This is a genomic window from Neolewinella lacunae, assembly GCF_014349155.1.
GTDB lineage: Bacteria > Bacteroidota > Bacteroidia > Chitinophagales > Saprospiraceae > Neolewinella > Neolewinella lacunae.
This window is the reverse complement of record NZ_JACSIT010000095.1, coordinates 1-45,839: the sequence shown is the minus strand read 5'-3', so window position 1 is coordinate 45,839 and position 45,839 is coordinate 1. Positions and strand designations below refer to the sequence as shown.

Annotated in this window: 20 protein-coding genes; 16 read left to right on the top strand and 4 right to left on the bottom strand. The window is 58.0% G+C overall.

The genetic code is table 11. The features are described 5' to 3' along the window. Together H9S92_RS08950 and H9S92_RS08945 are read left to right on the top strand one after the other, a co-directional pair. A partial coding sequence (locus H9S92_RS08950; RefSeq protein ID WP_187466372.1) for an SdrD B-like domain-containing protein occupies nucleotides 1-8,737 on the top strand: 8,737 nt, incomplete at its 5' end. A gap of 394 nt (nucleotides 8,738-9,131) precedes the next feature. Beyond that, nucleotides 9,132-16,271, top strand: a complete 7,140-nt coding sequence (locus H9S92_RS08945) for a T9SS type A sorting domain-containing protein (RefSeq protein WP_187466371.1) — start codon at nucleotides 9,132-9,134, stop codon at nucleotides 16,269-16,271. Between the two features lie 55 nt (nucleotides 16,272-16,326). Here H9S92_RS08945 and H9S92_RS08940 read toward each other — a convergent pair whose 3' ends face one another. Then, nucleotides 16,327-18,105, bottom strand: coding sequence for a glycoside hydrolase family 15 protein (locus H9S92_RS08940; protein WP_187466370.1), 1,779 nt, complete (start codon nucleotides 18,103-18,105; stop codon nucleotides 16,327-16,329). A gap of 374 nt (nucleotides 18,106-18,479) precedes the next feature. On the opposite strand from H9S92_RS08940, the gene H9S92_RS08935 reads away from it, so the two are divergent. Then, a complete protein-coding gene (locus H9S92_RS08935; protein WP_187466369.1) occupies nucleotides 18,480-21,608 on the top strand; it encodes a PD40 domain-containing protein in 3,129 nt (1,042 codons plus the stop codon). Nucleotides 21,609-21,890: 282 nt separating this feature from the next. Next, a complete protein-coding gene (locus tag H9S92_RS08930; RefSeq protein WP_246463755.1) occupies nucleotides 21,891-23,441 on the top strand; it encodes a bifunctional metallophosphatase/5'-nucleotidase in 1,551 nt (516 codons plus the stop codon). Between the two features lie 256 nt (nucleotides 23,442-23,697). Here the strand turns inward: H9S92_RS08930 and H9S92_RS08925 are convergent, their stop codons facing one another. Beyond that, a complete protein-coding gene (locus H9S92_RS08925; RefSeq protein ID WP_187466367.1) occupies nucleotides 23,698-26,841 on the bottom strand; it encodes a VPS10 domain-containing protein in 3,144 nt (1,047 codons plus the stop codon). A 189-nt stretch (nucleotides 26,842-27,030) separates the two neighbouring features. Beyond that, nucleotides 27,031-27,471, bottom strand: coding sequence for a DUF1761 domain-containing protein (locus H9S92_RS08920; protein WP_187466366.1), 441 nt, complete (start codon nucleotides 27,469-27,471; stop codon nucleotides 27,031-27,033). A 217-nt stretch (nucleotides 27,472-27,688) separates the two neighbouring features. Between H9S92_RS08920 and H9S92_RS08915 the strand changes: the two genes are divergently transcribed. The 11 genes from H9S92_RS08915 to H9S92_RS08865 all read left to right on the top strand — a co-directional run bounded on the left by H9S92_RS08915 (nucleotide 27,689) and on the right by H9S92_RS08865 (nucleotide 40,100). After that, nucleotides 27,689-28,897, top strand: coding sequence for a sensor histidine kinase (locus H9S92_RS08915; protein WP_187466365.1), 1,209 nt, complete (start codon nucleotides 27,689-27,691; stop codon nucleotides 28,895-28,897). 178 nt (nucleotides 28,898-29,075) lie between these two features. After that, on the top strand, nucleotides 29,076-29,516 hold the full coding sequence (gene rplM, locus H9S92_RS08910; RefSeq protein WP_187466364.1) for a 50S ribosomal protein L13: 441 nt from the start codon (nucleotides 29,076-29,078) through the stop codon (nucleotides 29,514-29,516). A 163-nt stretch (nucleotides 29,517-29,679) separates the two neighbouring features. Then, nucleotides 29,680-30,069: a 30S ribosomal protein S9 gene (gene rpsI, locus H9S92_RS08905; RefSeq protein ID WP_187466363.1), complete on the top strand. Its 390-nt coding sequence runs from the start codon at nucleotides 29,680-29,682 to the stop codon at nucleotides 30,067-30,069. Between the two features lie 99 nt (nucleotides 30,070-30,168). After that, nucleotides 30,169-30,927 (top strand): 30S ribosomal protein S2, encoded by a 759-nt coding sequence (gene rpsB, locus H9S92_RS08900; RefSeq protein WP_187466362.1) that lies wholly within the window; start codon nucleotides 30,169-30,171, stop codon nucleotides 30,925-30,927. 139 nt (nucleotides 30,928-31,066) lie between these two features. Then, nucleotides 31,067-31,897 carry a translation elongation factor Ts gene (gene tsf / locus H9S92_RS08895; RefSeq protein ID WP_187466361.1) on the top strand — a complete coding sequence of 277 codons (831 nt, stop codon included), beginning with the start codon at nucleotides 31,067-31,069 and terminating at the stop codon, nucleotides 31,895-31,897. 478 nt (nucleotides 31,898-32,375) lie between these two features. Next, a complete protein-coding gene (locus tag H9S92_RS22645) occupies nucleotides 32,376-33,443 on the top strand; it encodes a T9SS type A sorting domain-containing protein (RefSeq protein WP_222936036.1) in 1,068 nt (355 codons plus the stop codon). A 728-nt stretch (nucleotides 33,444-34,171) separates the two neighbouring features. Next, the gene (locus H9S92_RS08885; protein ID WP_187466359.1) at nucleotides 34,172-35,149 is read left to right on the top strand and encodes a ribonucleotide-diphosphate reductase subunit beta; all 978 of its coding nucleotides are present in this window, start codon (nucleotides 34,172-34,174) and stop codon (nucleotides 35,147-35,149) included. Nucleotides 35,150-35,235: 86 nt separating this feature from the next. Then, nucleotides 35,236-35,607 carry a four helix bundle protein gene (locus tag H9S92_RS08880; protein ID WP_187466358.1) on the top strand — a complete coding sequence of 124 codons (372 nt, stop codon included), beginning with the start codon at nucleotides 35,236-35,238 and terminating at the stop codon, nucleotides 35,605-35,607. A 162-nt stretch (nucleotides 35,608-35,769) separates the two neighbouring features. Beyond that, nucleotides 35,770-36,630 carry a DNA damage-inducible protein D gene (dinD, locus tag H9S92_RS08875; protein WP_187466357.1) on the top strand — a complete coding sequence of 287 codons (861 nt, stop codon included), beginning with the start codon at nucleotides 35,770-35,772 and terminating at the stop codon, nucleotides 36,628-36,630. A 102-nt stretch (nucleotides 36,631-36,732) separates the two neighbouring features. Next, a complete protein-coding gene (locus H9S92_RS08870) occupies nucleotides 36,733-39,261 on the top strand; it encodes a ribonucleoside-diphosphate reductase subunit alpha (protein ID WP_187466356.1) in 2,529 nt (842 codons plus the stop codon). Nucleotides 39,262-39,431: 170 nt separating this feature from the next. Next, nucleotides 39,432-40,100, top strand: coding sequence for a hypothetical protein (locus tag H9S92_RS08865; RefSeq protein WP_187466355.1), 669 nt, complete (start codon nucleotides 39,432-39,434; stop codon nucleotides 40,098-40,100). Nucleotides 40,101-40,176: 76 nt separating this feature from the next. Here the strand turns inward: H9S92_RS08865 and H9S92_RS08860 are convergent, their stop codons facing one another. Next, complete coding sequence (locus H9S92_RS08860) at nucleotides 40,177-43,692, bottom strand: AsmA family protein (RefSeq protein ID WP_187466354.1); 3,516 nt, start codon at nucleotides 43,690-43,692, stop codon at nucleotides 40,177-40,179. 335 nt (nucleotides 43,693-44,027) lie between these two features. On the opposite strand from H9S92_RS08860, the gene H9S92_RS08855 reads away from it, so the two are divergent. Continuing rightward, complete coding sequence (locus H9S92_RS08855; protein ID WP_187464761.1) at nucleotides 44,028-45,668, top strand: IS1182 family transposase; 1,641 nt, start codon at nucleotides 44,028-44,030, stop codon at nucleotides 45,666-45,668. The last annotated feature ends 171 nt before the right edge of the window (nucleotides 45,669-45,839 follow it).

Here is a 45,839-nt window from a genome sequence, read left to right as displayed (position 1 = left end):
CCTGTGGAGCAACGGACAGACGACGGCTACGGCCACGGGCCTGGCTGCGGGCATCTACACGGTAACGGTTACCGACGCCAACGGCTGTACGGAAATCGCCACCGGCACGGTCAACGAACCCACGGAACTGACCCTGACGGGTATGGAAACCGACGTTGAGTGCAACGGCGACGCTACCGGCGCGATCAACATCACGGTCGGCGGCGGCACCCCCGGCTACACTTACCTGTGGAGCAACGGTGCCACGACCGAAGACCTGACGGGTCTGACCGCCGGCATCTACTCCGTGACGGTAACCGACGCCAACGACTGTACGATCGAAGCGACCTTCGAAGTGGAAGAGTCTACGGACCTGGAAGCTACCATCGCTGACACGGACGTGCTCTGCAACGGAGACACGGACGGTACGCTGACGGTAGTTGTCACCGGCGGCACCCCCGACTACTCCTACCTGTGGAGCAACGGACAGACGACGGCCACGGCCACCAGTCTGGCCGCAGGCACCTACACGGTGACGGTAACCGACGCCAATGGCTGTACGGAAATCGCTACGGGCACGGTCAACGAGCCTGCGGAGGCACTGGCCATCACTGGTATTACCACCGAACTGGAGTGTAATGAAACGGTGGGCGGTGAAATCGACGTAACGGCCACGGGCGGCACAGCTCCCTACACTTACAACTGGCAAGACTTGCCCGGCAACGATAACGTCGCAGACCGTACCAATCTCCTGGCGGGTACCTACTTCGTAACCGTTACCGACGCTAATGCTTGCACTGCTGAAACGTTCTTCCTCATTGCACCTGCGTCCGCGCTAACGGCCAGCATCGTCAACGATACGATCTGTCCTGCCTCCGGTGCTGCTGGTGTACTGACGGTAGTACCGCAACCCGCTGGAACCTACAGCTACCTGTGGAGCGATGGCCAAACCACGGCAACGGCGACCAACCTGGCGCCCGGCACTTACTCGGTAACGGTGAGCGACGCGGAAGCGGGCTGTCAGTTTGTAGCGTCCGCCAACGTGGTTGCCGACCCAGAAGCCTGTGGTAAAATTGGTAACTTCGTCTGGTACGATGCGGATCAAGATGGTATCCAGGACGAGTCCGAACTGCCAGTAGTTGGCTTGGTTGTTGAGTTGTACACCGCAGGTGGACAGTTTGTCGCCGACGATACTACTGACGACTTGGGCAACTACCTCTTCGAGGGCTTGGCACCGGGTAACTATTACATCACTTCCGACGGGCTCCCCGTTCCGGCGGAAGGCAACCCCTACACCGTAACCACGGCCAACGTGGGCCTCGATAGCCTGGATAGCGACATCCTTCCGACGGCAATTTCCGACATCATCACCCTGGAGGCAGGAGAGTGTGACCTTACGTGGGACATCGGATTCGTCCGCACGGCCACCGGAGGAATTACCGACCCCTGTATCTGCCAGAACGACGCTACTACGGCCACTGACGGCCGCTTTGGTGACGTTATCGAAATCATCGGCATCCCCGGTGACGTATGGCGGATCGTGGCCCAAACAGGCATGTTCACCCTGAACAGCCCCGCACCGCCTGCCGTACAGACCCTCGTTCCCATCGGAACGATTATCCCGCAGGTCGAGCCCGGTAAGTTCGTCTACGGCTTCCTACACCGCGACGAGATCGGCTACACGGTGACCGTTGAGAACCTCAACGGGGACCAGTTGATGATCTCTAATATGTGCAACTACCCGACGATCGAGATTGTGGGCTTATCCGATGAATTCTGTCTCTTCGATGATCTTGCACCGATTGCCATTGACGTCAGCCAGTTCATGGGCCTGCCCGGAACGCTGCGCAGCTACATCGTCAATGTCGCTACGAATGACACGATCGAAGTAGACCCGACCAACATCGATCCCGCCGCCTTGGGCGTCGGTGCCTTTGAATTCATCGCGGTCTTCACCCCCGATGATCCGATGGAGTGTGTAAGCTACCGCTTTGAAGGCTTCGACATTTCCATCTCTGACGATTGTGAACCGGCCAGTATTGGTGACTTTGTCTGGCTCGATGAAAACGGCAACGGCATCCAGAATATGGATGAACCCGGAGTAGAAGGCGTGACAGTGAACCTCAAGGACGCTGCGGGCGTGGTGATTGCAACCACCACCACCAACGACCAGGGCGGTTACCTCTTCGGCGGTCTGGCCCCCGGCACCTACAGTGTCCAGTTCGTTCTGCCTGCGGGCTTTGAATGGACGGGCGCGAACGCAGGTGCAGTGGAAAGCCTGGACAGCGATGCGGACCCCACCATGAACGGGATGACCGAGACGGTGACTTTGGTTGCCGGCCAGTCTTACCTCGATCTGGATGCGGGTATTGTCCCCGAAGTAATCTGTGAACTTACGGCTACGGTAACGGTGGCGCCAGTGTGTAACAACAACGGTACGCCGACCCAGCCTGCGGATGACTTCTACACCGTGACGGTCCTCGTCAGTGGCACCAGCCCCTCCGGCACCTGGCGGAGCAACCTGGCTGATGTAAATGGTAACCCCATCGTTGGTACGGTAGGTGTTCCTTTCACCTTCAGGCTGCCAGTGGTTCAGATCGGCCAAAACATTGAGGTGGTGACCATCACCTTCTCCGATCGCAACGACGCTACCTGTGGCGCTACGGTGGAAGTTACCCCCACGCGCCCCTGTTCTGACCAGTGTCGCATTACGGCTTCGCTCACCACTTCACCTTACTGTTTCGACAACGGAACGGACGGTGATCCTACGGACGACGTCTTCTTCGTCGGCATCACGGCCAACGAAGTCAACGCCGCTGGAGACTCCTGGACGGCTTACAACCGTGCTGGTGTTGCCGTAGGAACTGGCTTCTACGGTGCGGAAAATGACCAGATCGGACCATTCACCGCTGCCGACCTTGACGCCAACGGCCGTCTGCAGATTACGGTGCGCGATGACGCCAGCTTCACCTGCCGGGTGGTGCTCGACTTCCTCGTGTCGCCCAACGTTCTGGAATGTTCTGAGCGTTGTATCATCTCGCTGGAACTGGTGGGTGATCCCTACTGTTTCCCGAACGGTACCGAGAACGATCCGCGCGATGACGTCTGGTTTGTTACTGTCCGCGTAAGCGGTAATAGCAACGTAACGCGCTGGGTATCCGATGCGCCCGGTGTTGCCGGTGTGAACTCCTTCGGTTTGTTCACCTTCGGCCCCTTCAGCGACCCCATCAACGGAAGCTACACGATCAACGTGGAGGACTTCGACGGTACCGGCGATTGTTCGGCCAGCCTGACGGTTATTGCTCCCGGAGAGACCTGTTCTGAAGACTGTGACATCGACGGTGAGATCCTCGACATCTACTGCGACGACAACGGTACGCCAACCTTCGCCGGTGACGACGTATTCTACATCGTTGCCACCGCCAACCGGGTAGGTTTCAACAACAGCGACGAGGGATGGATTGTCCGCGAGGGCACCACCCGTACCGGTCCCATCGTAGGCGTAGGTCCGATCTTCGGCAACACCTACACCTTCGGACCGCTGCCCCTCTACGATGCTGAAGGCAACCTCCGCACGCAGACCAACTTCCGGATTGAAGACGCGGCTACTTTCTACTGCCGCGTGGATACGCTCATCACCCTGCCCGCTCCCTGCTCCAACGAGGAGTGTGACCTGATGATCGTGATCGATGAAGTGATCTGTGACGACAATGGCACGCCCAACAACGGTGCAGACGACACTTATGACTTCACGCTGATGGCTACGGGCGTCAGCGGTGGCTACACCGTTGAGTTCCTCACGCCAGCCGGTCTGCCCAACGCCCGTGGGGTATTTGGACAGATGAGCCGCTTCGGCCCGATCCCCGCCAACTCCAACGTCAGCGGAAGGATCATCCCCGACGACCCGACGTGTGAAAACGTAGGCGCTTTCTTCGGACAAGCCCCTGGCCCCTGCACGACTTGCCGCCTCGACGTGGTCGAACTGAGCAATGTTTGTGACGACAACGGCACCGCTGATCCTGGTGATGACACCTTTACCGTCACCCTGGCCATCCGTAGCCAGGAAGGTGGAGCAGGTTACATGGTGGATGTACCGGGCCTTGGCATGGTCATCGGACTGTTCAACAGCGCCGACTCCGTCCGGACATTTACCTTCCCCATCAGCGGAGGTGACGTGAACCTGATCTTCCGTGATATGCAGCAACCAACGGCTTGCTTCGATGAAGTGACCCTGGTGGCTCCCGCAACGTGTAGCCCGTGTGACCTTGCTGCAACGCTGGTTCGCCAGACGCCCTGTGAGCAAAACGGCACCCCGCTGGATGGCAGCGATGACTTCTTCACCGTTACCGTCAACGTTACGGGTGATAATACCGGTGCTGGCTGGATCATTGCAGGAACGGACCTGAGCGGTGCGTACGGCGAAGACGTGGTACTGACTTTCCCCACTGGAACGCCTAACCTCGTACTGACCTTTGTGGACGCTGCGGATGCCAACTGTACGGACGTGATCGAAGTAACGGTCCCCGACAACTGCCCGGATACGCCGATCTGTGACCTGACGGCCACCCTGACTTCCGGCCCCGTTTGCAACGAGGATGGTACCCACACCATCGTGGTAACGGTGAGCAACCCCGGACTCGCGTCCCTGGAAGGCTGGGTCTCCAACACCGGCCTGACGGGCGGCTACGGCGTGCCCACCACCATCGTTGTGGAGGAACTCTGTGAAGCCCTCGTCATCATCTTCAGTGACGAAGACAATGTCGAATGCTCAGATACCATTACGGTCAATCCGACTGCCATTACCATCGAGGCTCCGGCTGACACGGACATGGTGGAAGGTCGTGACCTGATCTGCTCTGACGGCGACCAAATCTTCGGTCGTGAAAGCAGCCTGTCCCTGACGGGAAGCGCTACCACCGCCGGATGTGGAGTGGAAAGCGTCACCTTCACGGACGTTTACCTGAGCGGCGGCCCTGGCAACGACGGAGCCGATGATTGTGATGACGTAGTGATTGAGCGGACGTTTACGGCCACCAGCTGTAGCGGCCAAACGGTCACCGACATCCAGTTGATTACCGTGCGTAAGCCGCTGGTTACCGACGTAGTCTTCCCGACGGAGACGATTGACTTCGACTGTGAGGGCCCTGCCTTCCCCGAAGACGCCAACGGTAACCCGGCCACCTCCGTAACGGGTCTGCCGACCATCACCACCGCTTTTGGTGATGCAACGACGATTGACGGAAGTTTCTGTGGTACCCTCCGGGTAGCTTACCGCGATTCCATCGAGCAGACTTGCAGTGGTACCAGAACCATCTTCCGGATCTGGACGGCTACCGATGTTTGCCGCAACGAGACGCTTTCCGGGACGCAGATTATCCGTACGGGAGACTTCAGCGCACCGGTGGTCAGTTGCCCCATCAGCAACCACTACTGCCCGGTTCTGGAGGAAGACATCATGCTCTTCCCGATGGATCCTTACGACTGTGTAGCGAACTTCGAGTTGCCGCTGCCCGACGTCACGGACGCTTGCTCCAACAGCTGGACCATCCTCAGTGAGGTCATCGACGGCAGCGGTACGGTAGTCGCTACCATCGCCGACGGCGATGGCCGCAACCTCACGCTGGGTGCGGGCGACTACACGATCCGTTACACGGTAACCGACGACTGTGGAAACGCCGGTGTTACGGAATGCATCATCCGCGTTGCCGACACCCAGGAGCCCGCTGCCATCTGCATCAGCCACATCAACGTCAGCGTTGGCGGATACGGCATCGCCCGGATCTACAGCCAGATGATTGACCTGGGCAGTTACGACAACTGCGGCCTGGACAGCATCCTGGTACGTCGCCTGCTTCACGTTGACCCCATCACGGGAGATTCACTGGTCACGCCGATCTGGACGGCCTGGGAGCGCTACGCGGAAGTGGATTGCAACGACGCGGGCAGCATTGTAGTCCTGCAGCTGCGGGTAGTCGATGCCGCCGGTAATGCCAACATCTGTACGACCGAAGCATCGGTGGTAGACAATACGCTGCCTTACTGTACGGGTCTTGAGGATCTCGTCCTGAGCTGCCGTGATCTTCCGCTTGACTTCGACCCCACGGATACGTTGAGCCTGGAAGCGGCCTTCGGTAAGCCCGTAGTGATTGACAACTGTGCGGCCAGCTCCATTGAACTGGCTCCGATTGTGGACATCGACGAGTGCGGCGGTGCCGGACGGATCATCCGCCGCTGGTTGGCCGTTGACCAGATCGGCAACGTCAGTGCTCAGGAGTTCACGCAGGTGATTACGATTACGGCTGACCTGGCCTACACGATTGTCCTGCCAAAAGACACCCTGACGGAGTGTTTGGACATTGACCAAGGGCTGGAAATCCTCGGAGTGGGATGTGCTGACCTCAGCGTAAGTTTCCGCGACTCCGTAGTGGCGGTAACTCCGGCTGATGGTGAAGCATGCCTGGTCATCGAACGCACCTACACGATCATCAATAACTGCACCTTCGATCCGGCGGTAGATACCCTGGTTCGGATCAGCCGCGACGAAGATTGCGACGGTGAAGAAGGCGAGTCCGTTTTCTACGCTATTGTCAACCCCGACTTTACGTACATTGACGTGGATACGGCCTTTACCAACGCGATTCCTGCGGCGGGCACCCGGGGTACCGAGTGTGACGGAGCGACCAACCCTGCGGGTTACCTCCGTTCGGTGGCCACTACGGGCGGCTGGATTTACACCCAGCGCATTGCCATCGTAGACCGCACGCGCCCCACGCTCGTGTTTGAAGCGGAGGAACGCTTCTGCGCTACCGAAGAGGCTGATTGTGAAACGACCATCCGCATCCCGGTTACGGTCACTGGAGAGTGTACCGCAGCTGGCTCCAACTGGCTGGTGCTCGTTGACCTGGGCCGGGACGGTGCGCCCGAAATGCGTCTGCCCAATGCGGTGGCCGTACAAGGCAGCTTCCCGAACTACTTCATCGAAGCGCAACTGCCAATTGGTAGCCACAACCTGATGCTGCGCTACATCGATGGCTGCAACAACTCCGTGGCGGCTTCCATACCGTTCGAGATTGTGGACTGCTCCATCCCTGACCCCACCTGCTACAGTGGCCTCATCGCCAACCTTACCGAGCTCGCAAGACCGGTAATGACCGAAGATGGCCAGACCGTTGACGTTGGTGTCTTGATTGACGCGGGCCGCCTGGCCAGCTGCGACATTGAAGATTGCAGCGGACCGCTGCGCTTCTCCGTCAACCGGATCGGCGCAACGCCCAACGTTGACAGTACTACGCTTCTGTTGACCTGCGATGACCGTTACACGGTAGATGTAGAAGTTTACATGTGGGACAGCGCCTTCAACCCCGACGCCGTCCAGCCCGATGGAAGCGTGGGCGGACCGAACTGGAAGATGTGCGTAGTGGAAGTGTTGGTACAGGACCCCGACGAACTGTGCAGTGACTGCAATGCCGACGGTACCCTCAACCTGGGCGGTGAGTTCACCACCGCAAATGGTGTGGTACTGCCCGGCGTAGAAGTGGAGCTGTCCGGTACGGCGCTCGACTTTGCCTACACCGACGATGCCGGTAAGTACGTTTTCTCCGGTCTGCAGGCAGGTGACTACACGATCGAACCTTACAAGGCAGACGTAGCCAGCAACGGCGTATCTACCCTGGATGAGTTGATCCTCCAGCGCCACCTGCTCGGCATTGAGGAGATTACCGACCCGGTACGCTTCATTGCCGCCGACCTCAACGGCGACGGTACCCTGACCATTGTTGACCGGACCATGATGCGTGCCATCGTACTCGGCCGTGACAATGTTCTGGCGGACAACGTGACCTGGCGCTTTGTACCCAAGGCTTACCTCGAAGCGATGGGTGCCGAACTGTCCCGCGCCGCTGGTGCACCGCAGGAAATCCAACTGACCAACCTGACGGCCTGCGCCCTGGGCCATGATTTCATCGGAATCAAGCTAGGGGACCTGAACGGATCGGTATTCGTGGAAACTTCCACGGGCATCATCCTGAACGGTACGCGTGGTCGCAGCGCAAATGCTACCCAATTACTGGAAATCGAAGAGCTCTACCTCCGCGGAGGCGAGCGCTTCGAGCTTCCGGTGCGGATGCGCGACCTTCAGCGGATGGCGGGCTTCCAGTTTACCCTTGAGGTAGACGGGGCGATCGCCAACGTCGAAGGGGTAAAACCAGGACTCATCGGTGCAGAACGTCTTGGCCTACACGCCCTGAACCGGGGCCAGGTTACCGCCAACTGGTTGCAGCCGGAAGTACCCACGGACGGCGAGGCGGTATTGTTTACGCTCCAACTGCGTGTCTTGCGCAGTGGCCGGACGAGTGAACTGTTCCGCCTGAGCGATAGCCCGACCTTCAGCGAAGGCTACCGCAGGGAGGACCGTCAGCTGATGAACCTTTCCCTGGCTTTCCCGGCACAACAAACCGTGCCGTTCGTTGCCGGCAACGAGCAAGCCCCCGACGCAGCAATGGAGCTTGGGCCCAACTTCCCCAATCCCTTCATTGATTACACCACGATCAGCTTCCGCCTGCCAGAAGCTGGCCGTGCTACGCTGAGCCTGTACGACGTAAATGGTAAACTGGTGCAGACGATCGTCCGCGACTTCGCCGCTGGCGCAAACACCGTCAAACTGAACGGTGATCGCTTCAGCGCCGGAACGATTATTTACACGCTTGATTTCCAGGGAGAAAAGCGCACCCGCAGCATGATAAAATCAGGAAAGCGGTAGTTTTTTCTTCTTGAATGGAGAGTATTTAAGGGAGAACGGTAGAAATTTACCGTTCTCCCTTTTACATGTTTGAATTTATACCTACCTTCGATCCGTGAATTCTGACTAGGGCTATCGTAAGAGAATAATACACACTGTAGAATTTTGAGAGACAAGCGAATGCCGGAGTACCCCTCCACACTTCGTATCTGCGTACCATGAATATTTTTTGCGCCATCCGGGCAGTCAGGCGATTTACCGATCGCCCCTGAAACCCCGGAGGTCTTTTGGTTTTGCTACACTTGAACAACATTGTATTATGCGTTATTTCGACCCTAGGCTCCTGGTCCTTACAGGCCTTGTATTCGCGATCCTGTGCTCCTCAGTATTCGTAAAAGCAGAAGGAACCCCCAATTTGCGCACGGCAAACGGGGATCCTGTTTTGCTGTTCGTGGGTGACAACACCTTTGGCAACTTCGCCAGTTACAACGGACCGGAAAACAGCCGCCTCAACTTCCGGATAGCCGAAGCAGGGGAGACGGTCTATTTCGGAATGTCCCGTCTTTTCCGCAGCGATGGCACGCCCGAAAGTTTCGGGCAGTACAAATACCGGGTAAGGAGTGCTGCGGATGGCTCGATCGTGTTCGGGCCGATCACGGTGAATGCCAACAGCGAAAACCTCGCCACCTTCGAGCAGGCGGAGCTGGGCCCGGCAGTGTTGCAAGCGGGCGGCTACCCCACGAATGCTTCCTCGACTTTTGTTGCACCGGCGGCGGGAGAGTACTTTATCGAATTCGACCAAACGAGCCCTACCCGCGCCCGCTACATCGGCCTTTGGGACATCACCATCGCCAACAACGGGGAGGTGAAAAGCGGACGGATTTACTCGAAAAACTGGGCTTTCCGGGTGCCGGAACTCGACCCTCAATTGCCCGAATGTGCTTTCGGGGCGGAGTTGAGTACCGTGTTTTACTCTTATACCGCTGATGGCTTCGTGACGCGGATTGACTTTAGAGACTCTGGCTTTCAGCCTCTCTCCTTCAACCTCGCCTTTAACCGCACGGGCCCCGGCGAATCCGGCAACCTGGCCCTGGACCGCCGTTCAATTGCCAATGCCAACGCAACGGCAAATGCCGCCGAACACCTTATCTTTCTGGAGGCACCCGATGCCGATCTTTTCCCCGATGGGCAATGCGGAAACGTGGCAGTAAACAGCGGACTGCGCTGCCAGGCCGATAATACCTTCTGCATACCCGTTTCCGTCACCCTCCCCGGGCAGGTAGAAATTACCCTTGACTTTAACGGTAACGGGGTCTACGACCCTTCCACCGACCGGATTCTGGTATACAGTTTTCAAGCCGGAAGCGACTTGAGTGCCTGCATCCCCTGGGACGGACGCTTAGCCAACGGGGAACGCCCCAACCAGGGAGCCATTGTCGACATCCTCGTAGAGTACACCCAAGGGGTACAGCACTGGGCTCTCTACGACGGTGAACTGATGCGCAACGGCTTTTGCGTAACGCCCGTACGCCCGCTCTGTAACCAGGATGCGACCACCCCGCTGTTTTACGATGACATCAATATCCCCGAAGAGTCTGGTACGGGAGCACCTAAGCAGGTGCTCGACGGCTGCGCTTGCCGCACCGGCAACTGCCGCACCTGGACGAACTTCGACGCCAATGCCGCAGATGATTGTACCATTGACGACAGTGAAACCACCGGCTACGGCGACCGCAATACGCTGAATACCTGGTGGTATGCTTCCGTACGCGCTACGGCTGCTTTCAACATTCCCCTGAATATTGCCATGATCCAGGGGCCAACGGAGCATTGCCCCGGCGATCCAGTGGTGCTCCGCCTGAATTATTCTTCCGACAGCGAAGTGGCTTCCATCCGCTGGACCGGGCCGGCTGGCCCCATCAACGACGGCAACGACCAAACCAGCATTACTGCGGAGGCTACGGGAATGTATACCGTAGTGGTGGTCGACGTTTTCGGCTGCGCCAGCAGTGGCAGCTTTACGCTGATGGATTACGTCTGCACCCTGAACGTCAACGTGATCGGGGTAACCTGTCAGGACGGCGGAACGGATACCGACCCCAGCGATGATGTCTTTTTCGCCCAGATCCGCGTCGATGGAGACCTCAGCAACGGCTACCTCTACAACGGCATCGCCAGAAACTACGGAGAGGTCATTGAAATCGGGCCCTTCTTCATTATGGACGGCAACGCCACTTTTACGGCAACCGACCTCATTGCCGACTGTTGTACGGAGAGTGTCACCATCCCCGCGCCGCCCGCGTGCAGCGATGGTTGTGCGATTACCACCATCAACATCCTCGAGACGGCTTGCCAAAACAATGGTACCCTGACCGACCCCGCCGACGACAGTTTCACCTTCACCCTGATCGTGGACGGCATTAACCTGAGCAACGAGTGGGTCAACAACCGCGGCGAGCGTGGCCACTACGGGGTGCCGGTGACTTTCGGACCCTACCTGATTGCCGACGGCCCCCTGAACCTCCGCTTTACGGATTCCGCCGACGCATCCTGCGGCTGGGCCACTACCGTTCAGCCACCCTTGAGCTGTTCCAACGAATGCCTGTTGATGCCTGCGGTGGAGAACCTGCTGTGCAGCGACAACGGCACGCCCTTCGACCCTTCCGACGATACGTACACCTTCAACCTGCTGGTGATGGGGGAGAATACCCCTTCGGTCGGCTACCAGGTAAATGGCAACGGAGCCTATCTCTATGGGCAGTCTTATTCCCTCGGGCCTTTCCCGACGGCTACCAGCGATTATCTGCTCCGCATCGTCGATCTCGGCAACAACAGCTGCTCCTTGGAGTACCCGATTGATGACCTGTCGGCTGGCTGTTCCTCAGCCTGCGGCATCCGCATTGCCGACGCCATCGTGACCTGTGATGAAGGCGATGACGGGGCAGCCCTCTTCGTTGAACTCCTGGTGGAGTCCCAAAATCCCGGCGCAACCAGCTGGCGCACCAGCGATGGACAGGTTGGCAACTTTGGCGAATACACCCGGGTGGCCACCCTGAACCCCGGAGGAGCCACCCTTACGCTGACGGTAGAAGACAGCAACCTGGCGGATTGCACCGCTTCGGTGACGGTAACTTCTCCCGGCATCGCAGTAGTTTGTCCGGCCAACTTGGCCCAGATCGGCCATCCCGCCAGCTTGCAAAGTTTCGGGGGAACCCTCACGTCGGGCAGCCGGGTGGTCTCCGGCGCAGAAGAAGTCTGTTGGATGGGCGACGAAACGCGGGATGCCGGCCAACGCTACCTCGAAAGATACTCCCTGCGCAGAACGGACAGCCTCGATGCGGCCCCCCGCCTGTTCAGCTTCTACCTCTATGGCCCGGAGGGTAGCGACTTGCGGGGCGCCGTCTTTAGCCAGCCCGCCGAGGCCATGCCCGACTGCTGTAACCTGACCAACGACGGTCCCGTCTTTGCCAACCCCACCAACCCCTGGTCTTTGCCTACGCTGCCGGATAGCCTCGTTCCGCAGGGGCTGGTGCTCCAGCAGCGCTTCTCGGTGGTCTTGCGGCCCCAGAATGTTTACGCCCTTACCACAAGCAGCCGCAGGGTAGGGCAGGTGGGCGATTTCCGCTGGCTCATCCTTTCGGCCGATCGGGAGCCTCTGCTGATTGATCAGCCCAACGTCATTGCTCCGGTCGTTACTTTCCGGAATATCCAGGCCACTTACGACCTGCTCACGCCGGAGGCCGGGCTTTTCCTCGATCAGGCAACTTCCCTCGCAATATTTGGTCAGCCCCAGCTCGATAGCCTCTGTGGGCTCCCGGACTTGAGCTTCTCCGACACCTTACACGGCACCTGCGACAGCGCCCTGATTGTCCGCACCTTCCAACTCGCCGTTGCCGATACGGTGGTGGATGCCCTCTGCACCCAGCACATCGACTTCCGCGCCCTGGCGCTGGCCGACATTTCCTGGCCCGAAAGCCAATTGCGCTTCGGTTGCGGGGAAACGTTCCCGATGCTGCCCAATACCCACCCCACGCCAGGCTACACGGGCTTCCCCTTCGTGTACCGGGCGGGCCGGGCGGTAGCACTGGATGCGGAGCGGCTGGACAACCTCCGTACCAGTTACACCGACGTGGCTACGCTGCGGGAGGACGGCGGGACCGACATCCGCCGCACCTGGACCGTCGTGGACGAATGCCGCAACGCCACGGCCACTTATACCCAACTACTGAAGCTGGAAAGCAATGGCATCCCGTTTTTCAGTTGCCCCATCAGCAACCACTACTGCCCGATTGTGGAAGAGGACATCATGCTCTGGCGGGTGGGGCAGTTCGATTGTTTCGCCGAGATCACCATTCCCCGCCCCGAAATTTTCAACGTTTGTGACTCTACGGACTGGGTTTTCCGGACCGAATTCCTGCGCCTGGCCGCCAACGGAGACACTGTGCTGGTGCTCACCCTGGCCGACGGTGACGACCGCGTAGTGCGGGAAGTGCCCCCCGGCGAATACCTGATCCGCTACAGCGGGACCCACGCCAGCGAAACGATCGAAGCCCGCTACTGCCGCCTGCGGGTGGCCGACCTCACCGAGCCCGTAGCCGTCTGTAAAAGCACCGTCAACCTCTCCGTGCCCGGCAGCGGTACCATCTTGGTGCCTTTCCAGGTGATCAATCAGGGGAGTTACGACAACTGCGGCATCGTCCTGCGTGAAATGCGCCGCCGCGTGATTTATGCCACGGCCCACGGCGACAGCCTCGGCTGGTCTGCCTGGACCGAGCGCTTGCTCTTTGATTGCGAAGACGTTGGCCTCGACCTGGCCGCCCAGATCCGGGTGACGGACGCAGCCGGCCTGCAAAACTTGTGTACTTCGGTGGTCACCGTACGCGACAATACCGAGCCCTACTGTACGGGCCTGGAAAGCGTCAGCATCAGTTGCGACGACCTGCCCAATAACTTCAGCGCCTACGATACGGTGCAGCTTCGCCTCCTCTTCGGGATGCCCGATGTGGTGGACAACTGTTCGGCACAAGCCATTGAACTCGCTCCTCTGGTGACGGGTAGCAGCTGCGCCCCAGAGCGCATCCGCCGGCGTTTCCGGGCCGTAGACCAACACGGCAACCACAGCGCGGGTGTTTTCATTCAGGATATTTTCGTCACGCCCAGCCTGGCCTACGCCATTCGCCTGCCCAAGGATGCCGTGACGGATTGTACCGACCTGGTAGACACGGTACTGGTGCGCGGCGCGGGCTGTGACTCCATTACCCTGAGTTTTGTGGACATTGCCTTGCCCGTTACGGGAGACGAATGCCGCTACCTGCAGCGCAACTACGTAATTACCAACTGGTGTGAATGGGACGGCATCTCGGAGCCCATCCGCATCGGACGCGACGAAGATTGCGACGGGACCGAAGGTGACGCGGACACCTGGCTGGTGCGTACCCCCGAAGGCATTTTTGTTGATGCGGATAGCCTGAGCAACAACAACTTCCCGCTGGCCGCAGCGCGGGGCAGCAGCTGCGGCGCGCCCAACCCCGCTGGCTACTGGCGGCAGGTAACGGGCCAGGCGGGCGGACGCTACGTCTACAGCCAGCGGATCAAAATTGTGGACACCGTTGCACCGGTTTTGACCCTGACCATGTTCGATACCATCTGCGCCGATACCGTGTTTTGCCGCAAGGCCGTCACCGTCGGCATCTGGGTCGACGACGCCTGCCAGGTCGCCGAAGGGCAGGTACTGATTGGCATAGACTTCGGCAACACGGGCACGATTGAGGCCACGAGCGCCCAGACGGGCACCCTGACGGGAAGCTTCCCGAACTACAGCTATACCCTCAACCTGCCACTGGGCACCCACCGCTACATCATTACCGTAACCGACGACTGCGGCAACAGCACCACAACGGAGCGCATTTTTACGGTCTACGATTGCTACGTGCCCGCCCTGGTTTGTCGTGCGGACCGCATCTACAATCTCCAGCCCTTGCTGGAGGAAGGCGACATTGACGGTGACGGCATTGTGGAGGAGGCCGCCGTTTTGGTGGAGGCTGTGGACCTGGCCCGGTGCAACTTCCAGGATTGCAGCGGCGAACTGAGTTTCTCGCTCAACCGCGTGGGGGAACCCTACAACATTGAGCAAACCAGCCTTTTCCTCGACTGCGAGGACCGTTACCAGGTGGACCTGGAAGTGTACGTATGGGACGAGGCCTTTAACCCTTTCGCCGTGCAGCCCGACGGTACCGTAGGCGGCCGTAACTGGCGCCGTTGCGTAGTGCGGGTGCGCCTCCAGGACCCTAATCTGGTGTGCAACGACTGTGGCGTGCTGGATAACGTTACCGTCAACGGCAGCGTCCACACCTACCGCGGCCAGCCGATGGAAGGGGTGCGCATTACGCCCGGCGATGGGGTAGGGGCTTCGGTGACCAACCGCTTCGGCAGCTACCAGCTGGGCCTGGTGGCCGGGCGCGACTACGTATTGCGGGCCAGCAAAGACTTTGATCCGCGGGAGGGCCTTTCCACCAGCGACTTGATTTTGCTGCAACGCTACCTGCACGGGTACGACACGCTTGGCAGCAGCTACCTGCGCCTGGCCGCCGACCTGAACCGCGACGGCAACATCAGCGGCCTCGATATGCTTCACCTCCAGGCCCTCATCCTGGGCCGCGAAAACCTTTACCCCAGCGGTTCCCCCTGGCGCTTCGTGGAAGCCAAATGGCAGGAGCCCAACCCGGTGGCGGAGGAGATCCTCTTGCCAGCCATCACGGAATGCGCTTTCGATCACGACTTCATTGGGGTCCGTCTCGGTGACCTGGACGAAAGTCTGGGCGCGGACGCAGGTGCGGTGCAAGGAACGACGAGCAGTGCAGGCCGGGCCGCCCGCCCGCGCAGTCTTTCGCTCGAAGACCATGCCTTCCGCGCCGGCGAGACCTTCACCGTTGCCCTCCGCCTGGCCGACGCCGCTGCCTACGCTGGCGGCCAAGCCGAACTCTTCTGGAACAAGGGCGCTCTGGAATACCTGGGTATGACGAGCCACGACCTTGACCCCCGCCGCAACGCCCTGCGCCTGGACCGCTCCCTGCGCTTCAACTGGGCCCAGCCCCTGACGACGGACGAAGTGATGACGCTGGAATTCCGCGCCCACACTACTGGCCAACTCCGCGATTTCCTCCGCCTGGTGGATGACGCAGCCTTCCGGGATGCAGTGTACCAGGCCGATCTCAGCGCCCATCCGCTCTACCTGAGCTGGGCGGCCCCGACTTCCCCCGAACCTTCCGCCAGCGGTGGCTCCGCCGAGGACATGGCCCCCGTGGAGACCCTCCTCGGCGTACTGCCCAACCCCGTGCGCACCACCACCCGCATCGGCGTGTACCTGCCGCAGGAGCAGGCCATTCGCCTGACGATAACCGATCTCAGCGGCCGCAACATCTACCGCGTTGCGCCACGCCTTGCCGCCGGTGAACACTGGCTGAACGTCGATGCCACCAACTGGCCCGCCGGCGTTTACCTCTACACGGTCCGCACCGCTGCGGGAGCCGCCACGGGCAAACTATTGGTGCAGTAAACAACCCAACCCTGGGGTGGCGTTAAACACTGCGCTGCCCCGGGGGACTTTTGCTTCAGTGCGATGGACGCTTTTTTTCGATCTGGACGGCCGCAGAGATGAGGCTCAGGTGGGAAAAAGCCTGGGGGAAATTGCCCAATTGCTCTCCGTGGATGCCGATTTCTTCGCTGAATAAGCCCACGTGGTTGGCGTAGCCGAGCAGCTTTTGCATGGCCACGGTGGCCTCGTCTAAGCGGCCAATGCGCGCCAGGCATTCGACGTACCAGAACGAGCAGATGGTGAAGGAACTCTCCTCACCCTCCAGCCCGTCCTCGGCCCCGTGTTCCAGTTTGTAGCGGAAGACGAGGACATCGGCCAGCAGCTTTTCTTCGATCTTGGCGAAGGTGGCCAGCCAGCGGGGTTCTTTGCTGGAAACGAAACGCAGCAACGGCATCAGGAGGGCACTGGCGTCAACGGTATCACTGCCCAGAAACTGGGTATATGCCCCCACTTCCTCGTTCCAGAAGTCTTCGTAAATCTCGTGGTAGAGTTCGTCGCGTTGCTTTCGCCAGCGTTCCAGGGGAGCGGGGAGGCTGCGGGCTTCGGCAATCTTGAGCGCCCGGTCAATCGCCACCCAGGAGCAGACGGCAGAGTGTAGAAAGCGTTGTTCGCCACTGCGGACCTCCCAGATGCCGTGGTCCTTATCCCGCCAGTGCGCAATGACGTATTCCACCAACTTGACGATGTCCTTCCAAAAATCGATGGTGATGCTGCCGCCGGATTGGTTGTACAGGTAAATGGTATCGATCAGCTCCCCGTAGATGTCCATCTGCCGCTGGTTGTAGGCGGCGTTGCCGATGCGGACCGGTTGGCTTTGGGCGTAGCCTTCCAGATGATCCAGCGCCATTTCTTCCAGGTCTTTACGGCCATCGACGCCGTACATCAGTTGCAGGGAGTCGACGCAGCGTTCGCGGATCCAGTCCATAAAGTGTTCCGCTTCTTCGGTATAGCCTAAGCGCAGAAAGGCGTACATGGTGAAGGCTGCATCGCGGATCCAGGTGAAGCGATAATCCCAGTTCCGTTCTCCGCCGAGGGCCTCGGGAAGCCCGAAGGTGGCCGCAGCAACGGTGCTGCCGTAGTGGATGGAGGTGAGCAGCTTGAGCGCCAGGGCGGAGCGGATGACGGGATCGCGCCAGCGCCCCCGGTAAGTACATTTGGCCGACCATTTTTCCCAGTAGTGGCGGCAGTGATTGAAGGCGCTTTCCCAACCCGGGCTGGAGGAATTTCCGTTGGCGAAGGTGAGGATGAAATCCAGGTCCTGGCCAGGTGCCAGGTCGATGACCCCGGAGAGCCCGGAGGAGCTGATCTCCAGTTTGGCCCTGGTGTACAACTGCAGGCTGGGTTGTTCGCCGGCGGGGTCGTGCAGCAGGTAACCATTACCATCGGGGGCCAACTCGGCCCGGCACCCCTGGCGCGCGTAGTCGAAGCGGGGTTGAATTTGTACGTCGATGCGGTGGTGGCCATACACGCCTTTTAAGCGGCGGTAGATGGAAAAGTCATGTGCCGTTTCCGCAATGGGCATGAAGTCCGTCAGCTCCGCAATGCCATCCGCAGAAAGGAAGCGCGTCACGAGGATGTTGGTGTCGGGGAGATAGAGTTGTTTATAGCGCGTGTCTTTGTCGGCGGGCGTAAATGAAAAGAAGCCCCCTTGCTCCGCATCGAGGATGCGGGCGAAGACGGTCGGGCAATCAAAGCGCGGCAAACACAAAAAATCAATACTGCCGTGCAGGTTCACCAGGGCGGCGGTGTGGAGGTTGCCGATGACGGCGTGGTCTTCAATGGGGAGATAGCGCATGGGCGAAAAATGGGTGGGCGGCTGGGCATTATGCAGGAAGCTGCAGAAGCCAAATAAAATGAGGGGCGAATGGTTGACTGCCCAGGCGTTTTTTATGGCTTCGACGGGCTCCGTCCTCTGCTCCCTGTCCTTACCCGGCACCTGCGGCCGCGCCCAATGGAAGGCGCTGATGGGGCAAAATCCGGTCATCGCTCCGTAAAATCTCCCCCCGGACGCGAACTGATTTGTTCCCCAATTGCGTTTGAAAAAGGAGGAAAACGATAACTTTTCCTTAAAACTGTTGCTTTAGGGGGGCTTCCCCGCTGTGGTGTTATGGGAATGTACGGTCTTCCCCCCGTACCTTTTCTCACGAACGATTTTGAGTGCAAACAAACATGAAAACTAGAAACATCTCCTGGATAGCGCTGCTGTTGCTGGCATTGCCTGCGGTGTTGCCCGCCCAAACGGGGGGCTTTGGCCGGAATAAGCCCCACTACGAAAACTTCGATTTTGAAGTCTACCATTCGCCTCATTTTGAACTCTACACCTACGTACAAAATGAAGAGTGGCTGCAAAACCTGCTCAACGACAGCGAAGAGTGGTACCGCGTGCACCAACGCGTGCTGCGGGATACCATTCCATTCCGCAATCCCCTGATCATCTACGCCAACCACCCCGATTTCCAACAGACCAATGCCATCAGCGGAACCATCAGCACCGGCACGGGTGGGGTAACGGAGGCTTTTAAAAACCGCGTGGTGATGCCCGTGGCCGCCACCAATCAGCAAACCCACCACGTGCTCGGCCACGAGTTGGTCCACGCCTTCCAGTACAACATGATCATCCGCGGAGACGGCACCAAGCTGCAAGACTTGCAGAACCTGCCCCTGTGGATGGTGGAAGGACTGGCCGAGTACCTCAGCATCGGCTCCGTAGACCCCTTCACGGCCATGTGGATGCGCGACGCGGTGCTCCACGACGACGTACCCAGCCTTAAAGACCTCAGCAGCAGTAAATACTTCCCCTACCGCTACGGACAGGCCTTCTGGGCCTTCGTGACCGGGCTGAAGGGGGACGACGTCATTGCTCCTTACTTCCGCGCTACTGCTAAACTGGGCCTGGAAAAATCCACTCCCCTGGTGTTGGGCATGACCCTCAAGCAACTCAACGAACTCTGGGAAGGTGCCCTGCGGAAAACCTACGAACCCTACGTTGGCGACGCCAAAACGGACCGCAACATCGGCAAAGAACTCGTCTCCAAAGACTCCGGCAGCGGCAAGATCAACATCGCCCCGGCCATCAGCCCCAACGGGCAGTACCTGATTTACCTCTCGGAACGCGATCTGTTCAGCATCGACCTTTTTCTGGCCGACGCCCGGACGGGGGAGACCATCCGCAAAATCCGCACCACCAGTGCATCGGGCCACGTGGACGAGTTGAGTTACGTCGAGAACAGCGGTACGTGGTCGCCCGACAGCAAGCAATTTGCCTACACCGCCGTGGCCAAAGGCCGCAACGTGCTGATCATTGCCGACGTCGAGAAGGGCAAATCCGAGCGTTCCATCGTTCCCGAAGGCGTCCCCGCCTTTTCCTCACCGGCGTGGTCGCCCAATGGTAAGTCCATCGTAGTGGCTGGCCAGGTGGAGGGGCATTCGGACCTTTTTTCCATCGACGTGCGCAGCGGCCGGGTTACCCGCCTGACCAACGATGCCTACAGCGAAACCCATCCCGCCTGGAGTGCCGACGGACAAACCATCTACTACGCCACCGACCGCCAGGCTATGCTGCGCCGGGAGCGCCCCCACGGTGCCCTGCGCTTTAACCTGGCGACCTACGACCTCGTCAGTGGCCAAAGCGAAGACCTGCCCGTTTTCCCCGGCGCTGACAACCTCAACCCCGTGGAAGGCCCCGACGGCAAGCTCTACTTTTTGAGCAACCGCGACGGCTTCCGCAACATTTACCGCTACGACCTTGCACGGGGTACGGTGGAGCAAGTGACGGATCTCATCACCGGCGTCTCGGGCATTACCCACTTTGCGCCAGCGATGAGCATCGACCGCCGCAACCAGCGCCTGGTGTATAGCTACTTCAGCCAGCAGGGCTACCGTATTCACGCGGCCCTCACCGATCGACTGGAGGGTAAGGTCGTCCCGATCGATAGTGTAGACCTCAGCCCGGCCCGGTTGCCCCGCCTCAACAAGCAAGCGCCGCGGGTAGTGGATCAGCTGCTGGAAAACATGCAGCAGGAGGAAGTGATTTCCTCGGAGCAGGTACAGGAAGTAGCCTACGCCCCCAAGTTTAAGCTCGATTACATCACCGGATCGGCCGGGGCGGGTGTGGGGACAAACCCGATCTTCGGCACCAACGTCGGGGCAGTCGGTGGCGTTCAGGCCATTTTCAGCGACGTCCTGGGCGATAACCAACTATTCGGCACGGCCATGCTCAACGGCGAGCTGACCGATTTTGGTGGCAGCGTGGGCTGGATCAACCGCAAGCACCGCATCCAGTACGGGGTCAGTGGTGGCCGGGTACCCTTCCGCAGCTTTCAGGCGCTGGCCCCCCGCCTGGAGCAACTCCCGATCAACGAAGATCAGTTTATTGAGGTGGGCAATGCCCCCTACCTCATCAACCGGCTGTACCAAAACCAGCTTGGGGCCTTTGCCCAGCTCCCGATCAGTACGAAACTGCGCGTGGAGGCATCCTTGAGCGGCAGCTACTACAACAACCGGGTGGATGAATACCCGCGCTACTTCGACCCGCTGACGGGGCGTCAGCTGAACGGAAACTTCCGGCCCGAGCGCCGGGAAGACCTGGAGGGCGATGCCTTCACGCTCGGCACGGCGGGCCTGGCCCTCGTGGGCGACGCGGCCAATTTTGGGCTTACCTCTCCCATCAATGGTTACCGTTACCGGCTGGGGGTAGACCAGTACCTGGGCGAGTTTCAGTTCACTTCCGTGACGGCAGACTACCGCAAATACCTCTGGTTTGGCAAGGGTGCGCTCGCCTTCCGCGCCATGCACCAGGGGCGCTACGGGGGCAACGGCAACGACCTTTTTCCGCTTTACATCGGCAGCCCCTGGTACATGCGGGGCCTGACGGGCAACGACGTACTCAACCAGCTGGCCGAGAACGGGCGCAACGTCAACGAGCTCATTGGCAGCAAACTTTTGGTGGCCAATCTGGAAGTCCGGATACCCTTCACCGGGCCGAAGCCGCTGGCCCTGATTGGCTCCAAGCTGCTCTTCTCCGACCTCAACGTCTTCGTCGACGGCGGCGCGGCCTTTACGGACTTCAGCCAGTTCGGCGGGCCCACCTTTACGCTCGACCGCGATGGCAACCCGCTCATCGACCCCACCACTGGCGAGCCGTTTATTGCCTCCGCTGGCGTCAGGCCGATCTTCACGGCGGGCGTCAGCACCCGCATCAACGTCTTCGGGCAGATCGTCATCGAGCCTTACCTGGCGCGGCCCTTGCTGAAAAATGCGGGGTGGAGTTTTGGCCTCAATCTCCAGCCCGGCTGGTAACCGGGCCATTGGCGTAGCATCATCCGGGCGCGGCCGCAGGTGCTCCCCCCCGACCCCCCGAGGGGGGGAGAAAGGACGGGGAGCAAGGCAAGTCAGACCTTCCCCGGTGCTGCACCAACCAAGAATTAATGGGTGTTTTTAGTGTGTTATGATTGCAGACCTGGTCAATATTGGCCGGGTCTGCCTTTTTATTTCAGGGGAGCAGTTTGTGGAATGGGCTCCTTTTTTGCGTCATCCAGGCAACTTGTTTTACCTTGCTTATTCCTCTTCAAGCTCTTTCTTATGCGCCTGCTCATTGCCGCTTTATTTTCCTTGTTCCTTAGCCTGGGCTTTTGGTCTTGTTCGGTGCCCCAGGCGGTGGCCCCGGCACCATCTGCTCCGGTGGAGTTCATCGTCTTACAGCTCAACGACGTCTACGAGATCGCTCCGCTGGAGGGCGGTACGGCGGGTGGGTTGGCCCGCGTCGCTACGGTGCGCCAGGAACTGCTGCGGGAAAACCCGAACGTAATCACTGTCATGGCGGGCGATTTCCTGAGCCCTTCTTTCCTGGGGACGATGAGCTACACCAACGACGCCGGTGAGCGGGAGCGGATTGCCGGCCTGCAGATGGTCGAAACCCTCAATGCCATGGGCCTTGACTACGCCACTTTCGGCAACCACGAATTTGACCTCAAAGACCTGGCGCTGCTCGAAAAAAGAATGGACCAAAGCACCTTCCGCTATACCGTTTGCAATGCGCTGGCGGTTACGGAAGGAGGTAATGCCCGGCCCTTTGCGCAAAATGGGCAGGCGGTCCCGGAATACCTCGTGCACGAAGTGGCGGCGGCGGATGGGCGAAAGTTGCGCGTGGGTATTGTGGGGGTGGTGTTGCCATTCAATAAGGCCGACTACGTTCGCTACGCCGACGCGACGGATGCCTTCCGTAAAACCCTTCCTCAGGTAGAAGCTGCGAGTGATCTGGTACTGGCCATCACCCACCAGAGCGTTGAGGAAGACGAAGCCCTGGCGGCGGCCGTCCCCGGAGTGCCCCTGTTCATCGGTGGGCACGAGCACGCCAAGCTGAGCCGCTACGTAGACCAGACGGCCATCACCAAGGCGGATGCCAACGCCAAAACCGTTTATATCCACCGCATCAGTTACGACCCGGTCAGCCGGCGGAGCGTTCTCAGCTCCACGCTGCGCAAGATCGACCAGAACATTGCCGATGAGCCAGGTACCAAAGCCGTGGTGGATAAGTGGGTCAACCAGGTATTTTCACTCATGGAAGACATGGGCTATGACCCCACCAAAGAAGTCCTGCAACTCACCGAACCCCTCGTCTGTAAGGAAGAACTCATCCGCACCAGCGCCACTAACTACGGGCAACTGACGATGGAAGCCATTGCCAAAGCGCTGCCCGGGGCCGACCTCTACGTCCTCAACTCCGGCTCCATGCGGCTCGACGACAACCTCTTCAACATCGTGACCGAATACGACGTGCTGCGGACTTTCCCCTACGGTGGCAACTTCGTCACCCTGCAAATGCCGGGCAGCGCCGTCACGCAACTCCTGCAAACGGGCCTGAAAACCAACTACGGAGACGGGGGCTACCTCCAACAACGCAATGCTGACCCCGAGACCTTTGCGCTCAGCGGCCAGGCCATTGACCCGACCAAGACCTACTCCGTCGTCATGCCCGAGTTTATGGCCCAGGGCAAGGAAGCCAACCTGGACTTCCTCAAGGGCTACTACCAAGGCAACCCGGCCAAGACGCTTACCGTTGGTACCCAAACCCTGCGCAACGACTTACGCGACATCGTCATTTACCACATGCAAGAACTAGGGACTTACTAAACGTGAGGTAGGGGCCTGGTAACACCCTACTGGCAATAACCACAACTAATTGATACTTAAAGGCCGTCAGAAGGCAGTTTTGTAGTTCGGTAGTGAGTGATGCCCTCACTACCGAACTACAAAATTACCGAACTTAATGACCTAATCGTCTGATAATCAGCGGCCATTTATATTGCTAATTCTTAATCATAAGTTACCAATGGACGGGAACGTCGCTCCCTTGCTCCTTGTCCATGCTGTGCACCTGCGTCCGCGCCTACTTTGCGCCGTCCTCGCCGGTGGTGGGGATGATCAGGGCGGGTAAGCCGAGGGATTTGTACTGGTTATTGTAGTCGCCGATCTGGCGGTTGACGATGTCGCTCAGGATGGCCTGGTACCTGGCCCATTCGGCTTTCAGGTCGGTAAGGCGCTGCCGGGCTCCGGTGGTGGCGCTGGGCACTGCACCGTCGACGCGGCTTTTGAGGTCCATCAGCTCTGCCGTCAGTTGGTTGGGGAAATTGATGACGTCCTGGAAGGTTTTTTGCCGGGGCTGGATGAGGCTTTCTTCCCATTCGGTGATCTGCTCGATGATGCGTTGGCCGGATTCCAGGAGGGGTTCAGTTTCGGGGCGGCCCTGAAGGAGGACATCGAGGCTTTGCAGTTGGGTTTTGACTTTGCGCATGCGGTTGACCGACTGGTGGATGTCCTTCACCGTTGCCTCAATGGGCAGAAGTAAGGCTTGCTGAGCGGCGTATTCCTCAGCCCCGGCCTCGAGGGAGGGATCGGGGAGGAGTTCGGCTTTGACTTCGTGGGTGCTTTCGGGCGTGGTCAGGCGAATGGTGTAGGTGCCGGGCGGGACGAGGCTACCGCGATAATCCCCCAGGATAAAGACGCCTTCGACGGCGGGCAGTTGGCTGCGGCGGAGGTCCCAGTTGAAGCGGTTCATGCCCCGGTTGGAGGGTAGGACCTTGGCGGGGGGTGGGCCACCGAGCCAGCTTTTGGTCGCAACCTCCTGGTTAGTGTAGCTACGGACGACTGATCCGCTGGCGTCGAGGATGTCGATTTGGAGTTGGGCGGTATCCAGTTCAGCGGGGAGGTAGTAGTCGAAACTGATGCCACTGGCGGGGTTGGCACCCTCTCCGGCGTCGGGGGCGCTGGGCGTAGCAAGGTTGTAGCGGTAAGTGGGTTTAGGAGCGACCAGCATAAGGTTATTACCGGGGGCACCCGCCTGCTGGAGGGCGCTGAGGTCATCGAGAATCCAGAAGGCCCGTCCGCCGGTGGCCACTACCAGGTCATTGTCGCGGATGGTAAGGTCCAGAACTGGGGTATTAGGAAGGTTGAGTTGCCAAGGCTCCCAGTTTTTGCCACCGTTGAGGGAGACGTAGAGGCCGTGTTCGGTGCCAGCGTAGAGCAGGCCTTTGCGTTTGGGGTCTTCGCGCACGACGCGGACGAAAGACTCCGGGGCGATGCCGGCAGTGCTGTTGGTCCAGGTTTTCCCGCCGTTGGTGGTGATGTAGACATTGGGCCGGAAGTCGTTGAACTTGTAGCCCGTGACGGCCAGGTAGGCGGTGGCGGGGTCGTGGGGAGACACTTCGATGGCGTTGATCAGTACTTCCCCCAGTCCTTTGGGGGTGATGTTTTGCCATTCCTGTCCCTCGTTCTGGGTGCGCCACACCATGCCGTCGTCAGTGCCCACCCAGAGGTCTCCGGCCCGGTGGGGGGAAGCAACGAGGTAGGTGATGGTATTGTAATTTTCTCCGCCCGCGCCTTCGTTGGTGAAGGGGAAACCGCCCGCTTCTTGTTTGCTGGGGTCGTTGCGGGTGAGGTCCTGGCTGATGGCCGTCCACGTGTCGCCGCCGTTGGTAGAGCGCAGGACTACGTTGGCGGCGTGGTAGAGGACGCTGGGATCCTGGGGCTGGGCCACGATGGGGGCATTCCAATTGAAGCGGTAGCGCATGTTTTTGGCCAGGGTAGCCAGGCCGGTGACGGGGTAGGCCATGATGTCTTTTTCCGCCCCGGTGGCATTGTCATACACTGAAATGTTGCCTTGGTAGCTGCCGCCGTAGACGTAGCGGGGGTTCTTGGGGTCGAAGGCCAGGAAGGCACTTTCGCCGCCAGCGGTTGCTTTCCAGTCTTTCCAGCCGATGCCCCCGCCCCGGGTGCGGCTGACAATATCGACGGCAGAATTGTCCTGTTGACCCGCGTAGACGTGGTAGGGGAATTGCTCGTCGGTGATCACGCGGTAAAACTGGGCGGTGGGTTGGTTTTGCTGGGTGCTCCAGCTTTGCCCGCCGTTGAAGGAGATGCAGGCACCCCCATCGTTGCCCAGAATGAGGTTCTGGGGGTTGGCGGGGTTGATCCACAGGTCGTGTTGGTCGGAGTGGGGGTTATCGATGGAGCGGAAGCTTTTACCGCCGTCGATGGACTTGAGCATGGGGGCGTTGAGGACGTAAACGGTGTTCTCGTTGCCAGGGTCGGCAAAGATTTCAATGTAGTACCAGGCGCGGGCCACGGTGACGCGGTCGCTGGAGACCTGGGTCCAGGTGGCCCCGGCGTCGTCGGAACGGTAGACGCCGCCCTGGTCGCCAGCAGCTTCGAGGTTGGCGAAAACGCGGTTGGGGTTGGCGGGGCTGACGTCGATAGCGACTTTGCCAAGGGTATCGGGGAGCCCTGCGGTGAGGCGCTTCCAGGTGTCGCCACCATCGGTAGATTTGTAGAGTCCGCTGCCGGGGCCACCGCTTTTGACGGCCCAGGGGAAGCGGCGGTGTTCCCACATTCCGGCGTAAAGGATGCGGGGGTTGGAGGGGTCAAGGCTGAGGTCGGCGGCACCCGTGGTATTGTCATAATATAGGATGCGTTCCCAGTTTTCACCGCCGTCTTTGCTGCGGTAGACGCCCCGGGTTTCGCTGTCGCCGTGGAGGGCACCCTGGACGGCGACGTAGACCAGGTCGGGGTCACGGGGATGCACGCGAATCTCGGCGATGTGGCGGCTGTCTTCCAGGCCCAGATGGGTCCAGGTCTTGCCGGCGTCGGTCGATTTGTAGACGCCGTCTCCCGCCGAGGTCATGACGCCCCGGACGGCGTGCTCGCCCGTGCCGAGGTAGAGCACGTTAGGGTCGCTGGGTGCCACGGCGATGGCGCCAACGGAGCTGGTATTGAGCTGGCCGTCGGTGATGTTGAACCAGCTCTGGCCCGCGTCATCGGTTTGCCATACGCCGCCGCCCACGCCGCCGAAGTAGTAGCGCAGCGGGTTGCCGGGGACACCGGTGACGGCGTTGGTCCGCCCTCCCCGGAACGGACCAATGTTCCGAAAGGCCAGACCGGAGTAGGCTTCGTCCAGCGTCTGCGGCTCCGCCGGCTGGGCGAGAAGGGAAAGGGTGGCCGCCAGGATCAGCAGGCAGGTTGGCAGGTAGTGTTTCATCCGGATCTCAATTTGCCAGCCAAGATAGAATATAAAGGAGTAAAGGAGGAAAGGAGTATAGGGGGGAAAGGAGGAAGGGGGAAGCAATCTCCCTCTCGCGACCCGCCTACCCTGACCCCGGCAGGGATTGAATCGAATTCCTGGGGTACTCGCGTGCGAGTAAGGGGAGAAGGGAAAAAAACGAGTAAGTTACGCCCGGCGCTTTCGCCAGCCGCCGACGATGGCACCGATGACGGTGAAGAGTACGAGGTGATAGGCACCGTCAATGACGCTAAGCATGGTAGGTTCTACGGCAAACATATTCCCTACCGCCGAGGAGGCGGCAATGAGGAGGCCAATGAGGGCACCCAGGGAGGCTCCGCCGGCGGCGCTGGTACGGCCCGTCTGCCCGGTCAGCCAGGTCATAAACACGCCATAGGCAACCATCAGCAGGGTATTGATGATCATGGGGGTGACGGGGTCGAGGATGATCGGGTTGCCGTACTTGGTGAAGTTCACATTGTCCGGGGTAGCCAGGCCAACGGCCACCTGCCAGGCTTCGAGGAAGAGGAAACCGTAGAAAAGAAATCCAATGGTCATTCCCGCAAGGGTGGAAACCAAAATGGCCAGCCAGTTGATCTTAATGTTCATAACGCAAATGTGTTTGATTTTTTGTAAATTTGCGTCGTTATGTTTGGTTTTTGCAAGGAATAACGCATATTTATTTTCATTTGTCTTTAATGAGGGTGTATGTATTTTGGCCTCGGCTTGCGGGCCTCCTGTACTTGGTGCGTTTCCCGGTCATCTTTACCTTCGTCCATCTTGTTCTATACGGGTACGCTTTTGAGCAAGCCCCTAAATTACCTTCATGATTGCACCATTGCCGCCAAATGAGGCCGAGAGACTGGCCAAGCTACGGTCATACAATATTCTGGATAGTCTTACCGAAGAGGAGTACGACGATTTGACTTACGTGGCTTCGGCCGTCTGTGGCGCGCCGGTCTCGATGATCAGCTTCATTGACCAGGAGCGGCAGTGGTACAAGTCCACCCGGGGCATTGACCCCAACTTAAGGCAAACGCCGCGGGAGATTGCCTTTTGCGCGCACACCATTCTGGATCCAACGCAGCCGACGGTGGTGGAAGACATGCGCAAAGACCCCCGTTTTGCCGATAACCCCTTTGTGGCGGAAGATCCCCACGCCGTATTCTACGCCGGGGTGCCGATTGTTTCTGACGATGGCTTTGCGCTGGGGACGATCTGCGTCATTGATCTCCAGCCCAGGACACTCAGCGAGGAACAAGTGGAGGTACTGCGCAAACTCAGCCGGCAGGCCTGGAAATTGATCGAACTTCGGCAAACCGCCCAGCAAAGCAAGGAATTGCTCAAGCAACGCGTAACCGCCTACCGGGAACTGACCGACTTCAGCTACATCATTGCCCACGACCTCAAAGCGCCGTTGCGCAACATCATGCAGGCCTGTACGCTGTTGGAAGAAGACCTGGGGGATAAGCTCGGTGAAGACGAAAAGAAACTCCTGGAGATCATCACCAGCCGCGCCTACGACGCCCGCAACCTGGTCAACGGCGTACTGCGCTACAGCCGGGCGACGCGGGGCTTGCTCGATTCCGTTGGGGAGGTGGACTTGCCGGAACTGGTGGCCCACGCCGGAGAACAGGTGGGTCTGAGCGAAGGGGTGACTTTGTGCTACGTGGGCGAAGTGGAGAAAATCCGCACTTCTCGGATTGCGCTGCTGCAAATCCTTCAGAACCTGATTGGCAACGCCGTGAAGTTCCGCCGCCCCGAAGCGCCGTGCGCGGTAACGGTAGATTGCCGCCGGACCGACCTGGCGTACCACTTTACGGTGGCGGATCAGGGCGTCGGGATTCCGGAAAAACTGCTGAAGTCTGTTTTCGACCTCTTTTACACCACGGGCAACACCCGTGAAGGAGAACACCACGGGGTGGGGCTCACCATCGTGCAGCGGCTCGTGAGTGAGCTGGGGGGCGAGGTGAAGGTCAGCTCAGTAGTGGGGGAGGGGACCACCTTTTCCTTCACCCTGCGCGACGCGGAATAGCGGGGATGCGAAATTTTAACTGTTTTTCAGTGAGTTACAAGGGTAGGGGTAAGAAAATACCCGATGAAATGCTTGTTTCAGAAAGTACCGTCATTTACCTTTGCAGCCGCTTAGGGAAATGCCTCCGTTCGGGGGGTGATGGACCCGGGCGATAACGCAAACAAAATCAAGCATTTCAGTGGATACACTAAGCTACAAGACGAAGTCGGCCAATGCCGCAAGCGTAGAGCGCAAGTGGTTTGTCATTGACGCGGAAGGTGAGGTAGTCGGTCGTCTGGCCAGCAAAGTGGCCTCTATTCTGCGCGGTAAGAGCAAGCCCGATTTTACTCCCCATTTCGATAATGGCGACAACGTAATCATCATCAACGCCGACCTCGTTCGGTTTACGGGAGAGAAACTTACGGACAAGGTTTACCTGCGCTACACGGGTTACCCCGGTGGACAGCGCAAGGCCACGCCCCGCGACCTTTTCGCGAAGAAGCCGGAGCGGGTGCTGGAAATGGCCATCCGTGGCATGTTGCCCAAGACGAAACTCGGCCGCGCCCAGATCAAAAAACTTCACCTCTACGCCGGACCTGAGCACCCGCACAGCGCCCAAAAGCCCGAGGAAATCAAATAATTGCCCGCGTGCCCAGGTCTTTGGGAAGAGAGGCTGCTGTGAGGTAGCCCGCCGCTGAAGACAAGCCCTGCTTGCTTCGTTCTTTCCTCCGCACCTGCGTCCGCGCCCAAAAAATGTCCCTCCCCAGCTTCCGGGTTGAAGGCGGGCGTTCAACAAAAAAAATATGGAACAAATTAATGCCATTGGGCGACGCAAAGCTTCGGTTGCCCGCGTCTACCTGACCCAGGGAACTGGCAATATCACGATCAACGGCAAGGACTACAAGCAGTACTTCCCGCAGGTACACATCCAGCCCGCCGTGACCCAGCCTTTCCACATCATTGGTGTGGACAACGCCATTTACGACATCAACGTCAACGTAGACGGTGGTGGCATCAAGGGCCAGTCTGAAGCCATCCGGATGGGCATCAGCCGTGCGCTGGTGAAGCTCAACGAAGACTTCCGCAGCCCCCTCAAGCAGCAAAAGATGCTGACGCGTGACGCCCGCGTGGTGGAGCGTAAGAAGTACGGTAAGCCCAAGGCGCGCAAGAGCTTCCAGTTCTCCAAGCGCTAAGCAGCTGGCGGCCTGGTACTTCGCCTGGCCCGCGCGTAACCCATTCACTAATCCAAGTCTGGCCCCCCAAGCGGCTAAGACCAATAATACAACAACAACATGGCTACTAAGCCCACCCACCAGGAGCTGCTCGACGCTGGTGTCCACTTCGGCCACCTCCGCCGCAAGTGGAACCCCAAGATGGCCAATTACATCTTCGGCGAAAAGAACGGCATTCACCTGATTGACCTCAACAGCACGCTCGAAAACATGGAGCGCGCCGGCAACGCCATGCGGCAGATTGCCCGTGCGGGGAAGAAAATCCTCTTCGTTGCCACCAAAAAGCAGGCCCGCGACATCATCACCAGCGCCGCTGCGGAAGTAAACATGCCCTACGTCACCGACCGGTGGCAGGGTGGTATGCTCACAAACTTCAACACCATCCGCCGCTCGATCCGCAAGATGCAAAACATCGAGCGCATGCTGCAGGACGGTACGCTGGACAGCGTGACCAAGAAGGAGCGCCTGACGCTGACGCGCGAGCACGAAAAGATGAACAAAGTATTGGGTGGTATTGCCGACATGGGCCGCATCCCCAACGCCATCTTCGTGGTGGACATCGTACACGAGCACCTCGCCGTGGCCGAAGCCAAGAAACTGAGCATGCGCACCTTCGGCATTGTTGATACCAACGCCGACCCCACCAGCGTAGACTACCCCATCCCCGGCAACGACGACGCCAGCAAATCCATCCGCATTGTGATCAATTACCTGACGGATTGCATCAAGCAGGGCCTGGCCGAGCAAAACGAGAAAAGCAGTGCCAAAGCCGTAGGTGCTGAAGCTCCTGCTTCCGAAGAAGCACCGGCTGCCGAGTAATTGCCCATCCAATCGCTTACCGGTTACGAAGGGGCAAGCGCCTGCTTCGTAACCGGTAAGCCATTGCTGTGCTGCCTCCAGGCATCCGCCACGGGGCAGCAACCCCAGAATTTAACCAAACCAAAAATATAGTTGCGCAATGGAAATTTCCGCCCAAGACGTAAAGAAACTCCGGGACATGACTGGTTCCGGCATGATGGACTGCAAGAAAGCGCTGGCTGAGGCCGGAGGCGATTTCGAAAAAGCCATCGAAGTACTCCGCAAGCGCGGTGAGAAGGTTGCCGCCAAGCGCGACGACCGCGAGGCCAACGAAGGTGCCGTAATCGCGAAAATCAACGCCGATAAGACCTACGGCGTGGTTATTCGCCTGAGCTCCGAGACCGACTTCGTATCCAAGAACGAGGACTTTGTAAGCTTTGCCCACCAGGTTGCCGGGATTGCCCTGGCCCACCGCCCGGCAAACCTCGAGGCCCTGCTGGCCCTGCCCATGGAAGGTAGCCTCACCATCCAGGACAAAGTGACCGAGATGGTCGGCAAAATCAACGAAAAGATTAACGTGACGGCCTACGAGCAAGTGGAAGCGCCACTGGTCGCCGAGTACATCCACATGGGCAACCGCGCCGGGGTACTGGTGGGCCTGAGCGCCAACTCCAGCGCCGCCTACGAAGCAGGCCGCGACGTAGCCATGCAGGTAGCCGCCATGAAGCCCATCGCCCTCGATGAGGCTGGCGTAGATGCCAAGACCATCGCCACCGAAATCGAAATCGGTAAAGACCTGGCCCGCCAGGAAGGCAAGCCCGAAGAAATGGTGGAGAAAATTGCCATGGGCAAACTCAACAAGTTCTACAAGGAAATGACGCTCGTCAACCAGCAGTTCGTAAAGGACAACAAAGTGACGGTAGCCGAATACCTGAACAACACCGAGAAGGGCCTTAAGGCCACGGGCTTCAAGCACGTCGCCCTCGTGTAATTAGCCCGCGTCACCTCCCCGGAAAGGAGGTCGCTCTGTTCCAGCCCCCGCAGCCAGACCGTGCTGCGGGGGCTGGTTTGTTTTGGGGAAATGGCGCGGCCGCAGGTGCAGAGAAGGTCTTGTTAGGCGCAATGGCCCACCCCGGAGGGGGTATTTCTACGCTTTAACAAAGGGTTTTTACGGATTTTGGTTACTAACTCGGGCACGGGCCGGGTTCGGGGCGTAATTTTAGTTGTCCATATTCCCCCCTACCATGAAATACTTCAACTGCCTTTGCTTTGCCCTGCTAATCTCCTCCGTTTTTGGCCGCCTTGCTGCCCAAGGATCCATGGGATTTGAAAATCTCTCCACTACCCAGACCTGTACGAATACTACCTGCAGGTATACTGATCCTGATTCTCCTTTGACGCCGCACGTGTTACAGAATGCGGGCGGAATTCCGGTCAGTTCCCCTACCTCGGGCTCCACAATGGGCTTCGTGGCCTCTTTCCGGCCCACCCGGACGGATGGCACTGGTTTGGCGGACGGTGACCTTTTTGGCTACGCCGGGAACTTAACCGTGGCCGATGAACTGGGAATGCCACCAACTGAGGGTAACCAGGCCTACATCATGGAAGATACGGACGGGGAAGTCACCCTACGTTTCGCCCCCATACGGCTGAACCCCGCCGCGGGGGCCAATTTTAGCATGGACTACATTCTCGACGGTAACTTCGCATCAGATGCGGGAGGAAACGACCGGCTCCAAATCACCCTGGAAATTACGGGTTGTGCAGGGGCGACGACCCTCGTTTTGCTCAACGCCGACGGCGACGGGGGCGCGGAAACGGACCTAGACGACATCTTAGACCAGCGCTGGAACACCATCAACCAAAACCTGAACGCTTACCTCCAGTGTGATGTGACATTGGTCATTGTGGTCGATTTCAATAATGCCACGGAAGAAGTTGCCTTTGACAACATCAACTTCTCCTCCGGCACCGTCTTGCCCGTGGAATTCACCACCTTCAGCGCCCGGCAGGATAAGAACGACGTCCGGCTACACTGGGAAACCGCCGAAGAGACCGATAACCGGGGCTTCGGGGTGGAACGGAGCGAAGACGGACGGCAGTTCCGCGAGATCGGCTGGGTTAGCGGAGCTGGTGAAGCGGCCCGTACCACGGAATACACCTACACCGATACGGAAGTGGTGGCTGGCCAGGATTATTACTACCGCCTGCGGCAGGAAGACTTTGATGGCAGTTTCACTTACTCCGACCTCGTTTTCGTAAAGATGCAGGAAGGCGGGTTGCCCGCCCGGGAGGCCCGGTTTTATCCCAACCCCACGGTTACGGGCCAGAGCTGGATTGACCTCAGTGCAGACCAGGACGGTGAATGGGAACTTACGGTCTTCGACGCTGCTGGCCGCCGGGTGCTGGAAAACCGCTTCGCATTGGCGGCGGGACTGCACACCGTAAGCATCGACCTGGCCCAGCAAAAAAAAGGCGCTTACCTGGTGCGGATCGTGGGGCCCGAAGGAACGCTGGTCCGGCGCTTGCTGCGCTAAGCGCATGCCTTTCGAGTAGGGCCCAAGGCTCATTGCGTAATGTTTAGGGCGCGGGACGCAGGTGCAATGCTCTTCTTGCTAAAGAGCGATGGACCGACGTCCCGCGCCCTTTTTGTTCCCAGTAAACCGGAGGACAACGGCCTTTCCAACCCCGCTGCCCAATGATCACCCAAGTTGTTGGAAAAGAATAAATTGTACCGATCCCTCGTAAATAGCTACCGTTCCCCGAGAGGCTTTGGAGCGCGTAGTTGGCTTCAGGGGCTGTTTTTCACCCGTTATTACAGAGTTTTCCACATTTATCCACAATTTTCCACAATGTGGATAAAAGAAGAAAGATGTTAATTTGCTGATTTTCAGCCATTTGCTTTATTTTATCCACACAATGTGGAAAACTTATTCCCGGGAATAGTGCTTTCGCCCATTACCTTAGCCATTGTACGATGGAAAACAACGAATTGTTAGACGTTTCTCCTTCCGTACCGCCGGCTTACTGATACCACTTAGGCCCAGGCGGCATGCACTCCCCGCAGACGCATGCCGCCTGGGAAAGCCTGGGGCCGTCCTGCCAAGGACTTGTCTTGGGTACCTATCCACACAAGGACGACAAGCGATTTTATGCCCTCCTTTCTTCCCCGGGCTCCGGCCGGGAAGTGAGTGGGCAGCTGTCGGCCACCACAAACCCGAACCATCCCTTCCTTTAATCATCATCAAGTTATCCGCTACTACCAATGAACGCCACGATAGAACCTATCCTCGCCCCCAACGACGGCCGTTTCGTCCTCTTCCCCATTGAACACGACGACATCTGGAAATTTTACAAAGACACGGAAGCCAGCTTCTGGACCGCCGAGGAAATTGACCTCAGTGCCGACCTCAACGACTGGAACCACAAGCTCAACGACAACGAGCGCCACTTCATTAAGCACGTCCTGGCCTTTTTTGCCGCTTCCGACGGCATTGTGAACGAGAACCTGGCCGAAAACTTCGTCGCTGAAGTGCAGTACACCGAAGCCAAGTTCTTCTACGGGTTCCAGATCATGATGGAGAACATCCACTCGGAGACTTATTCTCTGCTCATCGATACCTACATCAGCGATCCGGCGGAGAAAGACTACCTCTTCAACGCCATCGAAACGATGCCCTGCGTGAAGCGCAAGGCCGAATGGGCACTACGCTGGATCGACAATGGCAGCTTCGCCGAGCGCCTGATTGCCTTTGCGGCCGTGGAAGGGATTTTCTTCTCGGGCTCCTTCTGCTCCATCTTCTGGCTCAAGAAGCGGGGTCTGATGCCCGGGCTGACCTTTTCCAACGAACTGATCAGCCGCGACGAAGGCATGCACTGCGACTTCGCCTGCCTGCTCTATACCCAGCACATCGTTAATAAACTGGCACCCGGGGTGATCACCGAGATCATCAAGGACGCGGTGGCCATCGAAAAAGAGTTCGTCTCCGATTCCCTGCCCGTCAACCTCATCGGGATGAACGCCGAAATGATGTGCCAGTACATTGAATTCGTGGCCGACCGCCTCCTCGCCGAACTGGGCGAAGCGAAGGTCTGGAACGTGGAAAACCCCTTCCCCTGGATGGACATGATCAACCTGCAGGGCAAAACCAACTTCTTCGAAAAGCGGGTGGCGGAATACCAGAAAGCGGGCGTTACGGCGGACCAGAGCAAGCAGACGTTCTCGCTCGACGAGGATTTTTAGATTGGCGATTATTGATTCTTTATTGGCGATTATTGATTGGCGATTGGCGAAGACTGATTTGCTGCCGCAGTTTAAAATAGCATACAATGACTCCAAATGAAAGAGCCCAAGAGTTGGAGGAAAGACTAATCGTCTTTGCCGTGCGCATTTTGAAAGTGGCCAATGCTTTACCAAAAAACTACGCAGGTCAGCACTTTGCTAGCCAAATTATTAGGTCCGGTAGCTCACCAGCCCTGAACTATGGAGAAGCTAGAGTATCAGAATCGGAGAAAGATTTTCGACACAAGATGGCCATTGTCTTGAAAGAACTAAGAGAAACACACATCAATCTTCGCATTATCGGAAAATCTTCGCTCTTGGATGCCCAAGATGTTTCTGGAGTCATAGACGAAAGCAATCAACTCATAAGTATTTTCGTAACCGCCATCCGATCAATTGATGCTAAACCAAAAAAATGATCAATTATCAATCAATAATCGCCAACTAAGAATCGCCAATCAATAATCGCCAACCAAGAATCGCCAATCAATAATCGCCAACCAAGAATCGCCAATCAATAATCGCCAACTAAGAATCGCCAATCAATAATCGCCAATCGCCAATCAAGAACTCAACCGGCCATGAAAACAACTATAACCACCACACTCTTTAAGTCTTTTGAGGACCTCCGGCACGAGCGGGATGGGGTGGAGTATTGGTACGCACGGGAGCTGCAAACGCTCCTGAAATACACTGAGTGGCGCAATTTTACCAACGCTATTGACAAAGCCAAACAAGCTTGTAAAGGCGTTGGGCAGTTGGTTGCCGATCAATTTGTTGACGTCAACAAATTGATCGAGCATGGGAAGGGAGGGCAGAGAGCAATCACAGATATCGCCCTGACCCGCTACGCCTGTTACCTCATCGCTCAGAACGGTGACCCTGGCAAAACCGAGATTGCTTTTGCCCAGACTTATTTTGCCTTGCAAACGCGCAAGCAGCAATTGATCGAGGAGCGACTTTTGGAAGTGGACCGCTTGACCGCCCGACCGAAGCTTACTAAATCGGAGAAAGCGCTTTCAAAGGTGATATTTGATCGTGGGGTAAACGAGAAGAGCTTTGCCAACATCCGCTCAATGGGTGCTGCGGCTTTGTTTGGGGGCTACACGACCTCTGGCATGAAGGACAAACTCGGCGTTCCTGCTAAAAGGCCATTCGCCGATTTTTTACCCACCCTATTGATAAAGGGTAAGGACTTCGCCACTGAACTGACCAGCCACAACGTGGTAGAAAACGACCTGCATGGCGACAGTGCCATCGGGCGTGAGCACATCGACAACAACGCCGCCGTTCGCGGAATGCTACTTAAGCGCGGAGTTACGCCCGAAGAATTGCCAGCAGCGGAAGACGTCAAGAAAATTAAGCGTCGCCACGACAACGAACTAAAGAAACTTAACAAAGGACCCACCAAGCCTACGCAACTCGGCGGGGAGTCAGACTAGCCTCGCTCCTCGTCCCTTCTCCCCCCTTCGGGGGGCGGGGGGGAGCACCTGCGTCCGCGCAAATAAAAAAAAACGGCTTCGCGCCAACAAAAAAACATACCTATGCAAGTCATCAAAAGATCAGGAGCCCGAGAAGACGTCTCCTTCGATAAAATCACCGCCCGCATCAAGAAGCTGTGCTACGGGCTGGACGAGAACTTCGTCGACCACATCAGCGTAGCGAAAAAGGTGATCCAGGGCCTTTACGACGGGGTAACGACCGTAGAGCTCGATAACCTGGCGGCGGAAACGGCCGCTTCGATGAGCACCGTCCACCCGGACTACGCCCAGCTGGCCGCCCGCATCGCCATTTCCAACCTGCACAAGGAAACGGATAAGAGTTTCTCCGCCACCATGGAGGGGCTTTACAATTACCTGGACCCCAAAACAGGCGAGCCGGCGGGCCTGATTGGCGACGAGACCATGGCCGTGATCCGCAAGTACGCCCGCAAGCTCGATGCTGCCATCATCTACGACCGCGACTTCGAGTTTGACTACTTCGGTTACAAGACCCTCGAACGCAGCTACCTGATGCGCATGGACGGTGCCGTGGTGGAACGCCCCCAGCAAATGCTCATGCGCGTGGCCGTCGGCATCCACCTCGACGATATCCAGAGCGCCATCCAGACCTACCAGCTGATGAGCGAAAAGTGGTTCATTCACGCTACGCCGACCCTGTTCAATTCCGGGACGCCGAAGCCGCAAATGAGCTCTTGTTTTCTTCTTTCAATGACCGACGATTCCATCGAAGGAATTTTTGAGACCCTCCGCCGCTGCGCCCGCATCAGTCAATCGGCTGGCGGTATTGGCCTGAGCATCCACAACGTCCGCGCTACGGGCAGCTACATTAAAGGGACCGGCGGTACCTCCAACGGCATCGTCCCCATGCTCAAAGTATTCAATGATACGGCCCGGTACGTTGACCAGGGTGGCGGGAAGCGCAAAGGCGCCTTCGCCGTTTACCTCGAACCCTGGCACGCCGACATCTTCGAATTCCTCGAACTCAAGAAGAACCACGGCAAGGAAGAAATGCGCGCCCGCGACCTCTTCTACGCCCTGTGGATGAACGACCTGTTCATGGAACGCGTCAAGGCCGACGGGCAGTGGAGCCTCTTCGACCCCAACGAAGCCCCCGGACTGTTCGATGCCTACGGCGGAGAATTTGAAGCCCTCTACCACCAGTACGAAGCCGAAGGCCGCGCCCGCCGCGTCGTCAAAGCCCAGGACCTCTGGTTTGCCATCCTCGACTCCCAAATCGAAACCGGAACGCCCTACATCCTCTACAAAGACGCCGCCAACAAGAAATCCAACCAGAAAAATTTGGGGACGATTCGGAGTTCTAACTTGTGCACAGAAATCATGGAATTCACCAGCCCCGACGAGGTGGCCGTGTGCAACCTCGCCAGCCTGGCCCTGCCCAAGTACGTCCGCGAAGACAAAACCTACGATTTCGACCGCCTCGTGGAAGTCACCCGCGTCGTCACCCGCAACCTCAATAAGGTAATTGACCGCAATTACTACCCCATTGAGCAGGCGCGCAATTCCAACATGAAGCACCGCCCGATCGGCCTCGGCGTGCAGGGCCTGGCCGATGCCTTCATCCTCATGCGGATGCCCTTCGACTCGCCGGAGGCCAAACAGCTCAACAAAGACATCTTCGAGGCCATGTACTTCGCCGCCTGCAGCGAATCCATCGCCCTGGCCAAAGAACTCGGCCACTACCAGTCTTACCCCGGATCCCCCGCCAGCGAAGGCTTACTGCAGTTCGACCTCTGGGGCGTCACCCCGAGCGACCGCTGGGACTGGGCCGGCCTCAAAAAAGACCTCGCCCAGTACGGCATGCGCAACTCCTTGCTCGTAGCCCCCATGCCCACCGCCAGCACCAGCCAGATCCTGGGCAACAACGAATGTTTCGAGCCCTACAGCTCCAATATGTACACCCGCCGCACCCTTTCCGGAGAGTTCGTCGTGATCAACCAACACCTGCTCAAAGACCTCATCGGGCTCGGTTTGTGGGACAACACGATGCGCAACCGCCTCATGGCCAGCAACGGCTCCATCCAGGAGTTCGAAGACGTGCCGCAGTACCTCCGCGACCTCTACAAAACGGTCTGGGAAATCAGCCAAAAGATCGTCATCGATATGGCGGCCGACCGCGGTGCCTTCGTCTGCCAAAGCCAATCGATGAACCTCTTTGTCGAGAACGTCAACTTCGGCAAACTCTCCAGCATGCACTTCTACGCCTGGCAAAAGGGGCTCAAAACCGGCATGTACTACCTCCGGACCAAAGCCGCCCGCGACGCCATCAAGTTCACCGTCGATAAGTCTGTGGTGGAGCAACCCAAACTCCAGAACCAGAGCGAAGAAGGCTTCGGCGAGGTAAAGCAAGGGGCGCGGACGCAGGTGCCAGGGACCGGGACAACGGAGCAAGGAACCGTACAAGCCGCAGCCATTCCCGCCGTGGCCCCAGCTACTGCCCAGGCAAAGCCCGCTGGCCCCAAAGGCTTCGAAGAACTGAGCGAGGAGCAAACCGCCGCAGTAGGCAAAGCCTGCAGCCTCGATGACCCCGATTGCATCGCCTGCAGCGCCTAAGACCACCGAAAGAAAGGACGACCAAACTTATTTCGGCACCCCTTCCAGTTCTCGGACTGGAAGGGGTTTTTGGTACTGTCGGGTTTCAACCCGACCTTGCAGCAAAGCTGCCAATAATATCGGGTTACAACCCTGCCTCATTACCCCGCAAATCTCCATAAACCGAACAGATGGATACAATCACTCTTTCAATTACGCTAATTTATTCCTCTCTTGGAGGATTAGGGGAGGAAGATTGTCGTTCCAGAACCATTTATTTCGATAATTTCAATAACTTTATTTGCTTGTCACACACTGAAAAAGTGGATCCCAACGGCAATGTACAAGTAGCGGAAGAGGTTTTTCGGTGGGGGGATTTTTTGGAAGAATACGACGATAAGGATTCGACTTGGAAGGAAGTTAAGCTCCTCCTCACAGAGTATACCGTAAGCAAGCTTGACGCCCTTAATGAACCAACGGTGACCTGGAAAACGGAGTATGCCCAGGAAGATATGGAAGGCGTAGTAACATTTTACAAAGAGTCGAAGTACCTCCAAAGTGGCAACCCCATGGCATTAGACTGCCCTGTCCACTTAATTGTAACGGATATATTCACTTTGAAATTACTGCCGGATATCAGCAAATACAATCTTGCGGCCTTGAGGGCAATTGGCGCAGTCATAACCTGGGATTTAGGCGATAGCAAAATCCCCGTCTTTTATACTGGGCATACCTATAAGTCTGAGGGCCTCACGAGTGAAGAACGCTACCACTTTGAGCGCAATAATATGACCAGCTCAGGAGTCACTTTGTCAGATGTAAAAATCCCCGCCTTGCTTCAGCAGTTTGCGGGGAAATAACCCTTCAGGCTGGGCGCGGGATTCAGATTGGATGGTATTGTCGATCTTCAACTCACCCCCCTGCAGCGAAGCTTCCCTACTCCCCCTCCCTAGCCGCCTTCCGCTCCGCCCGCCACTGCGCCTTGAGTGCCTTGTACAACTCCAACTCCCCCCGCAAACGGTGGTACTTCCGCCGGCCCAGGCGAAATTTCATCTTCATCTTTCCCTCTTCTCCCGGCGTGGCAACGAGGAAAACCTTCCAACCAGCCTGCGCGTAGGTGGTGGGGGGCGGCGGATTGTCCAATACGCCCCGGCCGATGTTGCGCAGGGGCAGCGAAATAAGCAGATCAGGACCCTCTTCCAGGTCGTATTCCCCCTCGACGAATAGTTGGAGTGCGGTCGACTGGATCTCCGTCCGTGGTATCACCAACCGTCCATCGTTGACCTCCACCCGGACGCTGAACGGCGCAATCACTAATTCCTCGAATCGTTTCTCCATCAACGCCTTTTTGCCGAAGCGCTCTAAGGCTGGCCAGCCCGCCAGTTGCAGTCCGTGCAGCTCGAAGTGGAGGTCACCTTCCGCATCATCCAGCAACACTTCTTGGGCGGCTTCGTCGACGTGGCCCGCCAGACTCCCCGAAAAGGAGAGTCCTCCGTCAAGCTCCCCCTGCGGCTCTGCAGTTTTTTGCTGTATGCCCTTCACTTCCGTCCAGATTTCCCGCAGGGCGAGCTGGTCCATGCGCCAGTTGATCGTGAAAGGGGAAAGGTTTTCTCCGTCGAGGGCGTAGGTGCCGTCAAAAGCCACCGTGCCTTCCCCGTAGCGGAAGCCCGTGTTTTCCCAGATCAGTTCCGTAGTGTCCCGCAGGTGCAGCCCAGCGTGGACGTCCACCAATGGGGTAGCACCGTAGGCCCAGAAGGTATCAATCCGCAGGCTCAAATCGGGGCGAAAGGTGCGAAAAGCCCCTTCGGCGGTCGTTGCGGCGCGGCTGCCCCGGGTGGAGTCGGGGAAAGTGGTCTGGCCTTCCGGACTAACGGTACCCAGCAACTCCCGCACATCCGCCCAGGCCAGCGTGCCCGCCCTGGCATCCGCCCGCACCGTAAAGTTTTCGGTGGTGGATGCTGGAGCCAGGAAGGCGGTCAGGTGGTCGAGACTGCCCTCCAAAAAGATGTCGCGTTGGGTAGTGTCGGTACGCAGGTTCAGTGTGAAGTCCGCCCGGTTTTCTTCCATCGCTACCCGAAAAGCCTGAACGGGAATGTTGGCTTCCGTCGGCCCGTAACGCACGCGGCTGTCGTTGACCGCCAGGCTAAGGTCTGCCGTCTTAAGTAAATCCCGCAGATCGCTCGGGGTATCTTCCAGCTGCAGGTCAAAATCAAAACGCCCCCCCTCAAAAAAGAAGTTCTCCGCCCCGAACAGTACATTGACGATGTGGGGGTCGCCCGTGAGCTTAAGCTGCGTGCGCAGGCCGGCGGGACCCGGAGCATAGTCCATGCTGCCCCTGAAAAGCTGGTTGCTGCCGTCGTCGAAGATCAACTGCCCCGCGTTGCTGCCTGCTTTAATTCCTTCTGCATCGACAATACGCCCCTGGTGGGCGAAGTCGATGTTGAGGTCATCGGGCAGCGAGTCGAGCCCTGCTGGCAAACGAAGACCAAAGTAATTGAGGGCTGGCCGCAGCCGGTTCAGGTTGAGGTGCTCCGTAGTGGCCAAGACGGAAAAGGGGGTCTCCAGCGGCAAGCCCAACTCCAGCGAAGCACCAAAGGCCAGGTCGCTGCCCGCCCACCGGAACGAAGTGTGTTCCAGCTCTAATGCACTTCCCGCAAAATGGAGGCCCGTGGAAAAATCGTACAAAGTGAATACATCGTAATACTGAACAGTATCAATCCGGGCATCAACGGTAGGGTGGAAGCGGTTTTCCAGGCCCAGGAGTACCGCCTTCAAGGCAGCAATGTTTGAGGTATCGGAAGGCCCGGTGGTGGGCTCGGCGGGCGCATCCGAGGTCAGGTAGCCCCCCGCCCCGAAGTAGGCCAGGAAATCGGTCCAGCCCGCCCGTGGCGAATTCAGACGAACCGAGGTCTCCACCCGTACGCTGTCCAGGCCATCTACCAATAAGGGTTGCAGGTTGTTGATCGCCCCGTCCAGCGAAAAAGTGAAGCCCGAAGCCAGGGCTTTACTCTCCAGCTTTACTTCCGCCGCATCCCCCGTTTTCGCCACGTACAAAGACTTGAAAGGAAAACGGATGCTGGCGGGTTGGTAAAGCACTTCTACGTTGTTGAGCCAAAGCTTTCCGTCCGATTCCTGCACCATGGCGGCCATGTCGTCCAAAGACCCATCTACCTCCGTCTTCAGCACAAACTGACCGCTGGCGAAGAAAAAGTCGCGGTTGTTCAGCCAGGTGCTGATGGCCTGGGCCGGCCCTTGCAGGTGCAACGGCGCTCGTAGCACGGGTTCCCGGGCATTGGCCGCCACCACCGCCCGGGGCGAGGTGATGCGCACCCCCTGGTAAGTTGCCCGCAAATCATCCACCGTAATGCGCAGGTTCTTACGGCTACCGGGAATCCCCCCCTCGCTCACCGGCAGGCGGTTGAGGTAAGTGCCAGTGCCTTCAACGTCCTGAAAAACAAAGTCCAGCAGCTGTACGTCCTGGCCCTGCAACGCAAAATCCACGGAAATTTCCGGGGTACCCCCCGGCTGGAGGTTCGTGGCAATGCGGGCAGCAACGGGGAATTCCCCAAAAACCCGATACTTGTCCAACTTGATTTGCAGGCTATCGTGCAACAGTTGCCGCGTCAGCTCGTAGTCCGTACGGGCATTGGCGAGGTGGATCACGCTGGTGTCTCCCGCCGTTCGCCGGAAGTTGGCGGCAACGGTAAATTCCTGCTCCCCGATGGTCAGCTGGGTGGGAGAAATCACCCATTCCAAAGGATTTACGCTGGCGTGGATGCGGCCGCTGAGGTCGGTATCTGCCAAATACTTCCCCGCATCCGTATTAAAGGCAATCCCCCCAATGGAAAGGGTAGTCTCCGCCGCAAACTCGGCAGTGCCGGGGCCGCAGCGCTGTACCGTCGATTGCAAATGCACTATCCGCCCCACCATCAGTTTGCGTTGCGGCGGATTTTCGTAGTGCAGCCCCACCCGGGTCATGCCCACCTCCAGCGCGTCCCAGTTGACCATAAATCCTCCCGATTTTTGCTTCGTCTTGCTCGTATCCTGTAACAGAAAGCCCGCATTAAAGCGGCCGGCCGTGTCGCTTTGCAGGTGCAACTGTGCGTCGGTGATGGCGAGCTGCCGAAAGTCAAGCGTATCCCGGAGTATGCGCCGCAACGAAATCTCCGCCCGCAGTTCTTTGACCCAGGCCAGGGGAGGCATGGAGTCAACGCTGGTGGAATCACGGATGGTGAGGCTATCCAGGGCCAGGGTAATGCGGGGGAAATTTCGCCAGATGGTAAGATCTACGCGCTGTACACTTACTTCCAGTCCGGCCGTTGGGAAATACTCATGGAGAAGTTTTTCCTCCTGAGAGTGCAGGTAGCGGTCCAGGGCAATCCCCAGGCCGATCAGGGCCAGGATGAGCAACCCACTCAGTACGATAAACCAGCGAAGGACTTTTCTCAGCATAGTTTACGGTGAGTGAAGATAATGGCCTTACTTCCTGAAACAGGAGCGGGAGGAGCGGGGTTCGCCCAGTCTTCCCCCCGGCTGGTATTGTCGCGGCTTTAGCCCGACCCCGCTGGATGGCAGGCCCCGCCCCTTATCCCGGCGGGTATTGCTGCGGCTTTAGGCCGACTCCGCGGGGGATGGCTTCAGTCAGGACAAGGAGCCAGGGCCGTCCGTTTATGACCTCCCTTGCTCCTTTGTCCCTACTGGGGCCGTCTAAAAAGTCTACTAGGGGGGCATTCTGGTACAAAATACGAAAAAGTAGTATTTTGAGGCTGTTCCCATCCCCGTAGCCGATGAGCACAAAAAGAGCAGTTTTCAAGCCTGACCTCCAGAACCAAGGCTTGCTATTCCCTCCACATCTTGCCGACATGGTACCGCCTCATCATAAGGCGCGGCTGATCAGCCAGATTATAGATGGGATGAACATTGATTCGATCCTAAGCACCTATTTAGGAGGTGGCAGTAGCGCGTACTCTCCTCGGATGCTGCTTAAGGTGTTGGTTTATGCCTATTCTGATCGGGTGTACTCATCTCGTTCGATTGAGAAGGCTTGCTATGAGAACGTGTGCTACATGTGGCTAAGTGGGATGTCCACTCCCGATCACAATACGATCAATAACTTTCGCAAGCACCGCATGGGTGGCCGGGTAAAGGAAGTGTTTGCCCACGTTTTGTTGACTTTACATGAACAAGGCTATGTCAAGCTGGATGATTACTTTTTAGATGGCACTATACTGGAGTCAGTAGCTGGCCGGTACACCTTCGTTTGGAAGTCAAACGTTGAGCGTTACAAGAAGTCGGTGCTAGACCAGATAGGGATGATCGTTTCTCAGATTGACGCTTTATGTGAAAAAGCGGATAAAGAGGATGAGCAAGCTGCCGATGGGGATGATCAAGGGGACAAACTCAGCGACAGTGCAGCAGTCCAAGAAACGATTGATCGACTCAACAAAGCCTTAGAAAGTCAGTCCCCCAGCACCAAGGAGGAAGCCAAAGAGGTCAAAAAGGCAAAGACAAAACTGAAAAACCTGGAGAGCAAGTCCTTGCCCAAACTCCAGGAATATGAGCGCCAGCAAGAATTACTGGGAGATCGGTCGTCTTACTCTAAAACGGATCATGGTGCTACGTTCATGAGGCCCAAAGACGACCACTTGGGCAACGGGGAGCTAAAACCCGGCTACAATGCTCAAGTGGGAACGGAAAACCACTTTGTTGTAAACTGGACAATGCACCAGACGCCTTCTGATGCGGCCTGCCTCATTCCTCATCTTGAAGACACCGAATCGATCTTAAGCCAAATCGGATTGAACTTGCCCAAGGCCATTACAGCCGATGCGGGGTATGGCAACGAAGAGGCCTATCGCTATTGTGAGGGCAAGGAGATAGAAGCCTACCTCAAATACCCGGGCTATTACAAGGAAGAGCAAGGAGTACTTAAAGCGCCATTTGCGCCAAGCCAGTTATACTATAACGAAGAGCAAAATGTGCTGATATGCCCCATGGGTCAGCATATGACGTATTGTGGAGAGGGAGAGGAGAAAACAGCAAGTGGGTATATCCGTGAAACAAGTAAGTACAAAGCCGTCAATTGCATAGGCTGCCCCTTGCGCGGGATGTGTCATAAACAAGACGGCAACCGAGTGGTAACCATTAGCCACAAAGGTCAAAGCTATCGCCAGCAAGCCCGAGCTCGTCTGAGCACGAAAGAGGGTAGAGCAAAGTGCCTGCGCCGTAACGCAGAAGTCGAGGGCTTCTTTGGCAACTTGAAGGCCAATCTGGGAAGACGTCGGTTTACACTAAAGGGACTTACGGGGGTTAACATTGAGATGGGCCTCCTTTCGATAGCCACAAATCTTCGTCGATTACATAAATTATCGATTGAGCAAGGGCGTAGTCTGCTTACTCCGGTCGTACAAAGGGCCCAAATGACCTAAAACGGCCCAAAAATCCGTCTAGACGGCATTTTTAACTCCCTGAAGGCCCACCCAGCATGTGGGGAGGCCCAAAAAAGGAACACATATTTTTTCTTAAATGTGTCAGAACGCAACCAGCACAGCCACCGTGGCGCACCCCACAGCTTTGGGGCTGACTTTTTAGACGGCCCC

Coding starts and splice junctions, on each gene's coding strand:
- rpsI (WP_187466363.1), top strand. CDS start 29,680: ATGGAACAAATTAATGCCATTGGGCGACGCAAAGCTTCGGTTGCCCGC.
- tsf (WP_187466361.1), top strand. CDS start 31,067: ATGGAAATTTCCGCCCAAGACGTAAAGAAACTCCGGGACATGACTGGT.
- H9S92_RS08855 (WP_187464761.1), top strand. CDS start 44,028: ATGAGCACAAAAAGAGCAGTTTTCAAGCCTGACCTCCAGAACCAAGGC.
- H9S92_RS08940 (WP_187466370.1), bottom strand. CDS start 18,105: ATGCGCTATCTCCCCATTGAAGACCACGCCGTCATCGGCAACCTCCAC.
- H9S92_RS08865 (WP_187466355.1), top strand. CDS start 39,432: ATGGATACAATCACTCTTTCAATTACGCTAATTTATTCCTCTCTTGGA.
- H9S92_RS08920 (WP_187466366.1), bottom strand. CDS start 27,471: ATGAACATTAAGATCAACTGGCTGGCCATTTTGGTTTCCACCCTTGCG.
- H9S92_RS08925 (WP_187466367.1), bottom strand. CDS start 26,841: ATGAAACACTACCTGCCAACCTGCCTGCTGATCCTGGCGGCCACCCTT.
- rpsB (WP_187466362.1), top strand. CDS start 30,169: ATGGCTACTAAGCCCACCCACCAGGAGCTGCTCGACGCTGGTGTCCAC.
- H9S92_RS08860 (WP_187466354.1), bottom strand. CDS start 43,692: ATGCTGAGAAAAGTCCTTCGCTGGTTTATCGTACTGAGTGGGTTGCTC.
- dinD (WP_187466357.1), top strand. CDS start 35,770: ATGAAAACAACTATAACCACCACACTCTTTAAGTCTTTTGAGGACCTC.
- H9S92_RS08935 (WP_187466369.1), top strand. CDS start 18,480: ATGAAAACTAGAAACATCTCCTGGATAGCGCTGCTGTTGCTGGCATTG.
- H9S92_RS08870 (WP_187466356.1), top strand. CDS start 36,733: ATGCAAGTCATCAAAAGATCAGGAGCCCGAGAAGACGTCTCCTTCGAT.
- H9S92_RS08930 (WP_246463755.1), top strand. CDS start 21,891: ATGCGCCTGCTCATTGCCGCTTTATTTTCCTTGTTCCTTAGCCTGGGC.
- H9S92_RS08880 (WP_187466358.1), top strand. CDS start 35,236: ATGACTCCAAATGAAAGAGCCCAAGAGTTGGAGGAAAGACTAATCGTC.
- H9S92_RS08885 (WP_187466359.1), top strand. CDS start 34,172: ATGAACGCCACGATAGAACCTATCCTCGCCCCCAACGACGGCCGTTTC.
- H9S92_RS08915 (WP_187466365.1), top strand. CDS start 27,689: ATGATTGCACCATTGCCGCCAAATGAGGCCGAGAGACTGGCCAAGCTA.